The organism is Candidatus Limnocylindrales bacterium, assembly GCA_035559535.1.
GTDB lineage: Bacteria > Moduliflexota > Moduliflexia > Moduliflexales > JAUQPW01 > JAUQPW01.
Map to the genome: position 1 here is coordinate 1 of DATMBG010000020.1, position 46,171 is coordinate 46,171.

33 protein-coding genes are annotated in these 46,171 nt (G+C 46.1%); 14 read left to right on the forward strand and 19 right to left on the reverse strand.

Going from position 1 to position 46,171, the window contains the following annotated elements; genetic code table 11:
- The first annotated feature begins 543 nt into the window (after positions 1 to 543).
- From ftsH to VNM22_05760, 4 genes are all read left to right on the forward strand, one after another.
- A complete protein-coding gene (gene ftsH, locus VNM22_05745) occupies positions 544 to 2,346 on the forward strand; it encodes an ATP-dependent zinc metalloprotease FtsH (GenBank protein HWP46645.1) in 1,803 nt (600 codons plus the stop codon).
- Positions 2,347 to 2,823: 477 nt separating this feature from the next.
- Positions 2,824 to 3,669 (forward strand): ABC transporter permease, encoded by an 846-nt coding sequence (locus VNM22_05750; protein HWP46646.1) that lies wholly within the window; start codon positions 2,824 to 2,826, stop codon positions 3,667 to 3,669.
- A 40-nt stretch (positions 3,670 to 3,709) separates the two neighbouring features.
- Entirely contained in the window at positions 3,710 to 4,630 is a 921-nt protein-coding gene (locus tag VNM22_05755) for an ABC transporter permease subunit (protein ID HWP46647.1), read from the forward strand.
- A 179-nt stretch (positions 4,631 to 4,809) separates the two neighbouring features.
- Positions 4,810 to 5,973 (forward strand): ABC transporter ATP-binding protein, encoded by a 1,164-nt coding sequence (locus tag VNM22_05760; GenBank protein ID HWP46648.1) that lies wholly within the window; start codon positions 4,810 to 4,812, stop codon positions 5,971 to 5,973.
- Positions 5,974 to 6,040: 67 nt separating this feature from the next.
- On the opposite strand, the gene VNM22_05765 is transcribed toward VNM22_05760, so the two are convergent.
- From VNM22_05765 to VNM22_05795, 7 genes are all read right to left on the reverse strand, one after another.
- Positions 6,041 to 7,264: an extracellular solute-binding protein gene (locus VNM22_05765; GenBank protein ID HWP46649.1), complete on the reverse strand. Its 1,224-nt coding sequence runs from the start codon at positions 7,262 to 7,264 to the stop codon at positions 6,041 to 6,043.
- A 311-nt stretch (positions 7,265 to 7,575) separates the two neighbouring features.
- Entirely contained in the window at positions 7,576 to 9,141 is a 1,566-nt protein-coding gene (locus VNM22_05770) for a long-chain-fatty-acid--CoA ligase (protein ID HWP46650.1), read from the reverse strand.
- A gap of 222 nt (positions 9,142 to 9,363) precedes the next feature.
- The gene (locus tag VNM22_05775) at positions 9,364 to 10,554 is read right to left on the reverse strand and encodes a trypsin-like peptidase domain-containing protein (protein ID HWP46651.1); all 1,191 of its coding nucleotides are present in this window, start codon (positions 10,552 to 10,554) and stop codon (positions 9,364 to 9,366) included.
- A gap of 136 nt (positions 10,555 to 10,690) precedes the next feature.
- Positions 10,691 to 11,389, reverse strand: a complete 699-nt coding sequence (locus VNM22_05780) for an outer membrane lipoprotein carrier protein LolA (GenBank protein HWP46652.1) — start codon at positions 11,387 to 11,389, stop codon at positions 10,691 to 10,693.
- 25 nt (positions 11,390 to 11,414) lie between these two features.
- Positions 11,415 to 12,092 (reverse strand): ABC transporter ATP-binding protein, encoded by a 678-nt coding sequence (locus tag VNM22_05785; protein HWP46653.1) that lies wholly within the window; start codon positions 12,090 to 12,092, stop codon positions 11,415 to 11,417.
- 1 nt (position 12,093) lies between these two features.
- On the reverse strand, positions 12,094 to 13,245 hold the full coding sequence (locus tag VNM22_05790; GenBank protein HWP46654.1) for an ABC transporter permease: 1,152 nt from the start codon (positions 13,243 to 13,245) through the stop codon (positions 12,094 to 12,096).
- A gap of 55 nt (positions 13,246 to 13,300) precedes the next feature.
- Positions 13,301 to 14,158: a DUF4292 domain-containing protein gene (locus VNM22_05795; GenBank protein HWP46655.1), complete on the reverse strand. Its 858-nt coding sequence runs from the start codon at positions 14,156 to 14,158 to the stop codon at positions 13,301 to 13,303.
- 320 nt (positions 14,159 to 14,478) lie between these two features.
- Here VNM22_05795 and VNM22_05800 point away from each other — a divergent pair, with 320 nt between their 5' ends.
- From VNM22_05800 to radC, 4 genes are all read left to right on the forward strand, one after another.
- Positions 14,479 to 14,871: a hypothetical protein gene (locus VNM22_05800; protein HWP46656.1), complete on the forward strand. Its 393-nt coding sequence runs from the start codon at positions 14,479 to 14,481 to the stop codon at positions 14,869 to 14,871.
- A gap of 16 nt (positions 14,872 to 14,887) precedes the next feature.
- Positions 14,888 to 18,376, forward strand: a complete 3,489-nt coding sequence (locus VNM22_05805) for an ATP-dependent Clp protease ATP-binding subunit (GenBank protein ID HWP46657.1) — start codon at positions 14,888 to 14,890, stop codon at positions 18,374 to 18,376.
- Positions 18,373 to 18,696 carry an FHA domain-containing protein gene (locus tag VNM22_05810; protein HWP46658.1) on the forward strand — a complete coding sequence of 108 codons (324 nt, stop codon included), beginning with the start codon at positions 18,373 to 18,375 and terminating at the stop codon, positions 18,694 to 18,696. The genes VNM22_05805 and VNM22_05810 overlap by 4 nt, the downstream gene beginning before the upstream one ends.
- A 779-nt stretch (positions 18,697 to 19,475) precedes the next feature.
- Positions 19,476 to 20,174, forward strand: coding sequence for a DNA repair protein RadC (radC, locus tag VNM22_05815; GenBank protein ID HWP46659.1), 699 nt, complete (start codon positions 19,476 to 19,478; stop codon positions 20,172 to 20,174).
- A gap of 56 nt (positions 20,175 to 20,230) precedes the next feature.
- Here the strand turns inward: radC and VNM22_05820 are convergent, their stop codons facing one another.
- From VNM22_05820 to VNM22_05830, 3 genes are all read right to left on the reverse strand, one after another.
- Complete coding sequence (locus VNM22_05820) at positions 20,231 to 22,618, reverse strand: adenylate/guanylate cyclase domain-containing protein (GenBank protein HWP46660.1); 2,388 nt, start codon at positions 22,616 to 22,618, stop codon at positions 20,231 to 20,233.
- 141 nt (positions 22,619 to 22,759) lie between these two features.
- Positions 22,760 to 23,680: a succinate--CoA ligase subunit alpha gene (locus tag VNM22_05825; protein ID HWP46661.1), complete on the reverse strand. Its 921-nt coding sequence runs from the start codon at positions 23,678 to 23,680 to the stop codon at positions 22,760 to 22,762.
- A 47-nt stretch (positions 23,681 to 23,727) separates the two neighbouring features.
- On the reverse strand, positions 23,728 to 24,996 hold the full coding sequence (locus VNM22_05830; protein ID HWP46662.1) for an ATP-grasp domain-containing protein: 1,269 nt from the start codon (positions 24,994 to 24,996) through the stop codon (positions 23,728 to 23,730).
- Positions 24,997 to 25,147: 151 nt separating this feature from the next.
- On the opposite strand from VNM22_05830, the gene VNM22_05835 reads away from it, so the two are divergent.
- The 4 genes from VNM22_05835 to VNM22_05850 all read left to right on the forward strand — a co-directional run bounded on the left by VNM22_05835 (position 25,148) and on the right by VNM22_05850 (position 30,710).
- A complete protein-coding gene (locus VNM22_05835; protein HWP46663.1) occupies positions 25,148 to 26,035 on the forward strand; it encodes an LD-carboxypeptidase in 888 nt (295 codons plus the stop codon).
- Positions 26,036 to 26,120: 85 nt separating this feature from the next.
- Positions 26,121 to 28,754: a pitrilysin family protein gene (locus VNM22_05840; GenBank protein ID HWP46664.1), complete on the forward strand. Its 2,634-nt coding sequence runs from the start codon at positions 26,121 to 26,123 to the stop codon at positions 28,752 to 28,754.
- A gap of 632 nt (positions 28,755 to 29,386) precedes the next feature.
- The gene (locus tag VNM22_05845; protein ID HWP46665.1) at positions 29,387 to 29,917 is read left to right on the forward strand and encodes a thioredoxin family protein; all 531 of its coding nucleotides are present in this window, start codon (positions 29,387 to 29,389) and stop codon (positions 29,915 to 29,917) included.
- Between the two features lie 4 nt (positions 29,918 to 29,921).
- On the forward strand, positions 29,922 to 30,710 hold the full coding sequence (locus tag VNM22_05850) for an SDR family oxidoreductase (protein ID HWP46666.1): 789 nt from the start codon (positions 29,922 to 29,924) through the stop codon (positions 30,708 to 30,710).
- On the opposite strand, the gene VNM22_05855 is transcribed toward VNM22_05850, so the two are convergent.
- Positions 30,698 to 30,841, reverse strand: a complete 144-nt coding sequence (locus tag VNM22_05855; protein ID HWP46667.1) for a hypothetical protein — start codon at positions 30,839 to 30,841, stop codon at positions 30,698 to 30,700. The two genes, VNM22_05850 and VNM22_05855, sit on opposite strands and share 13 nt — an antisense overlap.
- Positions 30,842 to 30,868: 27 nt before the next feature.
- The gene (locus tag VNM22_05860; GenBank protein ID HWP46668.1) at positions 30,869 to 31,816 is read right to left on the reverse strand and encodes a proline dehydrogenase family protein; all 948 of its coding nucleotides are present in this window, start codon (positions 31,814 to 31,816) and stop codon (positions 30,869 to 30,871) included.
- Between the two features lie 336 nt (positions 31,817 to 32,152).
- Here VNM22_05860 and VNM22_05865 point away from each other — a divergent pair, with 336 nt between their 5' ends.
- Both VNM22_05865 and VNM22_05870 read left to right on the forward strand, forming a co-directional pair.
- Positions 32,153 to 33,493 (forward strand): cytochrome P450, encoded by a 1,341-nt coding sequence (locus VNM22_05865; protein HWP46669.1) that lies wholly within the window; start codon positions 32,153 to 32,155, stop codon positions 33,491 to 33,493.
- 348 nt (positions 33,494 to 33,841) lie between these two features.
- The gene (locus VNM22_05870; GenBank protein ID HWP46670.1) at positions 33,842 to 35,029 is read left to right on the forward strand and encodes a mandelate racemase/muconate lactonizing enzyme family protein; all 1,188 of its coding nucleotides are present in this window, start codon (positions 33,842 to 33,844) and stop codon (positions 35,027 to 35,029) included.
- 45 nt (positions 35,030 to 35,074) lie between these two features.
- Here the strand turns inward: VNM22_05870 and VNM22_05875 are convergent, their stop codons facing one another.
- The 7 genes from VNM22_05875 to clpB all read right to left on the reverse strand — a co-directional run bounded on the left by VNM22_05875 (position 35,075) and on the right by clpB (position 45,596).
- Positions 35,075 to 37,177: an EAL domain-containing protein gene (locus VNM22_05875; GenBank protein ID HWP46671.1), complete on the reverse strand. Its 2,103-nt coding sequence runs from the start codon at positions 37,175 to 37,177 to the stop codon at positions 35,075 to 35,077.
- 38 nt (positions 37,178 to 37,215) lie between these two features.
- The gene (locus VNM22_05880) at positions 37,216 to 38,604 is read right to left on the reverse strand and encodes an amidohydrolase (GenBank protein HWP46672.1); all 1,389 of its coding nucleotides are present in this window, start codon (positions 38,602 to 38,604) and stop codon (positions 37,216 to 37,218) included.
- Between the two features lie 18 nt (positions 38,605 to 38,622).
- Complete coding sequence (hemL, locus tag VNM22_05885) at positions 38,623 to 39,936, reverse strand: glutamate-1-semialdehyde 2,1-aminomutase (protein HWP46673.1); 1,314 nt, start codon at positions 39,934 to 39,936, stop codon at positions 38,623 to 38,625.
- 95 nt (positions 39,937 to 40,031) lie between these two features.
- The gene (hemA, locus tag VNM22_05890; GenBank protein ID HWP46674.1) at positions 40,032 to 41,303 is read right to left on the reverse strand and encodes a glutamyl-tRNA reductase; all 1,272 of its coding nucleotides are present in this window, start codon (positions 41,301 to 41,303) and stop codon (positions 40,032 to 40,034) included.
- Positions 41,304 to 41,325: 22 nt separating this feature from the next.
- On the reverse strand, positions 41,326 to 42,156 hold the full coding sequence (gene ccsA, locus VNM22_05895; protein ID HWP46675.1) for a cytochrome c biogenesis protein CcsA: 831 nt from the start codon (positions 42,154 to 42,156) through the stop codon (positions 41,326 to 41,328).
- Between the two features lie 7 nt (positions 42,157 to 42,163).
- Positions 42,164 to 42,667 (reverse strand): CYCXC family (seleno)protein, encoded by a 504-nt coding sequence (locus tag VNM22_05900; GenBank protein HWP46676.1) that lies wholly within the window; start codon positions 42,665 to 42,667, stop codon positions 42,164 to 42,166.
- A gap of 337 nt (positions 42,668 to 43,004) precedes the next feature.
- The gene (gene clpB, locus VNM22_05905) at positions 43,005 to 45,596 is read right to left on the reverse strand and encodes an ATP-dependent chaperone ClpB (protein ID HWP46677.1); all 2,592 of its coding nucleotides are present in this window, start codon (positions 45,594 to 45,596) and stop codon (positions 43,005 to 43,007) included.
- Positions 45,597 to 46,171: the final 575 nt, after the last annotated feature.

A 46,171-nucleotide genomic window follows, 5' to 3' on the forward strand; every position in this document is an offset into this window, starting at 1 on the left:
GGGGTAGGAAGTTAAAAATGGGGAGAGTTTCTCTAAAATTTAACGGTGGGGGTCCCTTGGGGTGGTGCGAAGGGGGTTAGGGGTCAGGGACAAAATTTGGAAGGGTCCGTAACAACATAGGGCACTTCTGACCGGAAATGGAATTGGCCCTGGCTGGGGGATCTTTTTCCCCAGTTACCGGCAGTTATCAAAAACTCCTACCTGGTTTATTTAGTTTTGGCTTAACTTTTAAGTAGTCCTCACCCCGGACCCCTCTCCCACGCTGCGGGAGAAGGGAGTTGGGGAGTGAAAGCAGTTTTCCAAAGTCACTATTCACTGGATCAGGTACGGCTATAAGCTTCTGTAGGGATTCAGGGAAATAAAACCCACATTTCCCCTGCCCGACGTGGGAAGGGGGTCAGGTTAATTAAAAAGATACCCTTGAAAAGGGTAAGGGGAGTATTTCTTCTTCTACTTACTATGTTGATACAGATACAATTCTTCATCGGGTATTTGACAGAGAGGCTTCCAGGTTTTACATTAAGTGGTAGGAGGTTTTTTACTATGAACATGAAAGCCAAATCTTCCCTCTGGTATATTCTGGGAGCTCTTATTTTTTTATTTTTCTTTGAATATCACCTGCTGACACCCAACGTTCAGCAGATATCCTATAGTGACTTTAAGAGCCTTATACGAGAGGGAAAACTTAAATCCGTAGTAATCGGTTCGGATTTTATACGAGGGATTTCCAAGGAAGATGCAAGGACACAGAACCAGGGGAAGATGTATGTTGCAGTTAAAGTCGAAGATCCTAAACTGATAGAAGATCTGGAAAAAGCCGGGGTCCAATATTCGGGTCAATATGAAAATCCCTGGATCCGAGATATTTTATCTTGGGTTGTTCCCTTAGTCATTTTAATAGCCATCTGGGGTTATTTTTTCAGGAGGATGGGAAACGCAGGGACCGGAATTCTTTCCTTTGGAAAAAGCCGGGCCAAGATTCAGAGTGAAAATAAGACCGGAATTACCTTCAATGATGTAGCCGGATTACATGAGGCCAAGGAAGAACTCAAAGAAATTGTAGAGTTTTTGAAAAATCCGGAGAAATTCCAGAGGCTGGGAGGGAGAATCCCGAAAGGAGTCTTACTGGTAGGTCCTCCTGGTACCGGAAAAACCTTATTAGCCAAGGCTGTAGCCGGGGAAGCCAGTGTTCCTTTCTTTAATATTAGCGGATCGGATTTTGTAGAGATGTTTGTAGGTGTAGGGGCCGCACGGGTTCGGGATCTTTTTGCACAGGCCCAGGAGAAAGCTCCCTGTATTGTTTTTATCGATGAGCTGGATGCCTTGGGTAAAGCCAGGGGGATTTCTCCCATTGGCGGGGGCCACGAAGAGCGGGAACAAACTCTCAATCAACTCCTTGTAGAAATGGACGGATTCGACTCCCGAAAGGGTGTTATTATCATGGCCGCCACCAACCGTCCGGAAATTTTAGACCCTGCTTTGTTGCGACCCGGGCGATTTGATCGTCATGTTGTGGTAGATAAACCGGATCGTAAGGAACGGGAAGCCATCTTAAAGATCCATGCAAGAAATGTCAAACTTGCTAAAGACGTAGATCTCAGCATTATTGCAGCCAGAACCCCGGGATTTGTCGGAGCCGACCTGGCCAATATTGTCAACGAAGCAGCTCTGTTAGCCGCCCGAAAGGATAAAGATGCCGTCGAAATGAAGGATTTTGAAGAAGCCATTGATCGGGCTATTGGAGGTCTGGAAAAAAAGCAACGGGTTTTAGGTGATCAGGAAAGAAAGATCGTCGCTTATCATGAAGCGGGTCATGCCTTAGTGGCCGCTTCCGTCGCCCATGCAGATCCGGTTCATAAAATCTCCATTGTCTCTCGGGGGATCGCAGCCCTGGGTTGGACCTTACAACTGCCTACGGAGGATCGGTACCTGATGACCAAGTCGGAACTTTTAGACAGAATGGCGGTCCTCCTGGGAGGGCGTGCCGCTGAGGAATTGGTATTTCGGGAAATCTCGACTGGAGCCCAAAACGACCTTCAAAAATCTACCGATATTGCTCGAAGCATGGTCATGGAATACGGCATGAGCGAAAACCTGGGTCTTCTGACCTTCGAGAAAGACCGAAGGTCTCCGTATCTGGGGGTGAGCGGACTCGGCTATGGGCGTGAATATGGAGATCGGGTAGCCGATGAAATCGACCGGGAAGTTAAACGGATCGTGGACGAAACTTATCAACGGGTCCGGGATATCCTCCAGAGAAAATACGAAAAATTGGAGACTCTGGCCAATGCACTTCTGGAAAAGGAAACTCTGGAAGGGGAGGAACTCAAGGCCTTATTAGCCTAAAGAGAAGAAAAGAAAACCAGGATAAACACTCCCCTCTATCCGTAGGCGTCAGGATAAAGATGAAAGGCTTTGGATTTCCTCACTCCGGGGCCCTGCCTCCTAAGTTATAGGTATTCAGTTCTTAACTCTTTTAACCTGACGCCGGACCCTTTAACCTCCTCTCTTTCCTCCTCCAAAATGCAAAACCAGGAAGAAGAACAGGAATAGTACTGTCCTGGGCCTAAACAGGAAGATGATCGTTTTACCTGTTGACAACCCTATCCCAAATGAGATATACAATCAGAATAAAACTAAGTCCTCTTATTGAATCTGCCTTTAAACAATTCAGCGAGGGATAGGGTTCCATGAGCGATATAGTCAAAACCCCTGCTTCGAACCCTCAAAGGGAGGTCTACGGTCCTCTGGACAGGTGATCACGACCGGCCTGGTCCTGTTAAGGGTAAACAGGGTCAAGTCGGTGAAATTTACCTGGTGGTTATGAAATCCGGCACCCAACGCATAAAACAAAGATTCGTTCCCTTTATCCTCTTACTTCCAGCGGTAACCCTGACCGTTCTATTCCTGATACTTCCTCTATTTTACCTGGTCATGATGAGTTTCACAGAGGGGTCCAGCTTTTTCTTTGAGCAAAAATTTACCCTGGATAATTACAGGGAACTGTTCAGTCGCTATCGAGGGGTCATCCGAACTACTGTGTTCCTGGCCTTGGCTTCTGCCATAGTTGATCTCCTCTTAGGTTATCCCTTTGCCTACTTCCTCCAGAGCCGCTTTCCCTATAAAGACCTGGCCCGGGCCTTGATAATCTTTCCCCTCTTTGGAGGGCTGTATCTGGCCTTTGGTTTATACTATTTGTTTTTACCTAAAGGGGTTCTTTCACCCCTTTTAGAAAGGCTAGGGATTAATGTGTTATCCCTCCTCTACTCAGAGAGTTCTGTTATTCTTGGCATGGCTATTTTAACTTTTCCGTTCATGGTTGCAAATATTATGACAGCCCTTCAGAACATCGATCCTATCTTAAAAGAAGCTGCTTTATGCTTGGGGGCCAGCCGGTTCAGAATTTTTTGCAGAATTACCCTTCCCTTGACATGGTCTGGTATGGTAGCCGGGTTTTTAATGTGCTTCGGTTGGAACCTGGGAGCCTATGAAATACCTCTATTCCTGGGCAGCCAGGCCGAACAGCAGGTGGTCTCTATTAAGATGTATCAACAGGCTCTGGTCATGTCCAATTATGGACTCTCTGCAGCACTGGGCATGGTTGTCATGGCCCTTTCCTTTTCGGTAACTTATCTCTCCCTGAGATTTTCCAAAGGAGCCTTGACATGAATCCGTCTGTTGTAATCTCGGGTTTTAAAGGAGCAGGTGTATGAGCCTTTCGGGGATCCCTTTAGATCCGCAGATAAAAAGCGAAAAGGAGAGGGAGGGAAAGGGAGAAATCTTTTACGTTTCCACACCTCCCCCCACCCATACTCCCCTACCTGGTCCTTATCTTCCAAAGATCCAGACCTTCTTTCTTAATGAACTGGCCTATCTTTATGTCCTATTTTGTCTCTTGATCTCTGTCATGCCCTTTGGAGTCACCCTCTGGTATTCTCTCTTGACACGGGGTAAATCTCCAAAATTAACCCTGGCAAATTATCAATATGTCTTTGGGAGTTTTCTCGATTCCCTTCTACTCAGCTCAAGGGTTAGCCTTGTAACCCTTCTTTTTAATTTCCTCATCGTCATTCCAGCCGCTTATGCCCTGGTACGTTGTGAGTTCAAAGGAAAGAAATTCGTTCTCACGCTACTGAATGTACCCCTTTACTCACCGGCTATTATTCTGGGGATCGGTCTGCTGCTCATCTATCACTTTACTTATGGCCTCTATAACTCTTTCTGGGGCCTCTGTTTTGGTATGATGGTGGGAACTTTTCCGCTCATGCTTATGCCGGTTATGGTCGCTCTAAAGGACCTGGATAAGGTTTACGAAGAGGCTGCCCTATGCCTGGGTGCCAGTCCGCTCTATACCTTCTTTAAAGTCACACTCCCTCTGATAGGCCCCGGCATTAGTGCCGGGATTATTTTGAATTTCGTCATTGTCTGGAACGAATTTCTAGTTACCTTATTTATCGCAGGTCCGGATTATATCACGGCACCTTTAAAAGTCTATAACCAGATCCTCTGGTTTGGGTACCAGAACACCACCGCAGCCCTGGCCGCCACCTTGCAGATCATTTCTTTTCTGGCTTTGATGGTCTACTTTAAATTGTTTGGATCTCGCTTTTTAAAGGGAAGGTTCTTTTAATATTTCTCAGAGGGTAATCCCGGTGACGGTTCCTATCTTACATAATGGGCTATTAGACAAAGGAAAAAGAGGCGGTGTATTTCTATGCAAGACTAAATATCAGGCGCTGTAAATCCTGCAGGAGTTGTAATACGAGATGGTATTTTGGTAATTGACGAAATAAAGCAAATTAGCATTTCGTGCCGACCGGGGCAGTTCTTCTAACTACGGCAGGATTTACGCGACGCAAAGGATCAGGAATGGCTTCTGTCAGGTTGGTTAATGTCACCAAAAGATATGGAGAAATTGTAGCTGTGGATCGAGTTAACCTGACCGTTGAAAACGGGGAATTTATAACCCTTCTAGGTCCGAGTGGGTGTGGGAAAACAACCACTCTCCGGATGATTGCGGGACTTGTGGAGCCTAGCGAAGGGGAAATCTATTTTGATGACGAACTGATGAATGCCGTACCGGTCAATCGGCGAAATGTTGGATTTGTTTTTCAAAGTCACGCTTTATTCCCCCATATGACCGTGCAAGAGAACCTTGCGTTCGGGTTGAAAGCGAGGGGATTTCCCAAGCAAGAAATCAAAAAGAGGATCCAGGAAGTCCTCCATCTGGTGGAGATGGTGGGATTTGAGAAGCGTAAGCCGCATCAACTGAGTGGTGGTCAACAACAGCGGATCTCATTGGCTCGGGTTCTCGTGGGAGATCCCACGGTGCTACTTTTCGACGAACCCTTGAGTTCCCTGGATTTCAATCTACGGAATACCCTGAAGTTTCAAATCAAAGAGCTGCAGCGGAGAACCCGAAAGACGGCCATTTATGTGACCCATGATCAATCCGAGGCTTTTGCTATCTCCGATCGGATTGTCGTCATGGATCGCGGCCGAATTCAGCAGATCGGAACCCAACTGGACATTTACCTGAGGCCCCAAACACCCGTTGTAGCCAACTTCATAGGCTCCCATAATTGCTTCCGGGGAATTTTAACAGAATGGGAACCGGAGAGCGGCTTGGGGGTCCTTGATTGCGAAGGCCTGCTCCTTAAAGTGAGGATGTCAGAAGGTTACTACCCTAGAGCAACGCAGGACTCTACACCCCATCGGGTTTTGGCCTACTTGCGTCCGGAAGAGATAGAGATCCTCGATCATCCCGAAAATGAAGCCTATCTAAATTGTTTCCGGGGCCGAATTCAACAGGTAATTTTCGAAGGTTCCACTCTCCGTGTCTATGTAGAGGTAGCCGATCGTATCCTGCAAGCCGAAGTAAGCGGAAAAAAGCGGTTGAGCTTCTTCGGCAAAGAAGGACTCAACGTTTATATCGGTTTCAGCGATCTAACCCTGATACGGGAGAAGGAATAAGCCGCAAAGGGCTCCGAAAAGTAGACGTATAAGAGTTTCCCTACGCTCAGAGCCCTTTGTGGATAAATTATTGGAGTCTTTGTTCATAATACTTCATCCAGCTATCCATATGGGTACCCACAAAATTCCAATCCACCGGCTTATACTGCTTTTGCACGATCTCCAGAGAAGGGTACATGGAAGAATAGGAGGGTTTAATCCAGTCCGGCAAAAGTCCTTCATAGTGAGGGCCTAAAAGCCCCTCGTGAAATTCTGCCCAGGGACCTTTCTCCAGTTTCCAGCTATCAGGAGGAACTTGCCGTTCATCGCTCAGTTCAAAGTTGATAAAAATCTGAGCCAGCACCGGGTGTGGGGCGTTTTTGGGAATCCAGGCAAATCCATTAGCCATGGCCTGTCCCGATTCCGCGTTCAGAAAAGCTGTGGATTCATAACCCTCTAAAAATTCAAGGCGAGCCAGGGAGTTCCAAAACATAACGGCATGGACCGCTTCGGACCGTAGGAGTTGTTGCATCTCGGAGCTGGAAGTAGTGTATTTCACCACATTAGGACCGATTTTATCCACCGCAAAGTCAATAGCTTTTTTCATATCTTCATCCTTTTTATAATCCCCACCCAGAGACCAGCAGAGCCCGATTAGAAAACCCGCCGCAGTGATATCTCCCGGCTTGGCTAATGTCAGCTTCCCCTTTAACCTTGGATCTGCCAGATCTTTCCAGTCCTTGAGAAACCCTGCCTTGTCTTTGTTGTAAACGATACCTGGGGAGGCAGTTGCTTGAAACGCCACGGCATTGGGTGCATAAACGAATGAAGGTAAGACATTCTTCAGGTTGGGAACCAGATCAGAGGGTAAAAAAGGCTGCACCACGTCGTGGCTCAAGGCTTCATGGTAATAATTTTCCTCGATGGCCAGTACATCATAGGGAGCCGGATTTCCGGCCTTTTGTGCAGTATATAAGTTCGTCAGGTAAGTCCCCGGTTCTTGTGTACCCAGATACTTGATCTCTACCTCAACCCCATATTCTTTCTTGACATATTCTTTAAATTTATCCACCAACGTGTCATTGGCCGTATAGGTCCAATTCCCGACAATTACCTCCCCTTCTTTTTTTATTTGCTCAATGAGCTCCGCCCGGGTCAGGGTTTTATCCAGAATGGGAACTCTAATCTGATCTTCGGCTCCCTGAACCTGTGAAGAGAAGACTGAAAAGGCCCCCATCAAGAAAAAGATCCAGATGACCCTGGAGGAAAAAACGCGTTTCAGTCGGATAGTATGGCGTGTAGACTCTAACATAGCAGGACCTCCTTTACCGAGACCCGTTTTTATCGATAACCAGAACGGAGTCCGGTTCGATGAAGACAGTCTCTTTGGCTAATCGTTATCATTTAATCTCTCTGGGTATTGGGAAATCTTCGTACCTTCCTCCCCGCCTCCTTTCCCCCACAAGCGGGGGAAGGGGGGGATAGAGATGGGGCTGGATTTCCACATTTTTCAGATAACCTGTATAAAAGATCGGACCCTGCAAGTTTCAAGTGATTCGGTTATGATAAAGATTCGAGTATCCGATAGTGGAAGAGAAAGCGGGAAGGTAAAAGGCCGTCGCATTAACCTTTCTCTGCCAGATATTTATACCGTTCCCTTAATACAGCCTTTTGGACCTTCCCTGTAGCCGTTGTTACCGGTAAGGTCTCAACAAATTCTACATATTTGGGTTTTTTGTAACCGGCTAAACGGGTTCTTACATAGTCAATGACCTCTTCTTTGGTCAACATAGCCCCTTCTTGAGGAACTACAACGGCCAGGACCGATTCACCCCATTCCCTATCCGGTATTCCGATTACCGCTACGTCTTTGATTTTATCGTGTTGTCGTAGCAGTTTTTCTATCTCGACCGGATAAATCTTTTCTCCCCCACTGATAATCATATCCTTTGACCGCCCGACAATATAGATAAATCCCTCCTCGTCGTATCGCCCCAGGTCACCGCTATAAAGCCAACCTTCCCGGAGGGTTTCAGCCGTTTTTTCCGGCATGTTCCAATACCCTTGCATAATGGTAGGACCCCTGGCGATAATTTCTCCTACTTCTCCCACGGCTACATCCTTTCCTTCCTTGTTTACGATACGGACTTCCACCAGAGGATGTGGCTTTCCCACCGAGTTGATCTTAGCCTGGTTTTGCCGGGTTAGCCGGCAGAAAGTCAGAATACAACCCGCTTCGGTCAGGCCATAGGTTACATAGACGTCTGCATGAAAATGTTGTAGGATTCCATTCAGGAGATCGGGAGGAAAAGTATCAGAAGATCCCAGGCAGCGTTTAACGGAACTCAAATCATAGTTCTGCAAGTTTGGTACTGCAAGCAACCTCCGCCAGACGGTAGGAACACAAAAAATATTGGTGACCCGGTATTTCTGGACCATCTCCAGAATATCCTCGGGATCCGGTCGGTCCAGGATAATAACGGTAGCTCCTACCATAAAATGGGGTAATAGAATACAATCCGGACCCCCGGTATGGAACAAGGGATAGAGAACCAACCCTCGATCTTCCTCTACGTTTCCGGTCTTAAGGGCCCAGGCCAGGGCGTGGAGATAATGGTTTTTATGGGAAAGTACAGCCCCTTTTGGAAATCCTGTAGTTCCACTGGTATAGAGAATAATATGCGGATCGTTTTCATTGACTTTCACAAGGGGTTCCTCATCTGATTGTAACTCCATAAGTTCTTCCAAATAGGGTCCCATAGGGGGATTTCCATCAGATTTCTGAGTTTCCGGGTCTTGATAGTAAAAAACCTGCCGGACGCTTTGCAGGTCAGGAAGGATAGGAAGGACTGTTTCAGAGAAATTCCTATGAACAATAAAAACCGAACTCCCTGACTGAGTCAGGGTATATTGAATTTCACTTCCTTTGTACCAGAAGTTAACCGGCACCATGATCGCCCCGATTTTTGCCAGGGCAAAATAGATCATCACATATCGGGCTGAATTCCTTCCCAGAACTGCTACCCGGTCCCCTTTCTGAACCCCTGATTGAAGGAGAACTCGCGATAGACGGTTTACCTGGCGATTCAGCTCCTGATAAGTCCAACTTTCTCCACGAAAAATCAGAGCCACCTTGTTTCCGTACATCTCCGATTTAGCATTCTTACGCAGGATATCTCCGAGAAGCATGTTTTAACCCCTGGTCTACGATCCGTAATTCTTGATTTTGAACCACGGATTCAGGATGAGGGGTAAAAGAAAAATTTAAAGAAATGATTTTCGTAAATTGGAGGCCCCCAACCCGGTATCGGACGAATCAGCGATGGGTCTGGGATAAAACCCCGGGAATAACCTGCCGGGCATCAGTACCTTGGAAGGGTCTTCACTTATGCTTAACTTACAGAGGACGGTTTAGCTCCCCTCTGGACTGGCCTCTAATTTGACATTGAGGGTCAGAGACTTCCCGCCCCGGATGATGCCCACAGAAATTATCTCACCAACCCGTTGCTGGCGGATGATTTGAGTAATATCATCGGAGTTTATTATTTTCTCGCCGGCAATTTCGGTAATAATATCGCCCCCCACCATAATTTTACGACTCCCCAGTAAGTAAGCTTTATTTCCCCCCTGGATACCGGCTTTATCGGCAGGACTCCCCCGATAAATCTGAGCAACCATAAAACCTTCCTGAACGGGTAACTTCAAAATTTCTGCAATTTCGGGAATAATAGTCAGGCCACTGGCCACTCCCAACCAGGGTCTTATAACCCTTCCCTGGGTTATAAGCTGGTCTGCAATTTCTTTAGCCGTATGAATGGGAATGGCAAAACCAATACCCTGGGACCCTCCGGATCTGGAATAAATGGCGGTATTGATACCGATGACCTCTCCCCTGGAGTTGATTAGAGGGCCACCGCTGTTCCCAGGATTAATGGAGGCATCGGTCTGGATCACCTGACGGACTTCTGCATTTTCACTGATTCGGAGTTGTCGGTTCAGGGCGCTGATCACACCGGAGGTAACCGTTTGGTTAAATCCAAAAGGATTTCCAATAGCAATGGCCCTTTGGCCGACACGAAGTTTACGGGAATCTCCTAAAGTCACAGGACGTAGTTCGGGACTGGGGGGGATTTGAATCACCGCCAAATCGGTTCCTGGATCCCGACCTACCAGTTTGGCAGGAACCTTTTTACCATTCGCCAGGGTTACCTCTAAAATCCTGGCATCTTCGATTACATGGTTGTTGGTCAGGATATGCCCCTTGTTATCGATAATAAATCCAGATCCCTGACCTTCTCGAGGTACGATATCCATCCAAAAGTTCAGTTCTAGAGTGGTTGCTGCAATATTAACCACAGAGGGAGAAACCCGCTCATATACTTTAATCACGGTCTTTTCACTCAGATCTTCATCGGGAAAAGAACTATTTACTTCGGAAACCCTGGACTCTTCCAGAGGAACTTCCCTCGTAATTTCTGAAGCCGTCGGTAAGAGTTTTGTTATTTGACCGGACTTTAAATTCTCATAATAGGTCACACCCACAAAGACCAGGATACCACTTATGAGGCCGCTTAACAGAGAGACAATAATATAACGGTACATAAGAATTTAACCACAAAGGGACTTTGGATTACGACAAAACCCCGGTCTTTTCATCGCCCTCCCCCTTTATTTTTTTCTATCTATCGTGGTCCAAAATGCCTTTGTGTCTTTGTGGTTGAATTCTTTAAATCCTAGATTATTTAGAATAATCTATCACTTCTGCCTCTTTAGGAACTTTAAAGTCAAATACACTATCTGCTACGTGGGTATTGAGCTGGATAGAATGGAATTCAATGGTGGTCGTATCTTCATTGTTCTCTAAAAGCTGAGTCTTAATTGGAAGCCAGAGGTCCTTATCAATCCAGAGGGTCATCTTGGAAAAGTAAGATGAGAGGTCCTTATTCTTAGGGATCAGTTCCAGGACGTACACGTCTTTTTGATTCACCTTATCAGCCCCGATTAAATTTACCTCATAGGAGTCTCGGATTTCGGCGGTCGTAGAACCAAATCCTAGAAGAAGAGATTCCGTCTGGGCTTTATCTTTGAGATTAACCTTTTGAACTTGTTTAATTTTAGGTGAGTATAACCAGGCAATGCCTTTATTGATAGTCAGCTTGTCGGAACTGGGTTTTTCAAACTCCCAGAGCATTTTCCCGCCTTTTTTGTAGGTCACTTTTCCGCTGGACTCGACCTTATCGTCAAATTGGGTAAAAACCTTAACCTGCCAAAAATCTGCTTTAAAATCGGTAAGATTTTTACCGGCCTGTTCCATCTGATCCAGAACATAGGAGAGCAGAGCTGCTTTATCGTCAGCATCCGGCTCTTTTGACTTCCCAGAGATCTGGGCAAAGGCAGGACTCACCGTAAACAAAATTAAAAAAAGGATAATAATCATCAAGTTCTCTATCCTCCATTTTACTTTAGTCATTGATAATTTGCCCATCCCGCATTTTAATAATACGATGGGCCTTGGACGCGACTTCTCGATCATGGGTAATTAAGACAATGGTTTGACCGAGTTGTTTATTCAAATCCATGAACAACTTAAGAATTGCAGCAGAGTTACCGGAGTCCAGGTTGCCGGTAGGTTCATCTGCAAGTACCAGGCTGGGTTTATTAATAAGGGCTCTGGCAATAGCGACCCGTTGTTGTTCCCCAATGGAAAGTTCGATAGGTCTATGATGCGATTTATTTTTCAAACCGACCAGGCTTAGCATATTCAAAACTTCTGATTTGCTTATGCCGTTACGAATGCCGTTTATTTTTAAAGCCATCTCAACATTTCCAAAAGCTGTCAGGGTTGGAAGCAAATTGAATCGTTGAAAAACAAAACCGACTTTCTCTCGCCGGATTCTGGTTAACTCACAATCCCTGGCCTGGGATAAATCCATGTCATCCAGAATAACCTGGCCAGAGGTGGGATGCAGCAGGCCTCCCAATACGTGGAGGAGGGTTGATTTACCACATCCTGAAGGTCCCATAATGGCTACAAACTCCCCTTCCTGAACTTCCATATGGATACCCCGAAGAGCCGGAACGATAACCTTCCCTATCTGATAATCCACCTTGAGGTCGATGGCTTTTAAAATCGTCTTCATACTATTCATATCTGAGAGCTACGATAGGGTCTAATTTCACGGCCCGGAAAGCAGGATAAAAAGAACCCAACAGACCACCCAAGGTCCCTACGAGCCCAGAGATTAAAATCCAGGAAAGCGTAATTTCGATGTTGAGAAGGGGATAAAAAGTTTGAATAATCTTTTTCGCCGCAAAAGCTAAACCATAACCGACCAGGACGCCCGCCACGCAGAGCAATACAGACTCCAGAATAATATTACCCATGATAAACCCCTTGGAGGCACCCATTGCTTTCAAGATTCCTATTTCACGGGTGCGTTCCAGAATCGTTGTATACATGGCCAGAAGGATAACTAAAAAACTAATGAACAGGGTTGCAGACGTAATTCCCATGAGCAACTCATTTAGTCCCACAATGTTCTCCATCATGGTTTCTACAAAGGTTTCCAAAATATACGCTTTTAAACCTTTTACCTGCTGTTCGATTTCATTGGCTACCTGCTTGATTTGACTTAGAGATTCTGCCTTCACAAAAAATAAAGAAACCCGTCCTTCTTCATCCATAGCCTTTTGAAGGGTTTCCAAAGGCATAAAAATTCTGGCTCCGACACCGGCCTTACTGATTCCTACTATAGTATAGGAAGTACCCAAAAGATCTAAAGTGGATCCCACATCTAGATGATGAGCTTCTGCCAGTCGACTATCTACCACAATCTCTTCCCCTTGTTGGACCATGCGCCCTTTCAAAATTTCCAGATGGTTTCCAACCTGATTAAAACTCTCAGGTTGTATCCCATAAACGAGATTAATACTTCCCTGGATCGATGCCGTCCAGGTTATAACTGGAGTCACCGCCTTGACCCCAGGAACAGCCTGAATTTTCTCCTGTAACTTGATGGGAATGACCCCACTTTTTAAACCCAAAAACACAGAAGAATCTGCGCGCTGAACCAAAATATCTGCACCAATATTCTCGATCCGTCGGGCCGTATCGTTTACCGTGCCTTTCGCCATACCGATCAAAATGAGCAACATGGTAATACCCAGGGCAACGGCGAGGATACTAATCAGGCTGCGAACCCTCCGCTGTAAAATATTGGATAAAGGTAGATTAGCCATAACATGGCGGGCAGCAAGGGGTGAGCAGGGAGTATGAGACCAACCGATGGTCATTACAGATCTTATCTTGTAGTTTCTTCCTATTTTTTCTACCCACTACCCGCTGCCTTTAATTCTCTAATTCGACCACCTTATGATCCTTAGGTAAAGAGAAGGTAAACATCTTGGGATTCAAATCGGTATTGATTTCAACCTCCCGAAAGATTAAAGCTACTTCAATGCCTTCCCAAGGTCTTTGAATCGTCACCCGATAAGGGAACTGGATTTTTTCGACCTTTTCATAGTTGTCGTAGGTAACATCACCGACCAACGCACTTTTTTCATTAAAAGATTGATAACGTCGAATCCTCAAAGTTTTATGCTCAATAAATATACGGCGCCGGAGATAATATCCAGAACCTGCTTCCCCCCGATCCCCTATATTAAGAATGTAAGCCCCCGGTACGACTTCCATATAAATAAAGTGGGAGGTCTCCTCAGGAGTTATTTCTTCAAGGAGTAAGGCATCTACCAGGTGGTAGGGACGTAATCTGTAAAGAGGATTTTCCTGCTGGGTATTTGAACTCCGAGGGTGATTCTTCCCTACAAAGACTTCTCTTTTAGATGGAATATAAAGCCAAAATTGGATTCCATCGGAAACCATTGTAAAAAAAGTAGGTAGTAATTCTTTGAAGCTTATCAATAAAACCTTATCCGGACGTTCAACAGCCAGCTTGGCCTGAATACTTTGTTTTTTTTCTGCACCTACACTTTTAAAATCTATAAAGATAGACGATTTTAAATTATAAATAGACCGAGCTTGTGTATTAACGATCGAGATTAATTTATCGAGGGGAACCTCCTGGTAGTCTTTAAAAGTCTTGATTTCTTTCAGAGAGGTATTTTTTGAACTCGCACAACCCAAAACTCCTATCCAGGTAAAGATTAAAAAGCTATAAAACAACCCGATATTTTGGAATTTTTTCATTTTAAGATCATGGGGCAGATTCGTTTTTCAAAGAAAAGGGTTTCTCAGCTTCATAGTTCTTGATAAAACTCTTTTTCCTACATAAACCGATTTGGTATATTTTTAACATCGTCCCATGGATTGTGTCAAGGGATTTGCTATTTCAATTGACAATCTTTAAAAAAGTCTTAACAATGAATCCCATGAATTCTAAGATACTTCCTTATGTTGTTTTGCGGCCCGGTTCGAAAAATCGCTTTTCGGCTTATCGTATATACTTTCTGGGCTTTTCTCAGCGGGGTAAAGTTTTTCTCTTAGGGGTCATTTTAACAGGAGTTTGCATGGGTTGTACCGTCCCACCTCCTGGTCCCATTACACCGACCAATACCCCTCCGGAATTAAGCGATTTCATTTTTCCCAGTCTGTACCGGGATATTTTTTTGAATAAAAATATCTATTATTTTCCAGGAGCCAGGGTCTCTTATAAAGACCCGGAAGCTAACCTGAGTCAGCTTATTCTTACTTTCCGACAAGGGATTACTTCCAGCTCTCTCATAGGTCAGGTGGTTACCTATTCTACCACTGGGACCCTGGCCCTGAACGGATTTGTAAGAAATATCGGAAGTCCAGGCCTGGATGTCTTCTCCCCCGGTACGGTTACGGTGAGCATTCAGGCTATAGACCGTGCAGGAGCTCGAAGCAATGTGCTAACCACGACCTTTGTACTATTGTAAGTGGAGGAAATCCAAGATGAGATTCCCTGAAGAAATTATCCAAACCTATCCCTACCCTCTGGCCGTATCTGCCAGTCGGGTAAACAATGCAACCCAAAGCATGGAGGAGTATCTATGCCTGGTTAGCCTGTTTGAAACGAGTTTAAAATATCTCGCTTCTGTGAGTTTAAGTCATTATCTTCAGGATGAGATCGTAGATGAAGGGATCCAGGAACAGTTAAAAAAACTATTACGCCCGACCCCAGGAGCATGGAACGATATTTTGCGAGCCTGCATACGTTTTTATACCCATACCCTTCATAAACCTTCCCTGATATCTGAACTATGTAAAATATATACGACCCGACTACTCCATCGAGATCCTGGAACTCAGGAAATACTCGTGTGGTTTCGTTTCATGGCTAAATACCTTAAGGAAAAGGAAAAAGTAGTCCAGAAACATGTTTCCCTACAGCAGGTTTTAGACCTGATGGTTCAATACCATCACAAAATCTGGGGTCATAGAGTTCAACCCCTTACCCCTAAGTTTTGCGAAAAACATGTGGAATACTTTCGGACCGGCATGCAGGGAATATTAAAACGAATAGCTTTTTTGACCCGTTATCCACTACGATATATTAAAGAAGTCCGGCAAATCAAGGATCAGAATTGCCATATCCTGTTCCATTATATGGGGGTAGCGAGGCGACAAAGTGAATGGTATACGGATTTAAGTATCCCGGAAGGAAGGTTATACCTGTGTGATGAACAAGGGGTACCCGGATTAACCCTTTATCCTTTATGTGTTATCTATCACGGTCATGTTTACATGTTAGAGTATGATAGGCAAGAGAAGGGCCTCCGCTATAGAGATTGTGAGACGGGAGAATTTTTGGGGTCGGCTTCGCTCTCTCGTTCTTCCCTTTTCCAGTTGATAGGTACTCCTGCCAACAAACTGGATGAGTTAGAATTACCCGTTCCACCAGAGCCAGAGGAGGATGGACTGGAGATCGATGAAACTCCCTTCAAACCTTTCCTGGGTGAACTACTGGCCCAGTTTAACGAGGAAGGACGCCAGGCCCTGGAGATGGCATTGGGTGAAGCGCTCCGTATCGGTCACTTCTGGTTAGGAGTTGAATTTTTACTCATGGCCCTTTCCAGGCAAGATGGGAGACCTCTGAGTGATTTGTTACATGGAATAGGACTAAGCCGAAGCCATTTCCGGGGTGTGCTGCGGGGTGTGGTGGGCATTGCGACCCGTGAAGATTGGAGTCAAATGAATGCGATCGCTTTGGGGAGAAAAGCTCTTCCTAAATTAAAAGAAGCCAGGCCTACAATCATGAGGAGGGGTTTTAATTCTGAGGATAAACCCTTCCCTGTGATTACTCCGCGGATGAAGACTGTCTTACAAGAGGCCGTTCAGTTGGCCGGAAATGGGAAAGCCGGGCATATTCAATTGTTATCTGCAGCTTTACAGCATACCCAATGCCTGGCCGTTAATCTGTTGTTGAGGCAGATAGCCGAATCCGGTCAGGATTTGAAAGAATTTCTCAACTGGGTTAAACAGCTTGCAAACCATGGAGATCGTGTACCCAGTAAGATCGTAAAATCTCCTATAGAATTGCCCAAACAAGGGCCAGGACCCAATGCCCGTGCCTCACAATTACCTCTACCACCTCTCCTGCGAAATAAAGGCCTGCTGGATAGATATGGACGTGACTTAACTGCAGAAGCGCGGGCCGGTAGACTCCACCCGGCTATCGGGGTAGACGGAATCCTACGACGCCTGAAACGTATTTTGATCCAGCGAGAGAACAACAATCCTTTACTCATCGGGGAACCGGGGGTAGGTAAGACGGCCATTGTCGAAGGATTAGCCTACGAATGGGTCTATCAAGGTTCAGAATTACCAGAATTGTCCGGTAAGCGTATCGTTGAGCTTTCGATCAACGGCCTGATTGCAGGTACTAAATATCGGGGCGAACTGGAAGAACGGATTGAGCAGATCCTGGCAGAAGTCAAAGCGGCACCCGATGTGATCATCTTTATCGACGAAATTCATACCGTTTTGGGTGGTGGGGGGGATAGCAGCACGAACCTGGCCAATATACTCAAACCGGCTTTGGCCAGAGGTGAATTTCCCTGTATCGGTGCAACGACCATAGCCGAATACCGCAAGTATATCGAAAAAGACCCGGCCTTGAGCCGACGTTTCGAAACCATCGTGGTAGAAGAACCCAGTATGGAAGATACCATAAAGATCTTAAAAGGTCTTCAACAGGGCTTTGAAGACCATTATGGGATCCCTATTACCCAAAGTGGGATAGAGGCTGCGGTTCGGCTTTCAGTTCGCTATTTACCCGATGAGAGGCTACCGGCCAAGGCGATTAAACTTCTGGAACAGGCCGGAGCTTACACCAAACTTCCCTCATTGATTGATCTGGCGAGGGCAGACCGGGAAGAAATAACCCCCTCTCGCTTTAACGAGGTCAATGAAGATGTAATTCGTTACCTGCTGGCGCGAAAGACCGGAATTCCCCTGGAACGGTTAATGGGGGACGAGCTGGAGCGTATCAAAGGTATTGCAGAGGCGCTTCAAGCCCAGGTCATTGGACAGGATGAAGCCATCCAGGCCGTCGCTCAGGTTATTAAACGGGCACGAGCCGGATTGGGGAATCCCCTTCGACCTATTGGAGTATTTCTTTTTGTAGGACCAACCGGGGTTGGTAAAACCGAATTAGCCCGGGCATTGGCCGGTTTTCTCTTTCATAACCGCGAAGCAATGATCCGCCTGGATATGTCAGAATATATGGAAAAACATCAGGTCTCCAGACTGATAGGTGCCCCACCCGGCTATGTAGGTTATGAGGAAGAGGGTCAACTCACGGGCCCGTTACGGTTGCGTCCCCATAGCGTCGTTTTATTGGATGAAATGGAAAAGGCCCACGAAGAGGTTCATAACCTCTTCTTACAACTCTTCGAAGAGGGCCGCCTGACCGACTCCAAGGGACGTACGGTGAGTGGTCGAGAAGCCATCTTTATTATGACCTCCAATGTCGGTTCAGAGGTATATCGCCAACAATCTATGGGTTTCCTCCCCAAGGAAAAATTGAGCCCGGAATGGCTCAAAGAAAAACAGGCCGGGATCGAAAAAGCACTCCGTATCAAATTTAAACCGGAGTTCCTCAATCGCATTGATCGGATAATCCACTTCAATCCTCTTACCTTGCCGGACGTCATCCGTATCTTCCAGTTGCAATTCGTGTCGATCCAGAAGCGATTACTGGATTACCATGAGATTCAACTCAAAATTACACCGGAAGCGGTTCAGTATGTCTGTGAAGAAGGCTATGATACTTTAAACGGGGCCAGACCCCTAACCCGCGCCATGGATAGGCTGATTGTCGAACCGTTAACCGATTTGATCCTGGATGGAAAAATTAAGGCCTACAACACCGTTACCATTCACTATGACGGTTCACAATTGACCTTTGAAAAAGGGTCGATCCCTGTAGAGATTCTGTGAGGAGCACTAAACTTATTTTAGAATTGCTTAATGGACCCCTGGACGGATATAAAGTTACCCTGGAAACCGAGACTTTCTGGAGCGGGAAAGGGGAAGGTCCTCTGGTTTTCCCCTGGGATATAGAACTGGGTAATCCCCAGGCACGCTTCTTTTTTGAAGAAGGAAACTGGTGGCTGGAGAGCCTTCCTGCACGCCACGGGACCTATCGCCTGAATCGAGAAAACCCTGAACGTATCGAAGGGAAAGTTAAACTAGAAACAGGAGATATCTTGAAGGCCAGTGGAACCTGGTTACTGGTAAGTCAGATTAAACAAGACTAAAAAATTATCCCAAAACTCCTGGAAATTAAATCGATAGGGATAATCCCATTTCCGTATTGGGACGCAGCATAACTGGTAGAAGCAATTCCAGGGGCATTGAGCTCATACTAGGTCGACATTGAAATAGAATCGAAAGGACCAGGACAACTCCTCCCTCTTTGCTTTCAATAGGGTACCTTTTTACTAAATATAATAACTTATTTACTAGATCAAGTTGTCATGCAAGCTAACCTGCGTTAAGCTCCTAGTAGGGTCCAGAACGTGAGACAACCTTGAACCTTATATGGATCCTGATTGATCAACGGTTGAATTGTTAGAATTACTTTCTCAGAGTATCTGTTTCCATTTAGTAGGTAGCGGAATGATTCATTTCCTTCTCGTTCCCAGGCTCTGCCTTAATGACATTAAGTTAAGGGTTCAAGGCCCCCTTACATTCCCCCGCATGCGGGTGAAGAGGGGGGGTGTCCTGCTAAACAAGGTTGTCCCTGATGAAGCTTTGGAATTTTAGACAGGATCTGTTGGACTGTAAACAGGACGTTCCTGACGGAGCTAAAGGTTCTTCAGTCTTACTCTTTGTTCTTAACTTAACGGCCTTGAGGTTCTGCCTGGGAACGAGGGGGCTAGCAAAAATTATCCATTACCTACCAAACGGATACAGATACCTTTCTGAGAGAAATACTTGACAGGAAAATTCATTTATGAAATAACACATATGAATTCCTTCGATCCGAATTGATTTAAAGTATCCGGACCATTAAATGCATATAGGAGTGTATCCTATGGAATATCGCTTTACCATCAAAGAAATGCCTGAAGATGAAAGGCCTCGAGAGCGGCTGGCGAGTTTCGGACCTGAAGCCCTCTCCAACCATGAACTTCTGGCCATTATTCTTTCGACCGGATATAAAGCAGGTGGAAGGACTTACACGGCGCTGGAACTGGCTACGCAACTCCTGAATCATTTTGGAAGCCTGAAAGAATTGGCTAAGGCAAGTTTTGAAGAACTGTGTAAACTTCCCGGCGTAGGTCCTGCCAAAGCCTGCCAGATCAAAAGCGCCTTTGAACTGGGAAATCGTGTAGCCTTGTCGGGTGGGGAACCCAAACCTGTCATCAAAAGACCTCAGGATGTGGTTCAGTATTTTAAAAATCGAATGAGCCTGCTCAAAAAAGAGGAGTTCGTTGTAGCGATTCTGGATACCAAGAATAAGCTGGTTAAAGATGTGGTAATCTCTCGAGGGACCTTAAACGCTTCCATTGTCCATCCTCGGGATGTTTTTAATGTAGCGGTAACCCACATGGCCAGCGCCCTCATCCTTCTCCACAATCATCCTTCCGGAGACCCCTCTCCAAGTGGAGAGGACATCGAAATTACCCGACGATTGGCCGAAGTCGGAAAACTGATGGGAATTGAAGTTCTGGATCATATCATCATTGGAGATGGAAACTACGCAAGCCTGAAGGAGATGAAGCTTTTCTAAATTCTAACATCCTCTCTAGGGTTACCTGCAAGACAGTCTTTTTTAAAGCGAATTTGTTATTTTTCTTTCATTTCATGGACCCCTTCCCAATCGGGAGGCGGTGGATTTAACTTATAATTCTGACAACGTTCCAGGAAAAGCTTACAGGCTTTGTCTTCCGTTTTTATCTTTAAAGCCTTCTCAAAACAGAAGATAGCCTGATCCCAGTTCTGGCTTCGATATTCTTTCAAACCGGCCTCAAAGGTTTGGATGAAATCCTGGACCTCTGCAGAGAGAATCCCCTCTCCGATTAATTCGTAGATGGTAACGGGTTCCATCTTTCCTTTGACCGTAATTCGATCTAATTCCCGTACAATAAAAGGAAGACCTTTAATAAGTTTATAGGTATTCTCACTCAGGATAATGTTGGTTCCATACTGTTTATTGACCCCTTCCAGCCGAGAAGCTAAATTGACCTGATCTCCAATGATGGTATAATCGAACCGACTGTGGGAACCCATATTTCCTACCACCACTTCACCGGAATTGATGCCGATCCCAATATCCAGAAACGGATATCCTTGGGCTTTCCATTGGATCCGCATTTCTCTTAATTTAGTCATCATATCGAGGGCGGTCTTACAGGCACGAACGGCATGATCTTCCTGGGGTAAGGGGGCTCCAAAAAAAGCCATGATAGCATCTCCCATGTATTTATCCAGAGTCCCTTTATAGTTCATGACAATATCGGTCATAGGAGTAAGATATTCGTTGAGAAAATGAACAAGTTCTTCTGCATCCAACCTCTCAGACAGGGAAGTAAATCCGCGAATATCTGAAAATAGAACCGTCAGATATTTCCTTTCACCACCCAATTTAAGCCTTTCAACGTCTTCCAGGAGTTCATCCACAACCGCCGGGGCTACATAGTGTTGAAAAGCGTTTCGGATTTCCCTTTTACGACGCTCTTCTGAAAAGTATTTATACGAAGTAAGACTCGTATAATTGATTACTATTAATAGAAAAGGGTAGGTAAAGTTTAACCAAACCTTTGAGTAAATGAATGCCCCATACACGAACCCGGCCAAAAGGGCTATACAAAACAGGGTCAGGACAATTCCGGGTGCTAACCTGAATCTGGGGAGGAGAAAACCGATTAAGAAACCCACACATAAAATAACCAGACCATCCCAAGCAATGGCGATTCCAGGTCGGGTTAGAAAATCCCTTTGAAGAATATTTTCAATAACAGTGGCATGGATCTCAACCCCTGGAAACTTGGCCTGAAAAGGGGTAGGATGTAAATCCTGGCTGATATCTCCGGTCCATCCCAGCAGGACAATTTTATCTTTCACATCTTCAGGACGAATTTCTTTTTCACAACGTGCATCCAGGGGTTTTCCGGTAATACGCTCACAGAGAATGACATCGGCCAGGGAGTAGTAATGAAACATCCCTTCAGGTCCGTAATAATTGATCAGAAGCCGTGCCTGTTCATCTACCGGTATGACAATATCTTTCAGTAGAATACTATCTACTTCACCATACCTTCCCTCTGTAGTTTCACGGATATAAATAATCGGCTGTGAAGCGTTAGGATCCAGAGCAAAGCGGGCTACTTCTAAATCCAGAGAAGGATAATAATTTCCTTTATACTCCATCAGCAAAGGGACCCATCTACGATTCCCATCCACGTCTGGAAATACATTAAAATGTCCGAAGCTTTTCGCTGCACTGGAAAATCTGGGGATATTAAGCTCTACTTCCACTCCACGTTCAAGCTTTAGAGGAGGACGTACAGCCGAGCGATAGCGTAGGATTCCGTACCTGGTACGGGACATAAGCTGCTGATTGGCTTCAGATTGCTCAAGTGTAACCTGTTGGGCATCGTTTGCCGAGAGATAATAGGTCCCTAAAATGGCGTTACCGAAACTCTTGAGAGCCGCTTCCAGTCTGGCATCGTAGTCGAGGTTGATCTCTAACTCCTGGAGATGTTTTAAATAATCAAGATTCGGGTTACTTCCCGCCTTTGAAAGGTAATCCGCTTTAAGGGATTGAATAGCCTGGAGGGCCGCATTTTCACCGGTGGTCGAGAAACTTACATCGAATCCGATAATCCGTGCACCTCCCTGAGTCAGGATATGAATAAAATCCGCAATCCAGGCTCTTCCGGTAGATTGCCACCTCCCTAATCGATCATGGGTTTTTTCATCCACGGCAACAATGAGAATATGATTGGTAGGCGTTCGGGGACCTCGTAATTGAAACCTGAAATTGAGGGTATAGGCCTCAATGATATCCAGCAGATTCAACCTCAAGAACCGGTAATAGGAACCTTCTATCCTGGGCAAAACATATAGGAGTAATATAAGGAGGGTCCAAATCAAACTTATGAAAAAGCCCATACGTCGACCTTCTCCACTTTGTCTTTTCTTTTTTCCAGATTTATCGGTTTTATCCGCCATATCTAAAGGTTCAGGTAAAGATAAATTAAGGACCCCTGAACTTTAACCCTGTAGAACCCTGCTGCCTGCAGACAGGTTGAAAGGTACGCTTTACTCTAAACGGGCTACTTCTGTGAAGCCCGGGTTCTCCGGGAGCTTCCCTTAAGAATCTAAAAAACTCCTTACCAAAGGAACAATCTCAGAGAGATGCTCTGCTACGAGAATCCCGGCTTCCTTAAACTTTTCAATCTTGGATCGAGTACTTCCTTTGGTTCCTTCCACGATTACAGCAGCATGTCCGAATCGAACGCCCGGCATCTCATCGGCAAAACGCCCGGCTACAAAAGCCACAATTGGCAGCGAAACCCTATGTTCGAGGACGTACTCGGCTAACCTTTCTTCGGCCGTTCCGCCCGGTTCGCAGAAGATAACGACTCCTCGGGTTTCCGGGTCTTTTTCAAATAACGGGAGCAAATCCAGAAAGTTAGATCCTACCACCGGGTCCCCACCGATACTCACGCAGGTACTCTGACCGATCCCATGAAGGGTAAGCAGATTTGCAATCTCGGTGGTCATCCCACCACTTCTAGACATAACCCCTATAGGCCCCGGTGAATAAGCCTTTCGAACATCTTCAGCAGGTCCTCCAATCATGCCGATTTTGATTCGATGGGGGGAAATGAGTCCTAAAGAGTTGGGTCCGATAATCCGGGCTCTCTTTTCCTCTGCATATTCTACCATTTCAATTACATCTCTTCGGGGAATCCGCTCGGTTACAATCACCAGGAGTTTAATATCATGATCCAAGGCTTCAAAGGCTGCACTCTTGGCAACCGAAGGAGGGACAGAAATGATAGAGGCAAATTGTGTTCTCTTCAAATTTTCCCTTTGTTCAGACCTTTCCAGGGCTTCCTGGACGGTATCATAGACGGGTACTCCGTAGACTTCAAGACCTCCTTTACCCGGAGTCACACCGGCTACCACCTTCGAGCCATAATCCAAAAGGTTCTTCGTAAAGGTAGCCGCTTCTCTCCCTGTAATACCTTGAACAATCAGACGGGTATTTTCGTCGGCTAGAATCATACCTACAAGGGGACGAAAGGCCAAAGGTGAAAGGGTAAAAATCCACTTTACCCTTTTACTTTTGACTTTTCCTCTTTTACTCTCATAACCGCACGCCGGGCCGCTTCATCAATAGAAACAGTTCGATCACAGTAAGGCACGCCGTATTTCTCGAGAATCTTAAACCCTTCCCTTTCCCAAGAACCTGGGACTCTAAAAACGGCAATGGCTTCAGAAGGGAGACGGCCGGATTCTATAACCCCTTTAATCACACCCCGGGCCACCAGATCAACCCGGGTATTGCTCACCACGTTCATGATAACTGCTATCTGTTTAACTCCAGGCTTGGAAAGAATCAGCTTGGTCAACTCACAGACTTTTCGGACGCTGGGATTGCCACCGATCTCACAATAATTGGCAGGCTTTCCTCCATGGTTTCGGATAGCATCGAAGGCAGTTAGACTGGCCCCTCCCCCTCCGATAATAAGACCCAATTCCCCCTCAAACTCGATCATCCGTCCGGCAACCCCCCGGTGATCCAGACTATCGATTCTGGCCGCCTCCCTTTCAAACTCTGTGGCTTGTCGGATTCCTGTATCCCGTCGTGGAATTCCGAAGACCCGTTCCAACTCCGGATGACGGTAAAGGGCATCCTCCTCAATTTCCAAATGACCATCCAAAGCCACCACTTCCCCCTGGCTTGTTCTACCCAAGGGGTTGATCTCGGCCAGGGTGGCATCATAGCGGATGAATATTTCGACCAGCTTGAATAAAACTTCTGAAACCTGTAAAAGCTCCTTTCCTTTGATCCCGGCTTTAGCCACCACCTCTCGGGCTTGATGCTCCAGGAAACCCCGGGTCAATTTAAAAACCCGGGTGATAATTTTTTCTCGTTCTACCTTTGCAAGCTCTTCGATATCCACTCCGCCTTCGACGCTAAATAAAACAAGGGGGGTTTTAGCCGTTGTATCGTAGGTAACTCCCAGGTAGTATTCCCGTTCCAGGGGAAGTTTTTCTTCGATTAAAAGTTGACGTACTTCGTATCCCCGTATCCCATTTCCCAATAGGCGGTTGGCCAGACTTTTTGCCTCGGTCCGGCCAGAAGCAAAGATCACCCCTCCCGCCTTACCTCTTCCTCCAGATGGAATTTGAGCCTTTAAAACCAAATCCCCTTCCTCTTGGATCTCTTCAGGGGAAGTTATTAAAACACCTCTGGGAATTCGAATGCCGTGATGCTGAAATATTTTTTTAGATTCATATTCAAGGAGTCGCATACCGTTTTTATAATGACCGCCTCCGGTTTTGTCAAATAGAAAACATGTCAAAATCCGGTTCATTGCATTCTATCCGGTTCGGTCTTATACTCTTATACGAAGATATTTTATTTTTGTGCCCTATCCCAGGTTATTTTAAAGGGAGGTTCCGGTCATTGGCCATCCAAAAGTTTTAAAGCCGAAAGCACTCAAAGAAGGAGATACCATTGGGATTATTGCCCCTGCCGGTCCTGTGGACAGAGAACGTCTTGAGCAAGGTGAGAGCGTTCTGAAGGAGATGGGATTCCGGGTCAAGTATGAACCCTCCATTTTGGAATCTTTTAGATATCTGGCCGGAGATGACCGACGTCGTGGTGAAGAGGTTAATCGAGCGTTTGCAGACCCGGAGATTCAAGCTATCTTTTGTGCTCGGGGAGGATACGGCTCCGCCAGGACTTTAGCATTTATCGATGAAGACCTCATCAAACGGAATCCTAAAATTTTTGTAGGATATAGTGACATTACCTCTTTTCTCCTTTATTTCTATAAAAGATGCTCCCTGGTTACCTTCCATGGACCTATGGTTACCATTGATTTATACCAATCCCCCACGGATAAGACCAGAACTTCCCTTCTTGGGGCTCTCACTTCCTCTGAAGGAACCGGTTTTGAACCGGTGAAGATGGATTCTGCCAATCTTAAAATTTTAAGAAAGGGTTGTGCCGAAGGAATCCTCCTGGGGGGATGTTTGTCTATTCTCATTCATAGTTTAGGAACCTGTTATGAACCGGACCTCCAGGATAAAATTTTATTTCTCGAAGATATTGATGAACCTCCTTACCGGATCGATCGCATGTTGACCCATTTGAAAAATGCCGGAAAACTCCAACGGGTTGCCGCCCTTGTCTTTGGAGAAATGAAACGCTGTCATCCTTCGGCTGAAGAAGGATTCCTTCTAGAAGAGGTTCTCTCTGAAGTTTTGCAGGACCTCCAGGTTCCTACCCTCTTTGGATTCCCCTCCGGGCACACTTCCGGGGATAATTTAACCCTCCCTATGGGAGTGAAAGCTCGGGTAGATGGCGATCGAGGTCAATTAATTATTTTAGAGTCTGGAGTAGTTTAACCGCCAGGATGTCAGGAACAGGATGCAGAGATCGGACAATCGGTATAAGGCCCCTAGGTCCTTGCGTCTTAGCGGGTTTAATTATATGAAAAATAAAACCTCCCCCTTTTTATTATTTTTTATAGCTACTTGTTTACTGGTTTCAACCCCCTACTCCTTTGCCCAGGAGCTACTTAAGTTTACACCGGTTACTCCTATTACGTTGGATAACGGGCTTACCGTCATCCTTAAAGAGAACCATACGGCTCCGGTAGCTACCCTGCGGATTTATGTGCGCACGGGAAGCATTTACGAACAAGAATATCTGGGGGCAGGTATTTCCCATCTATTCGAACACCTTATCGCCGGCGGAAGTACAACCACCCGAAGCGAAGAGGAGACCCGACAGATTTTGGATTCTATCGGTGGAAACGCCAACGCTTATACTACTAAAGATCACACTGCGTTTTTTGTTACGACTTCCCCCGATCATTTCGATACCGTCATCGAATTGATGGCCGATTGGATGCAAAACAGTACATTCCCTGAGAATGAATTCAACCGAGAATGGGGAGTTGTTCAGCGGGAGCTGGAACAAGATGAAGATGATCCCGAAAGTGTCCTCTACGATTTAGCATCGGCCAATATGTTTCGGGTTCATCCTGAGAAATATCCCATTATTGGATATAAGGAGATCCTTCAGAAACTGACCCGGGACGATGTCATTAAGTACTACAAAAGGATGTATTCGCCAGATAATATGATTGTAGTTGCCGTGGGAGATTTTAATAAGGATGAGGTTTTGGAAAAGATTAAGAAGGCCTTCCAGAACTTTGAAAGACGGTCCCTCCCGCCAATTACCCTTCCTGAGGAGCCTCCTCAGGTCAGTAAGCGGCTTATGGTTAAAGAAATGGATGTTCAGGTAGCCCTGGTTCGGATGGATTTTCGCACGGTTAATCTTCTCCATCCAGATCTGTATCCCCTGGACGTGTTAGATTTCATCCTCTCCCACGGAGAAAGTTCTCGACTTGTTAGAAAAATCAAGGGGGAACAGCAACTGGTTTATTCTCTTTCTACGGCCTCGTATACCCCTCATTATCGACCTGGAAACTTCATGATCAATATTTCCCTAGACCCTACCCATCTGGATGAAGCCCAAAATGCTATTTTGACCGAGCTTTATCGACTAAAAACCGAGTTGGTCACAGAAACAGAACTCCAAAAGGCAAAAAAACAAAAGATCAGCGATTATATCTTCGGCTTGCAGACCGTTGAAGGTCAGGCTACGGACCTGGGAATTAATATGCTCGGGGCTCTAGACCCTAATTTTAGCCAGAAATATATAGAAAACATCCAAAAAGTAACTGCAGAGGATATTCGCCGGGTGATGAACAAATACTTTTTCGACGATAACCTCTGTATTACCATGGTCGTTCCCAAAGCTAAACCCTCTGAGCCGGCAACCTCGAAAAAACCCCAAGAGAAACCGACGTCCTCTCCCATTAAGAAGGTAGTACTGGATAATGGAATGACCTTGCTGATCAAGCGCAATCCCGGCGTTCCACTGATATCTTTGCAGGCTTATTTTAAAGGCGGTTTGCTGGTTGAAAATGAGAAAAACAACGGAATCTCGAATTTTATGGCTGAAATGCTGTTAAAAGGAACGAAGACCCGAACTGCATTGGATATTGCCAGCTTTTTTGACTCTATAGGGGGAAGTATCGAGGCGAGTTCGGGTAATAATACTTTTTCAATTTCGGCCCTGATTTTGAGTTCAGATTTTGATCCGGCTTTAGAAGTATTGGCCGATATAATCCAAAATCCTTCTTTCCCTGTGGAGGAAATGGAAAAACTCCGAAAGATTCTTCTGGCTGATATCAAACGAATTGATGAGAACTGGGAGTCTGAGTCTGAAGCTTTTTTTAAGCAAAACTTTTTTGTAAAGAGTCCCTATCGCTATTTAGCCCTTGGATCCGAAGAAACGGTCAGTCGGCTTACCCGTCAAGACCTTCAGGAGTTTTATCGGACATTTTGTGTCCCCAATAACATGGTCCTGGCCATTTTTGGGGATATCGACCCACATCATGTGGAAGAGGCGGTCAAACGAGAGTTTTCAAACTTCGAGAAAAATCCATCTTTAAAATTTCCTGAGGTGCCCCCGGAACCCCCTCTGGATAAAAACCGGGAAGCCCATAAAACTACAGAAAAAACGGTTGCAGTGGTTTACCTTGGATATCGGGGTATGGATATTCGAAATACCAAGGATCGGGACCCCATGACGGTGGTCGATGCAATTATTTCGGGAATTGGATATCCCAGCGGCTGGCTCCATACCGAACTACGGGGTAAACAATTGGTTTATGTTGTTCACGCCTACAACTTCGCCGGCTTCATGCCGGGATTTTTCGCCATTTATGCAGCTACTCAACCGGATAAAGTCCAAGAAGTCGTTCAAATTATCCTGGAGAATATCCGAAAGATCAAAGAAGATCCCATAGATCCTGAGGAATTGGAACGGGCTAAAAGTGAAGCCATTATTGCCTATGGACTGGAACAGGAAACCAATGTAGATCAGGCCCGCGAGGCAGCTATCAATGAACTGGCCGGTCTGGGTTATAACTTTAATGATAACTATGCCCAACGAATCCGGGCCGTTACCCCAGAAGAGGTCAAGCGGGTAGTCCATACTTACTTTACCAACTATGTATTGACCATTACAGGTCCTAAGACGGATAAGTAAGGCCTCGGAAATCACCGGGTTACAAAAAATGTAACCGGTCTGACCATTTCCGTGCCAGGTGTTAACTTTAGAGGTAGAAGGCCTAAACGCCGGAATAAGGCTTAGCGGGGAGTGCGCCCCTCTGCCTCTCTCCTTCTCCATCCTTTCTGAAGCAGGTTTTTGGAGCCTCGCCCCTCCGACCCCCCTTCTTGGGGAAGGAAAGAGAGAGTGGGGACCCAGGCACCAGGATAAGAAGGTTAGCCCCAGCGGGACGACCTGTTTAACGGCTGGGGAGCTTGAAAAAATTCTGAATCCCCCGACTTGCATCGGGGACTACTAACTGTTCACCTCTGATGGGGCTTTTCAGCTTATCCAGGCCCATAGGGGGTTAGAGGGTGGAGCGCTGTGCCCTCGGGTAACAGATCAACTTTTTCTACCTTATCTTATCCTGGCGTTACAGGAGTAGGGGGCAACCTATGCTTTCAGGGATGGAAGGCCAGTACCTGAGCCTTCCCTGGAAAAGCGCTTGACAGAGTTTTCAATGTTATTAATTTAGGATTAGTAGGCTTTAGAATCTCTGTTAGGTAGAATAATCCAAACCCCTGGTCCTTACCTCAAAAAGGAAAAGAGGGGAGAAAAAAGAGGAGGATGACATGGCTTTAAAAATTGGAGATAAAGCGCCTGATTTCAAATTATTGGGAGTTGATCATAAAACCTATTCGTTGGATTCTTTCAAGGACAAAAAAATCGTGACGGTGATGTTTATTTGTGTACACTGCCCCTATGTCAGAGCCTGGGAGCCCCGCTTTTTACAGATTCAAAAGGATTATGCCGATAAAGGTGTAACCCTGGTCGGTATTACTTCCAACGATCCGGTTAAGTTTCCCGAAGACAGCTTTGAAAACACGGCAAAATGGGCCAAGGAAAAGGGATACAACTTCCCTTATTTGTACGACGAGGATCAATCGGTTGCCAGAGCTTACGGTGCAGAACGGACTCCTGAAGTTTTTGTTTTCGATGAAAAGAGAATTTTGCGCTATCATGGCCGGATTGACGACAATCATGAAGATCCCACCAAGGTTACGTCTCATTATCTCCGGGATGCTTTAGATGCCATATTGGCAGGAAAACCGGTTCCCATCGCCGAGACACAACCAGCCGGATGTACCATTAAATGGAAGTAAACCCATGGAACTCAATCAAAAAATTATTTTGATTACCGGGGCTTCTTCTGGAATAGGAAAAGATACGGCCATTGCAATGGCCGAGCGGGGAGCTCGGGTGATTCTTTGCGCACGTTCCGAAGATAAGCTTCAGCAGGTAGCAGCAACTATCCAACAGAAGGGAGGTTTTGCTCTACCTGTTCCCTTAGACGTAACCCGGCGTGCGGTTGTGGAAGATGCCGTTAATACGGTCCTGACCCGGTTGGGTCGTATAGACATCCTGGTGAATAATGCCGGAATCGGTTACTTTGGAACCCTGGTAGATATGCCTCTGGAGGCTATGGAAAAGGTCATGGCCGTAAATTTTTGGGGGGTTATCCACTGTACCCAGGCGGTCCTTCCTGCCATGATCCGGCAGAAATCCGGGCAGATCATCAATGTAGCCTCCGTGGCCGGAAAACGCGGAATCCCCGGCCTGGCAGTCTACTGCGCCAGTAAATTTGCCCTGGTAGGCTTGACCGAATCCCTCCGCGCTGAAGTAGCCGATTATGGAATTCAGGTTATTTTGATCTGCCCCACCTCTACCGATACCCCTTTTTTTGAAAACTCGGGTACCGACGGTAAAATACCCAATAAATCCAGAGGCCTCGGTATGATGAGCTCAAAAGCCGTCGCCGAAGCTATTGTAGAAGCCTCCATCAAAGGCAAGCGGGAAGTAGTTCTTTCAACCTCCGCTAAAGCCCTGTTAGCTATGAATACCCTTTTTCCAGGCCTGGTGGACTGGGGAATGCGAAAAGTACTTCAACGCCGATGAAAGAAGTGTGGGGGTATGGGGGTATGGAAGTGTGGGAGTGAGAAAAGTGTGGGGGTGTGGGAGTGAGAACTCCCACACTTCCATACCCCCACACTCCCATACTCCCATACTCCCATACCCCACACTCCCATACTCCCATACCCCCACACCTCTCCTGCTTACTTGGCTCCCACAAACTCCCTCAAGATATTGGTGACCAGGAATTGCACATTGGCAGGTCTTTCACCCAGTCTTCTCATGAAATAGGGAAACCATTCTTTGCCGAAGGGAATGTAAATACGAAGATTATACCCTTCTTTTATCAGTTTTTCTTGGAGATCACGCCGAATTCCGTAAAGCATCTGAAATTCAAATCGGTCAGGAGAAATTCGATTCGCCTTTGTAAATTCTTTGGCTATCTGAATAATGGCTTCATCGTGGGTTGCAATGGCCGGATAATTTCCCTCAGTTAAGAGCATCTTCATTAAGTGCACGTAGTTCTTGTCTACCTCCCGCTTATCTTGAAAAGCAATATGACCCGGCTCGCTATAAGCTCCTTTACAGAGTCGGACCCTGGCTTTTAGGGCAATGAGATCTTTAATATCTTTTTCACTTCGGTACAGATAGGCCTGAATAACAACTCCTACGTTGGTATACCCTTTCTCTCTGAGCAATCGGTACATATCCAAGGTGCGTTGGGTATAGGCAGAACTTTCCATATCGATCCTTACAAAGTTTTGATAAGCCCGGGCCTTATCCAGAATAGCCGTTAAATTATCCCAACATAACTTCCAATCAATATCTAATCCCATCTGAGTTAACTTCAGAGAGATATTGGAGTTGACTTTCACCTCGTCAATTTTTTCCAGAATCTGGATATAACGCATGGCCGCCTGTCTGGCTTCGACTTCCTGTGTAACATTTTCTCCCAGAGCATCTAATGTTGCCAGGAATCCCTTTTGGTTCAGATCCCGTACCACCTGGAGGGCTTCTTCCAGAGTTTCTCCTGCAATAAAACGTCGGGCAAATCCAGACTGCGGAGTCATCCCATAGCTGGTAATTATCTGACGGACTGTTTCATTACCGGCCAGGTAATGTAAAAACTTTCGAGATAATCCTGACATCATAAAATCCTTCGACCTCCTTACCCTTAATCTAGCATATCTTATGCCAGCTAACCAAAATTTCCTTCCATGTACAAAGTAACAAGGCCTCTATTATGCAGTTGATCTTCCCCCAAAAAGCCGTTTATTTTATGATATAGACAGAAGCCGGCGGTATATTTTTCATCTGAAAAAATCCTGTTTGCCTCATTCTTAAGCTCTATCTGTAAGGGTTGACTTAAAAATGGATCCGCGGCTTCGTGGTACCATAAACCCTTTGAGTTGTTACTGGTTAAAGAACCATCGTCCTCTTGCAAGGGCGACAAAGTTCTTTCCCACAGGTAACAGGACGTCAAGGTTATGAAAACTATCTCTTACCCTCCAGGTCCCAAACCTAAATTTCCAGGTAATCTCCTGTTGGCTTTTCGTCGTGATCCGACAGGGTTTCTGTTAGAAGCAGCCCGTAAATACGGGGATATTGTTTACTTTAAAATGGGACCTCAACCTGTTTTTTTATTGAATCATCCGGATTATATCAAAGATGTACTGGTTACCCACAATCGGAATTTTGCCAAAAGTCCCAGGCTCGCATTAGCCAAGAACCTGTTAGGAGAGGGTCTTTTAACCAGTGAAGGTGAGTTTCATCGTCGTCAGCGGCGACTTGCCCAACCAGCCTTTCATCGCCAGCGAATCGCAACCTATGCCAGGATTATGACCGATTACGGGGTGCGGATGCGGGAGCGCTGGCAGGATGGAATGACCCTGGACATAGCCCAGGAGATGATGGACCTGACCATGACCATTGTAGCAAAGGCCTTGTTTAATGCCGATGTTAAGTCTGAAGCCCAAGAGATCCGGGAGTCCTTGACGATTGCTATTGAATTGTTCAGTCGGGTTACCCTCCCCTTTGTGGAGTTGATCAACAAGCTTCCTCTCCCCAGCAATCGTCGTTTCTACAAAGCACGGGAATGCCTGGATAGGGTTATCTACGGAATTATCCGTGAGCGTCGGGCCCATGGAGGGGATCAGGGGGACCTCCTCTCCATGCTACTGCTGGCTCAAGATACGGAAGGGGACGGGGGAAGTATGACAGACTTGCAGTTGCGTGATGAGCTTATGACACTTTTTTTAGCCGGTCATGAAACAACGGCCAATGCATTGACCTGGACCTGGTATTTACTTTCCCAGCATCCCTCTGTAGAGGCAAAGTTCCATGCCGAACTCGATACCGTTTTAGCAGGGCGGCCCCCCACCGTCGAGGACCTTCCCCGGTTGAAATATACCGAGATGATTTTCTCTGAATCCTTGCGTGTTTATCCCCCTGCCTGGGTGATCAGTCGTCTCGTTCTCAATGATTACGAGGTGGGCCCCTATGTCATTCCGGCTAACTCCATCATTCTCATGAGCCAATACGTCATGCATCACGATCCTCGTTATTTCCCCGACCCCTTTGTTTTTGACCCGGAACGATGGACCCCTGAAGCTCAAGCTGAAAGACCCAAGTTCTCCTATTTTCCTTTCGGAGCGGGACCTCGACAGTGCATTGGAGAATCCTTTGCCTGGATGGAAGGAATTATGCTCCTGGCTACCCTGGGCCAAAAATGGAAAATGCGGCTTGTCCCGGGTCATCCCGTTGTACTTCAACCTTTGATTACGTTGCGATCCAGGTATGGGATGAAAATGACGCTGGAGCAACGCTGATCTCACCCACGCCAGGCCGTTATAAAGATATCAGGAGAGGAGAGCCCACGGACAAGGATCTATTGTCTTCCTAACCAGGTCCCAACCGACGCCTGTCGTAACAAGAGGTTTTCCGGACGTTTAGTCTGCATCCTTGACCTCCAGGCCACCCTAAAACCTGAAGAGCCTAAAGTGATTTTCACGTGAAATTAGTTGACAAGACATAAGGAAGTGAATAAGAGACTTAGAAAGGGTCCCGAGGACCAAAGAACCTCACCGTTTTGGTTTTATGCAGGCGAAACGTCTGTGTTTTATACCCTTTACAGTTAAAATTAAAACTATTTTCCTATCAAATAAAAGGAGAGATCAATGAAAATTACAGATGTTGTAACCATTCCCCTGAACTATCCTTTACCGACAACCCTTTATGATGCCAATTATGCCATGCCTACAAAACCTGCGCTGTTGGTAGAGGTACGAACCGACGAAGGGGTAACCGGAATCGGTGAAGCGGCCCATTTTGGAGGGCCTCTTATTTCTACGAAAGTTGTGATTGAAGAGGAGCTTAAGTATCACATTCTCGGGGAAGATCCGCTCCAGGTAGAATATCTGTGGGAGAAGATGCATCAGCGATCGTATAAGCATGCTCGAGGGGGTCTTCTTATTGCCGCCATGAGTGGAATCGATATTGCGTTGTGGGACATCAAAGGGAAAGTTGCAGGACTTCCCGTTTACAAGCTCCTGGGTGGCTATAACAACATAGTTCCGGCCTATGCAACAGGGGGGTTTTATGCCGAGGGGAAAGGAATTAAGGAGCTGGTTCAGGAAGTTGAGGGCTATGTAAAGCACGGATTTAAGGCAGTCAAAATGAAGGTAGGTCGAAATTCGAGCCTAAAAGTCGGATTTAATCCCTTGCGGGTCATGCCTGCACGGGGAGTCGCTGAGGTTACCCTGGAAGAAGACCTGGAGCGTGTCCGGGCCGTTCGGGAGGCGATCGGAAAGGATACCCTGCTGATGATTGATGCGAATGGGGCCTGGGATGTCCCAACGGCCATTCAAATGGGGCGTAAATTGGAACCTTATAATTTATACTGGTTTGAAGAACCGGTTTCCCCGGATGACATCCAGGGAAGTGCAAAGGTGGCTTCTGCGTTGGATATAGCCATAGCCGGATATGAAACTTGTAGCTATGGACGTTTCAGTTTTAAAGATTACATTACCTCCGGAGCTGTTCACTTTGTCCAGCCCGATATAGCCTGGTCTGGAGGGCTCACCGAATGTATGAAAATCGCTCACCTGGCCAGTGCCTGGAATCTCCCTGTAGCCCCTCATATCCACGGAGCGGCCGTGGTCGTGGCAGCGTCCCTCCACTATCTTGCAGCAATTCCCAATGCCACCATTGCCGAAATGGTCTTTCCGGCCCATCCTTTGATGGGAGACCTCGTGGATCATGCTCTAGATGTAAACAGAGAAGGTCATGTGGTACTATCTGACAAACCGGGCCTGGGAATAGAATTAAATCCAAAAGTTGTTGAAAAGTATCGGGTAGATAAATAAAACCAACCTGAATAGGGAAGTGCGGGAATTTCCCCACTTTCCTCCCTAGTTTTTATCCAAAATCAATCGACGTCCTTCCCGAAGGAGCTGGGTAAACACTGCCACAGATAAAGGCTTGCTAAAAAAATAACCCTGGATCTCATCACAGTGATGGGCTCGCAAGAAGGCCAATTGCTCTTCTGTTTCCACACCTTCGGCTATTACCCTTAGTTTCAGGCTGTGGGCAATATCAATAATCAACCTGGCGATGATGGCCCCGTCGGGATCTGTAGTAATATCCCGCACGAAGGACTGATCAATTTTCAAGGTATCCAATGAAAACCGTCTTAAATAGCTAAGCGAAGAATAGCCGGTACCAAAATCATCGATGGAGAGCTGAATTCCCATGGTTTTTAATTCCCGCAACTTCGTAAGAGTTGCTTCGGCATTTTCCATGATGGTACTCTCCGTCAGCTCCAGTTCCAAATAACGGGGATCAAGATCCGTTTCTTCTAATATCCGGGCTATGTTTTCGACTAAATTTTTTTGCTTAAAAAGACGAGCTGAGAGGTTAACGGCAACACGTACAGGTCGGAGATCCGCTTTTTGCCACGTCTTGGCCTGGATACAGGTTGAACGCAAGACCCACTCCCCCAGAGGTACGATCAATCCTGTTTCTTCCGCCAATGGAACAAACTTCATCGGAGAGATGAGCCCTTGCGTAGGATGCTGCCAGCGCACCAGAGCTTCTGCCCCAACGATCTGCCCTGTCTGGAGACTCAACTGGGGCTGGTAGTAGAGAATAAGCTCGTTTCTTTCCAATGCACGGCGTAAACTACTTTCCATGACCAACCGTTCCAGGGCTTTGGCATGGATGGTCGACGTATAAAGCTGGTAATTATTTTTACCCTGGAGCTTGGCGCGATGAAGTGCAGCATCTGCATTTTTGATTAAAACTTCTGCCGTTTCTCCATCGGATGGATAAAAGCTTACACCCATGCTAACCGTAATACGAAATTCATGATTATCAAGATTGAAGGGAGGCTCGATAACTTTGAGGATTCTTTGGGAAATTTTTTCTAAGTTCTGCACCTGACCGATTCCCGGAAGCAACAACAGAAACTCACCGTTCCCCAGGTGGGCCAAAGTGTCTCCTTCTCCCAGACAACGGGTAAGTCGTTGGGTAATTTCTCGTAAGAGCCGATCGCCAAGGACATACCCCAAGGTATCGTTGATGGTCTTGAATTGATTCAGATGCAGGGACATAACAGCTAATTCTTGCTGGGTACGATGGGCATGGGCTAATGCCTGGGTCAGGCGATCATTGAATAGAGTCCGGTTAGGCAACCCGGTTAAAGCATCATAATAGGCTAGATGACGGATCGTTTCTTCATCCAGCTTACGGTCGGTAATATCCCGGAGGGTAAGGACAACCCCTTTTATATTCGGGTCCTGGAGGAAATGGTTAAAGGTGGCTTCAAGAAAACGCCACAAACCGTTTCGATGCCGACATCGTAACTCAATACCTGTAACCCTACCAGATTGTCCGGGTTCCTGCCTCAAAACAACTGAAAAGCGTGAAACATCCTCTGGATGGATATACTCAAGAAAGTTCTTTCCGACCAACTCTTCGGGTTTATAGCCAAGGATACGTTCAACGGAGGGACTTTTATACTTGACGATTCCATTGGCATCCAGAATGGAAACTATATCCGATACGTACTCGATTAGGGTACGAAAGCGATTCTCGTTTTCACGAAGAGCCTGCTTTATCTTACGTTGTACATGACGCTCATGAACTACCCGCAACTCCCGTTCAATAGCGGGAACCAGCCTTGCCAGCTCACTCTTTTTAAGATAATCCCGGGCTCCGACTCTCATAACGGCTAAGGCCTGATCCTCATGGGTATCATCAGATACAACAATAAGAGGCAGATCAAGCTTCCTCTCCTTTAAAAGGGCTAAGGTGTTAGAAATATCCAATCCAGGTAAAAAACAATTGGCAATGACTACATCCCAGGTCGACTTACTTAGCGCAATATCCATGGCTTCTGGCGTATTTACCCACTCAAAATCAGGTTCATAACCTCCCCGTTGGAGCTCTTGGATCAATAAGGCCACGTCAATCTCAGAATCCTCAACCACTAATACCCGAAGTAATCTGTTCATTTTTTAAACCTCAAAGTTATCTTATAAAATCTCAACCCTTATACTTCCTTCCATTTCATCTTGACCTGGAGTCCGGACCTTTGTACCAGCCTTTTGGCAAGCTGGTCGACCTTTGAATAGATCTCCTCTTCCTTGATTCTTGTGAATTTTCCCCCTTCCAAAACTATTTCTCCGTCAATAAGCACGGTATCTACACTATGTCCACTTACCGAATAAATCAGGTTATTGATGGGGTGAAGAAGGGGCTGCCATTCGATATGACGGGTATCAAAAAGAACCAGGTCGGCCTTTTTTCCCACCTGGATAGAACCAACCTGATCTTGCATCAACAAGGCCCTGGCTCCATGAAGAGTGCCCATTTCCAGAGCGGTTTCGGCCGGAATCTGATTAACATCCATGCGACTATCTTTATAGAGGGTGGCCACCAGGTACATCATGCGGCACATATTAAAATGGTTGGAACCATTACCACTATCTCCTCCCAGGGCCACACAAATACCTTTGTCCAGCATTTCGGGGAAACGGCCGTGTCGGGTAATTCCCTTCATGTGGCGCAAGGCAGCCGTAGGACAATGAACTACACTCACCTGGTATTGTCGGAGGAGTTCCAGATCCCTCTCCTGGATATAAACCATATGAACGAGTTTAACATTTTTATCTAAAACTCCTAATTCTTCCAAATGAGAAACGGGAACGGTATCTTTGGTGCCCGAAGCCGGATCTGTGGCCAGATGCATCATGCTAAAGCCAACTCCATAGGAATCTGCCAGGCTTTTAGCCCCCTTTATCAATTCATCGGAGACGGTTCCGATTCCCAGAATAATAGGCCAGGCTAAAATCCTGGCCTCACGGCCATTGGGATGATTCCGGTTACGATTAATTTGAGATAACAGAGCTTCATTTTGTCTCAAAGCTTCTTCTGTTGTCTGCCTCATTCGAGGGGGAGCCTGGGGTAAATCCCAGGTCCAGCGTCCCACAATCCCTCGGATCCCAATATCTTCCGCCGCTTGTACCACACTTCCTACATCAAAAAGGGTTCCGGCCTCACAGAAGGTCGTGGTTCCAGTCCGGATCATCTCGATAAAGGCAAGCATGGCGGAGTAGTATTCCTCTTCGGGAGTTAAGATGGAATAAACCGGAAAAAGCCACTCCGGGAGCCAGGCATGAAGAGGGGCATCGTCTGGAACTAAGCCTCGGATAATATGCTCGGAGAGATGAACATGGGCATCGACAAATCCCGGAAGAATAACCTTTTCCCTGGCATCCAGGACCCGGTCCGCTTGAAATTTCCGCCGAATTTCCTCGGACTTTCCCACAGCCACTATTCTATTACCCTCGATGGCAATACTTCCATTTGGAATAATCCGTCTTTCGGTATCCAACGTTACCAACAGGCCATTTTCAATGAGTAAAGTTTTAGCAGGCATGGAATCGGACTCCCGTTTTTATAATTTCTCAAAAGCCTCTGCAGCAGCGGCAAGAGTTTTCTCGATATCCTCCTCGGTATGGGCTGCCGAGACAAAACCGGCTTCGAATTGTGAAGGGGCAAAATAAATGCCACGTTCCAACATCAATCCGAAATACCTGGCATATCTTTTCGTATCGGAAGTTTTAGCTGTCGCATAATTGGTTACCGGAGTGTCCGTGAAAAAGAGGCACATCATCGAGCCGACCCGGGTGGTATAAACAGGAACTCCGGCCTTAGCTGCGCATTCTTGAAGACCCTGGGCCAGTCGGGCAGATTTTTCTTCCAGATCCTTATAAAAACCGGGTTGAGAAATAATCTTAAGGGTTTCAATTCCGGCGGTCATGGCCAGGGGATTCCCGGAGAGGGTTCCTGCCTGATAAACCGGACCGAGGGGAGCTACTTTTTCCATGATTTCCCTTTTCCCTCCATATGCCCCAACCGGAAGTCCTCCTCCAATAATCTTTCCCAAACAGGTCAGGTCTGCCTGGACTCCATAGAGCTCCTGGGCTCCCCCCCAGGCAACCCGAAATCCTGTAATGACTTCATCAAAAATCAGGACGATACCCTGTTCTAAAGTTAACTCTCGAAGACCTTCTAAAAATCCCTTAGCCGGTGGAATTACTCCTACATTTCCCGCAATAGGTTCTAAAATAATGGCTGCGATCTCACCCCGATTGGCCTCGATGACCTGTTTGACCGCATCCAGATTGTTATAGGGAACGGTCAGGGTGTGTTTTGCATAGTCTGCCGGTACTCCCGGGCTATCCGGGATCCCTAAGGTTAAAACTCCTGACCCTGCCTTAACCAGTAACCCATCGGAATGACCGTGATAACAGGCCTCAAACTTGATAATTTTATCCCGACCTGTAAATCCTCGAGCCAGCCGAATGGCACTCATGGTCGCTTCGGTTCCAGAGTTAACCATACGAACCAGCTCCATGGAAGGAAACGCCTGGGTCACCATCCGGGCCAGAGTGACTTCCAGTTCTGTGGGAGCTCCATAACTGGTTCCCCGTTCACAGGCTTCCTTTAAAGCCGAAACGATCTGGGGATGAGCATGCCCTAAAATCATAGGCCCCCAGGATCCCACATAATCGATATATTCCTTACCGTCTACATCATAAATCTTGGAACCCTGAGCCCGCTGAATAAATCGAGGGGTTCCTCCAACGGCCTTAAAAGCCCTTACCGGACTGTTAACGCCTCCGGGAAGATATTTTTGGGCCTCTGCAAATAATATTTCAGATTTGGTCATCGGCTCATGGTCCGTTGTCCGTCCTCTATTGTCCATAAATGGTTCATAACATTTAATCATTATAAAGAGACGGTTAAAGCCGGAATTAAGACTTTGTAATGAACAATGGACAACGGTCAACGGATGAATTATCACTCCTCAACCTCTAAATTAAACAACTTTTGAACTGCCTGAATATAGACGGAACCTTCATCGGTGTAAGAGAGTTTTTTCAAAGCCACCAAAGGGTCGTGGAGAATTTTATTGGTAATGAGATTGACCATAATTTGGATTTTTTCCAGATCTTTTTGGGAAAGACTTTTCAGCTCCGGCAATCGTCGTTCCAGTTCCGTTCTGCTAATGGTCTCAATCTTTTTCCGTAAAGCTTTAATAGTCGGAACGGCGTCCTGGGCTTTGAGCCATTTGGAAAATTGAAGAACTTCTTGCTGGATAATCTCTTCAGCCCGTTGAGCTTCTTTGGCCCGCTCTCGAATATTGGCTTCGACCACCGCCTGCAGGTCATCGATGTCGTAGAGATAAACATTATCCAGTTGATTAATATCCGGGTCCAGATTTCGAGGTACCGCAATATCAATCAAGAACATGGGGCGATTCTTCCTCAATGAAAGAAGTGCTTTGATATCCTCGTACTTTAAAAGATAATGGGGAGATCCCGTAGAACTGATGACAATATCTATCGTGATCAGAGCTTCTGAGATCCGATCAAACGGAATAGCCGTTCCTTGAAAAGCCTTAGCCAGCTCAACTGCTCGCTCGTAGGTTCGATTGGTTACAAGAACCCTTTGAACCCCTTCTGAAATGAGATGGCGTACAGCCAGCTCACCCATTTCACCGGCTCCGATGATCAAGACTTGCTTATCCTGGAGGCTTCCAAATATTTTTTTGGCTAATTCGACGGCAGCAAAGCTAACCGAAACGGCATTCCTGGAAATCCCGGTTTCTGTGCGAACGGCTTTAGCAACTTTGAAAGCCTTATGCATCAGGGTGTGTAAGAAAAAACGGGTGGTATTACTTTCACAGGCTATTTTATAAGCTGCTTTCATTTGGCCTAGAATCTGAGGCTCTCCCAAGATCATGGAATCTAAACTGGAAGCAACCCGGAAAATGTGGGCCACCGCCTGATCTCCTTCATAAACATACAAATATTTTTCCAGAACAGACCTCTCTACCTGCTGATAGGTTGCAAGAAATTCTTTGACCGTTCTGATTCCTTCCTCTGTAGAAGAAACCACCGAATAAATCTCTACCCGGTTACAGGTGGAAATAATAAAATTTTCCAGAATTCCCTTGGCCTGATGCAATTGGGTGAGCGGCTTTTCCAGCTCTTTATCAAAGAAGGCCAATTTCTCCCGAATCTCTACGGGAGCTGTTCGGTGATTAAGTCCTACAACGATGATATTCATGTTATATTTTACGTTTCAAGTTTTAAAAAAGATGTAATCTTCTCTCAGAAAAATAATAAATCGCCATGAAAGTAATCAAAATGTAAGAGAATCCCAGAATGGTCAAATAAGAAGCCTTTCTTCCTCTCCAACCTGCCGTAACTCGGGCATAGATAAGGATGGCATAAATAATCCAGACAATAATGGCAAAAATAGTCGTCGGATCCCGGCTGAGGGGATTTACACCTCTAAACTTGGCCCAAATGGCTCCAATGATAATGGCTAATGTCAACAAGGGGAATCCAATCAACAAGGCTTGATAGCTTAAATTATCCAGAATTTCTAGAGAAGGAAGCCGATAATAAAGCGCCCCCGGTTTTTTTGACTTGAGCTGTCGCTCCTGAATAAGATACATGACGGCCGCACAGGAGGCAATGGCAAAAACTGCATAACCCAGAATGGCTACCACGGCATGAAGACCGATCCAGTAACTCTGGACGGCAGGGAGTGAAGTCTTCCCCTCCGGCAGTGAATAGGCATAGATGAACAGCATAAAAGCAATGGGAATAACAAAAGCCCCCAAAACGGGAATATGGTACTTAAGATCGACAATCAAAAATACCAGAATCGTGGCCCAAATAAAAAGAAAGAGAGTCTCTTTGGAATTGGAAAAAGGGGAGATCCGAATAATGGTAAATTTAAATAAGATGGTAATGGTATCTAACGTAAAACTTACCACCGTCAATGCCGTAGCAAGCCGGGCCAAAAAGGGCTTTTTCGTAACAAGAAAAGAAAGATAACCCAGGGTCGCCAAAAAGAAGATAACTAAGAGAATCTCGAATAAAAAAAAGTTTATGATGTGAGTGGTATCCATACGCGAGTTAATAAGGCCAGTAAAAGGCGTATTTTTTATCGATAGCCTCTTTGATGGCGGCCAGGGAATAACCTTTTCCCTTCATTTCATACGCCTCCAGCGTAATAGACCGACAGATCTCTCAACCTGCAGAATGGGTATCCACATAACAATCTAAATTATTCTGATGGTGATGGGTCCTATAACATCCACAATAACAGGGCAGGTTTTCGACCAGCTCCGGATCTGCCTGGGCAATCTGATAAGCTAAAGCTGTTTTATCGGTAAACAGAGTCGGAGATAAGGTCTTGGGTCGAGGAGATCGAGGTATGGCCGGCAGGCTAAACCCGGTCCGTTTTTCGGTCCTGAAACCAGAAGCCGACCGGAATCGCATCCCCAGAAGGAAATATATATCAACGCCAACAATCAAAATCAATAAAAAGATCAACGCTACCACGGCAGAACGGCTCGCAGCCAACCGGTCCAAGAAGTTCTTTTTCGGTTTCCCAGGATTTTGAGTATTCTCCTCCATGTAAAAATCCTCTTTCTTAGAGGTTATCTCATCAACCTTATAAGTTCCTTAAAAGCTTTAATCGCGTCCCAAAGATTTCGTTAATATTTTATTACAAGCCTTGCAAACAAAGCAAGAAATATTTTAACAACTGAAATATTACAGCCGGGAATCAAGAAATCTCGAGAAAGAATCTTTATTTTTTTCATTCTCAATGATTCGGACAATCCAGAAGATCGGCAAAAGAATTGTCGGGTTGGGGTGGTGAGGGATACCTGCCATTGAAAAAAAATAAAGACCTCGAAGGTTTTGAAAAACCTTCGAGGTCTTTCGTCTGAATGGATATTCTATCCCGGTATTAGGCCTTGCGGAACACCATTTCCCTTCGGGTCGGGTCTGCGTCGACTATGATTTTATCTCCTTCGGAGAAGGTACCTTCCAGAACTTTCATAGCCAGGGGGTTTTGGATAAGGTTCTGAATGGCACGTTTTAGAGGTCGTGCTCCATAAGTCGGATCATAACCCACTTCGGCTAAGAGTTCTTTAGCCCTGTCGGTCAATTGAATTTCGATCTTTCTCTCTGCCAGGCGTTTCTTGAGATTCTCGACCTGGATCTCAATGATGGCCTTCAGGTGCTCCCGAGTCAATCCGTGGAAGATGATGATCTCATCGATTCGGTTAAGAAACTCCGGTTTAAAATGTGCACGCAGAGCTTCCAACACCCGACGTTTCATTTCCTCATAGTCTTTAGTTCCCAGATCCTGGATCCACTGACTTCCGATATTGGAGGTCATAATGATGACGGTATTTTTAAAATCCACCGTACGACCCTGACCATCGGTCAAGCGGCCATCGTCTAAGATCTGTAAAAGAATATTGAAAACCTCGGGGTGGGCTTTCTCGATTTCATCAAAGAGGATGACCGAATAAGGTCGTCTCCGAACGGCTTCGGTCAGGTAACCCCCTTCTTCATAGCCCACATAACCTGGAGGAGCTCCGATCAAACGGGCCACAGAGTGTTTCTCCATGAATTCGGACATATCGATCCGTACCATGGCCTGTTCATTATCAAAGAGGAATTCGGCCAGAGCCCGGGCAAGTTCTGTTTTACCCACTCCGGTAGGGCCTAAGAAGATGAACGAACCCGTAGGCCGATTGGGATCCTGAAGCCCTGCCCGGGCCCGACGAACGGCATTGGAAATAGCCCGGATGGCATCCTCCTGGCCTACCACCCGTTTTTTCAACCGTTCCTCCATCTTAACCAGTTTTTCCCGCTCTCCTTCCATCAATTTGGAAACCGGAATACCCGTCCATTTAGCAATGACCTCGGCAATATCCTCGGCATCAACTTCTTCTTTAAGCATTTTCTGTTTCTTTTGGAGTTCATTGAGCTGTCGGGTTTCTTCGGCCAATTCCTTCTCTAAATTGGTCAGGACTCCGTATTTCAATTCTGCCGCTTTACCTAAATCCCCACGCCGTTGAGCCTGCTCTATTTCCATTTTGGTTTGTTCGATTTGCTCATTGATCCGGCTGATCTTCTGGATATGTTCTTTTTCCTTCTGCCAATGGGCCTTCATCTCCACCAGTTTCTCATTCAATTCGGCAATCTCCCGGTTAAGTCGCTCCAGTCGTTCTAAGGAAGATTTATCTTTTTCTTTCTTCAAGGCTTCCCGCTCGATTTCATGCTGCATAATCCTCCGCTGAACCTCATCGATCTCTGTGGGAAGACTATCAATTTCGATTTTTAAGCGGGATGCCGCTTCGTCGATGAGATCGATGGCCTTGTCGGGAAGGAACCGATCGGTGATATACCGATGGGATAAGGTTGCTGCGGCTACCAGGGCCGAATCGGTGATCCGGACCCCGTGATGGACCTCATACCGTTCTTTGAGCCCTCGGAGGATCGCAATGGTATCTTCTACACTGGGTTCGCCTACAAAAACAGGCTGGAAGCGTCGTTCCAGGGCGGCATCTTTCTCGATATACTTCCGATATTCATCCAGGGTTGTGGCGCCTATACACCGGAGTTCTCCACGGGCCAGGGCCGGTTTTAACATGTTGGAAGCATCCACAGCTCCCTGAGCCGCTCCAGCTCCCACCAGGGTATGGAGTTCATCGATGAAGAGAACAATAGAGCCTTCAGCTTCGGTGATTTCTTTCAGAAGGGCTTTTAACCGATCTTCAAACTCACCCCGATACTTCGTCCCGGCGATCATAGCCCCCAAATCCAGAGCTATCAGACGCTTGTCCTTCAAACTTTCCGGAACATCTCCACTGACGATACGCTGGGCTAATCCTTCTACAATAGCCGTTTTACCTACTCCGGGCTCTCCAATCAGAACGGGGTTATTTTTGGTACGTCGCGAAAGAACCTGAATCACCCGACGAATCTCATCGTCTCGACCGATCACGGGATCTAATTTTCCTTTCCGGGCCAGTTCGGTTAAGTCTCTTCCATAACGGGCCAGGGCCTGATACTTTTCCTCCGGGTTTGGATCGGTGACCCGCTGTGACCCCCGAATACTGACAAGGGCTTTAAAGATGTTATCTCGGGTAACTCCCTGATCCCGTAACAAAGTTCCGGCAGCGCCTTGTTTCTCGGCAGTGATGGCAATCAGCAAATGTTCGGTGCTGATGTATTCGTCTTTGAGTCGATTTGCTTCCTCGGCCGCAGTATCAAAAACCTGTTTTAACCGCGGGGCGATATAAGCCCCTACTTCTCCACCGTAGACTTTAGGAACTTTGTTGAGATGATCCTTTAACCGTTCTGCAATCAGTTGAGGGTTTGCTCCTAGTTTCTGGAGGATGGGAAGTACGACCCCTTCCGATTGTTCGAGGAGTGCCAACAACAGATGTTCGACGTCAATCGTCTGATGCTGATACTTCTCGGCAAGGATTTGGGCTTGCTGAACTGCTTCTTGAGCTTTTACAGTAAATTTATCAAAACGCATGAGTTTTATTTACGACCGATGAAACGAGTATGAGGAAAACCCTTCCTTCGCTCTCTTGCCTCATCTATCGTAAATTGTTTCAAACAACGTATAATCTTTTACGGAACTTCCTAAGATAGCTATAAAATTACCTTTTAAACATCCAATGATAGAAATCCATAAGAAGATCCGTCAGGTCCCCTTATCCGAGGAGTTCTCCTGTCTAATCTAAAAATAATATAAAATTTGAGTGTATCTTTATCAAGGTATTTGATAATATTTTTACAGGCCCGATTTTCCTTCGGTAAAAAACAGATTCTGCTCCGATGTCGTAAATTCTATTTTACTTCATAAAGTCGGCCTGTTAAATTTAATCCCCCGAAAGGAGGTAACTGCAATAATTTAGCAGGTGTCACTTTTTTCTGTCTGAGCACCTCCCAATTCCCCCTCAAGGGAGCTTATCTTTACCCACATTTTTCGATTTGGGAGGATGGGTTCAAAACGGTTAGTAGGTCAACCGTCCCGGTTGACCCACCTTGCAAAAAGAGGGAGCTTGCCCTCACGAAGGAGATTCAATGCATTTCGCTACTCAACCA

Coding starts and splice junctions, on each gene's coding strand:
- ftsH (HWP46645.1), top strand. CDS start 544: ATGAACATGAAAGCCAAATCTTCCCTCTGGTATATTCTGGGAGCTCTT.
- VNM22_05750 (HWP46646.1), top strand. CDS start 2,824: ATGAAATCCGGCACCCAACGCATAAAACAAAGATTCGTTCCCTTTATC.
- VNM22_05755 (HWP46647.1), top strand. CDS start 3,710: ATGAGCCTTTCGGGGATCCCTTTAGATCCGCAGATAAAAAGCGAAAAG.
- VNM22_05765 (HWP46649.1), bottom strand. CDS start 7,264: ATGTTAGAGTCTACACGCCATACTATCCGACTGAAACGCGTTTTTTCC.
- VNM22_05770 (HWP46650.1), bottom strand. CDS start 9,141: ATGCTTCTCGGAGATATCCTGCGTAAGAATGCTAAATCGGAGATGTAC.
- VNM22_05775 (HWP46651.1), bottom strand. CDS start 10,554: ATGTACCGTTATATTATTGTCTCTCTGTTAAGCGGCCTCATAAGTGGT.
- VNM22_05780 (HWP46652.1), bottom strand. CDS start 11,389: ATGATTATTATCCTTTTTTTAATTTTGTTTACGGTGAGTCCTGCCTTT.
- VNM22_05785 (HWP46653.1), bottom strand. CDS start 12,092: ATGAAGACGATTTTAAAAGCCATCGACCTCAAGGTGGATTATCAGATA.
- VNM22_05790 (HWP46654.1), bottom strand. CDS start 13,245: ATGACCATCGGTTGGTCTCATACTCCCTGCTCACCCCTTGCTGCCCGC.
- VNM22_05795 (HWP46655.1), bottom strand. CDS start 14,158: ATGAAAAAATTCCAAAATATCGGGTTGTTTTATAGCTTTTTAATCTTT.
- VNM22_05800 (HWP46656.1), top strand. CDS start 14,479: ATGGGTTGTACCGTCCCACCTCCTGGTCCCATTACACCGACCAATACC.
- VNM22_05805 (HWP46657.1), top strand. CDS start 14,888: ATGAGATTCCCTGAAGAAATTATCCAAACCTATCCCTACCCTCTGGCC.
- radC (HWP46659.1), top strand. CDS start 19,476: ATGGAATATCGCTTTACCATCAAAGAAATGCCTGAAGATGAAAGGCCT.
- VNM22_05820 (HWP46660.1), bottom strand. CDS start 22,618: ATGGCGGATAAAACCGATAAATCTGGAAAAAAGAAAAGACAAAGTGGA.
- VNM22_05825 (HWP46661.1), bottom strand. CDS start 23,680: ATGATTCTAGCCGACGAAAATACCCGTCTGATTGTTCAAGGTATTACA.
- VNM22_05830 (HWP46662.1), bottom strand. CDS start 24,996: ATGAACCGGATTTTGACATGTTTTCTATTTGACAAAACCGGAGGCGGT.
- VNM22_05840 (HWP46664.1), top strand. CDS start 26,121: ATGAAAAATAAAACCTCCCCCTTTTTATTATTTTTTATAGCTACTTGT.
- VNM22_05845 (HWP46665.1), top strand. CDS start 29,387: ATGGCTTTAAAAATTGGAGATAAAGCGCCTGATTTCAAATTATTGGGA.
- VNM22_05850 (HWP46666.1), top strand. CDS start 29,922: ATGGAACTCAATCAAAAAATTATTTTGATTACCGGGGCTTCTTCTGGA.
- VNM22_05855 (HWP46667.1), bottom strand. CDS start 30,841: ATGGGAGTGTGGGGTATGGGAGTATGGGAGTATGGGAGTGTGGGGGTA.
- VNM22_05860 (HWP46668.1), bottom strand. CDS start 31,816: ATGATGTCAGGATTATCTCGAAAGTTTTTACATTACCTGGCCGGTAAT.
- VNM22_05865 (HWP46669.1), top strand. CDS start 32,153: ATGAAAACTATCTCTTACCCTCCAGGTCCCAAACCTAAATTTCCAGGT.
- VNM22_05870 (HWP46670.1), top strand. CDS start 33,842: ATGAAAATTACAGATGTTGTAACCATTCCCCTGAACTATCCTTTACCG.
- VNM22_05875 (HWP46671.1), bottom strand. CDS start 37,177: ATGAACAGATTACTTCGGGTATTAGTGGTTGAGGATTCTGAGATTGAC.
- VNM22_05880 (HWP46672.1), bottom strand. CDS start 38,604: ATGCCTGCTAAAACTTTACTCATTGAAAATGGCCTGTTGGTAACGTTG.
- hemL (HWP46673.1), bottom strand. CDS start 39,936: ATGGACAATAGAGGACGGACAACGGACCATGAGCCGATGACCAAATCT.
- hemA (HWP46674.1), bottom strand. CDS start 41,303: ATGAATATCATCGTTGTAGGACTTAATCACCGAACAGCTCCCGTAGAG.
- ccsA (HWP46675.1), bottom strand. CDS start 42,156: ATGGATACCACTCACATCATAAACTTTTTTTTATTCGAGATTCTCTTA.
- clpB (HWP46677.1), bottom strand. CDS start 45,596: ATGCGTTTTGATAAATTTACTGTAAAAGCTCAAGAAGCAGTTCAGCAA.